The 57,671-nt window shown below is 70.0% G+C and carries 47 protein-coding genes, 1 tRNA gene and 2 pseudogenes (1 of these 50 running past the window's edge); 30 read left to right on the forward strand and 20 right to left on the reverse strand.

The features are described 5' to 3' along the window. Positions 1-224: 224 nt before the first annotated feature. From ABD357_RS17890 to ABD357_RS17910, 5 genes and pseudogenes are all read right to left on the reverse strand, one after another. A pseudogene (locus ABD357_RS17890) lies at positions 225-484 on the reverse strand (hypothetical protein). A gap of 493 nt (positions 485-977) precedes the next feature. Then, complete coding sequence (locus ABD357_RS17895) at positions 978-2,033, reverse strand: fatty acid desaturase family protein (protein WP_344391246.1); 1,056 nt, start codon at positions 2,031-2,033, stop codon at positions 978-980. Positions 2,034-2,119: 86 nt separating this feature from the next. Then, positions 2,120-3,214 carry a ferredoxin reductase gene (locus tag ABD357_RS17900; protein ID WP_344391249.1) on the reverse strand — a complete coding sequence of 365 codons (1,095 nt, stop codon included), beginning with the start codon at positions 3,212-3,214 and terminating at the stop codon, positions 2,120-2,122. Between the two features lie 746 nt (positions 3,215-3,960). Beyond that, entirely contained in the window at positions 3,961-4,572 is a 612-nt protein-coding gene (locus tag ABD357_RS17905) for a hypothetical protein (RefSeq protein ID WP_344391250.1), read from the reverse strand. A gap of 309 nt (positions 4,573-4,881) precedes the next feature. Beyond that, positions 4,882-5,154, reverse strand: coding sequence for a hypothetical protein (locus ABD357_RS17910; protein WP_344391251.1), 273 nt, complete (start codon positions 5,152-5,154; stop codon positions 4,882-4,884). A gap of 272 nt (positions 5,155-5,426) precedes the next feature. On the opposite strand from ABD357_RS17910, the gene ABD357_RS17915 reads away from it, so the two are divergent. The 3 genes and pseudogenes from ABD357_RS17915 (at position 5,427) to ABD357_RS17925 (ending at position 8,095) form a co-directional block, all read left to right on the forward strand. After that, entirely contained in the window at positions 5,427-5,924 is a 498-nt protein-coding gene (locus ABD357_RS17915; protein ID WP_344391322.1) for a DUF5994 family protein, read from the forward strand. A 320-nt stretch (positions 5,925-6,244) separates the two neighbouring features. After that, a pseudogene (locus ABD357_RS17920) lies at positions 6,245-7,084 on the forward strand (helix-turn-helix domain-containing protein); the annotation flags it as partial. A gap of 6 nt (positions 7,085-7,090) precedes the next feature. Beyond that, positions 7,091-8,095 (forward strand): site-specific integrase, encoded by a 1,005-nt coding sequence (locus tag ABD357_RS17925; protein ID WP_344391252.1) that lies wholly within the window; start codon positions 7,091-7,093, stop codon positions 8,093-8,095. Between the two features lie 77 nt (positions 8,096-8,172). Here ABD357_RS17925 and ABD357_RS17930 read toward each other — a convergent pair. After that, a tRNA-Pro gene (locus ABD357_RS17930) sits at positions 8,173-8,246 on the reverse strand. A gap of 273 nt (positions 8,247-8,519) precedes the next feature. Next, positions 8,520-9,446 (reverse strand): metallophosphoesterase, encoded by a 927-nt coding sequence (locus tag ABD357_RS17935; RefSeq protein ID WP_344391254.1) that lies wholly within the window; start codon positions 9,444-9,446, stop codon positions 8,520-8,522. 119 nt (positions 9,447-9,565) lie between these two features. Here ABD357_RS17935 and ABD357_RS17940 point away from each other — a divergent pair, with 119 nt between their 5' ends. Continuing rightward, on the forward strand, positions 9,566-10,030 hold the full coding sequence (locus tag ABD357_RS17940) for a GatB/YqeY domain-containing protein (protein WP_344391256.1): 465 nt from the start codon (positions 9,566-9,568) through the stop codon (positions 10,028-10,030). 116 nt (positions 10,031-10,146) lie between these two features. Here the strand turns inward: ABD357_RS17940 and ABD357_RS17945 are convergent, their stop codons facing one another. Further along, a complete protein-coding gene (locus ABD357_RS17945; protein WP_344391258.1) occupies positions 10,147-12,411 on the reverse strand; it encodes a transglycosylase domain-containing protein in 2,265 nt (754 codons plus the stop codon). A gap of 408 nt (positions 12,412-12,819) precedes the next feature. Between ABD357_RS17945 and wblA the strand changes: the two genes are divergently transcribed. Next, positions 12,820-13,158, forward strand: a complete 339-nt coding sequence (gene wblA / locus ABD357_RS17950) for a transcriptional regulator WblA (protein WP_033321758.1) — start codon at positions 12,820-12,822, stop codon at positions 13,156-13,158. Positions 13,159-13,377: 219 nt separating this feature from the next. Here the strand turns inward: wblA and bagB are convergent, their stop codons facing one another. Continuing rightward, positions 13,378-14,682: an ATPase BagB gene (gene bagB, locus ABD357_RS17955; RefSeq protein ID WP_344391262.1), complete on the reverse strand. Its 1,305-nt coding sequence runs from the start codon at positions 14,680-14,682 to the stop codon at positions 13,378-13,380. Next, entirely contained in the window at positions 14,679-15,656 is a 978-nt protein-coding gene (gene bagA, locus ABD357_RS17960; protein ID WP_344391264.1) for an ATPase BagA, read from the reverse strand. Before bagA ends, bagB begins: the two co-directional genes overlap by 4 nt. Before the next feature lie 164 nt (positions 15,657-15,820). Here bagA and sp36 point away from each other — a divergent pair, with 164 nt between their 5' ends. The 4 genes from sp36 (at position 15,821) to ABD357_RS17980 (ending at position 18,268) form a co-directional block, all read left to right on the forward strand. After that, the gene (gene sp36 / locus ABD357_RS17965; RefSeq protein ID WP_344391265.1) at positions 15,821-15,979 is read left to right on the forward strand and encodes a Sp36 family protein; all 159 of its coding nucleotides are present in this window, start codon (positions 15,821-15,823) and stop codon (positions 15,977-15,979) included. After that, positions 15,976-16,443 (forward strand): RidA family protein, encoded by a 468-nt coding sequence (locus tag ABD357_RS17970; RefSeq protein WP_344391267.1) that lies wholly within the window; start codon positions 15,976-15,978, stop codon positions 16,441-16,443. The genes sp36 and ABD357_RS17970 overlap by 4 nt, the downstream gene beginning before the upstream one ends. Positions 16,444-16,571: 128 nt before the next feature. Next, positions 16,572-17,441 (forward strand): NUDIX hydrolase, encoded by an 870-nt coding sequence (locus ABD357_RS17975; protein WP_344391269.1) that lies wholly within the window; start codon positions 16,572-16,574, stop codon positions 17,439-17,441. Further along, the gene (locus ABD357_RS17980) at positions 17,438-18,268 is read left to right on the forward strand and encodes an MBL fold metallo-hydrolase (protein WP_344391270.1); all 831 of its coding nucleotides are present in this window, start codon (positions 17,438-17,440) and stop codon (positions 18,266-18,268) included. Before ABD357_RS17975 ends, ABD357_RS17980 begins: the two co-directional genes overlap by 4 nt. 291 nt (positions 18,269-18,559) lie before the next feature. Here the strand turns inward: ABD357_RS17980 and ABD357_RS17985 are convergent, their stop codons facing one another. After that, positions 18,560-19,234: a Crp/Fnr family transcriptional regulator gene (locus ABD357_RS17985; protein WP_006382668.1), complete on the reverse strand. Its 675-nt coding sequence runs from the start codon at positions 19,232-19,234 to the stop codon at positions 18,560-18,562. A gap of 275 nt (positions 19,235-19,509) precedes the next feature. On the opposite strand from ABD357_RS17985, the gene nth reads away from it, so the two are divergent. Genes nth through ABD357_RS18000 form a run of 3 tightly spaced genes read left to right on the forward strand, consistent with a single transcriptional unit; the run spans position 19,510 to position 22,565 of the window. Beyond that, a complete protein-coding gene (gene nth / locus ABD357_RS17990; RefSeq protein WP_425584908.1) occupies positions 19,510-20,604 on the forward strand; it encodes an endonuclease III in 1,095 nt (364 codons plus the stop codon). A 52-nt stretch (positions 20,605-20,656) separates the two neighbouring features. Beyond that, entirely contained in the window at positions 20,657-21,352 is a 696-nt protein-coding gene (locus ABD357_RS17995) for an NUDIX hydrolase (RefSeq protein ID WP_344391271.1), read from the forward strand. Positions 21,353-21,365: 13 nt separating this feature from the next. After that, a complete protein-coding gene (locus ABD357_RS18000) occupies positions 21,366-22,565 on the forward strand; it encodes a MarP family serine protease (RefSeq protein WP_344391272.1) in 1,200 nt (399 codons plus the stop codon). Positions 22,566-22,586: 21 nt separating this feature from the next. Here ABD357_RS18000 and ABD357_RS18005 read toward each other — a convergent pair whose 3' ends face one another. From ABD357_RS18005 to ABD357_RS18030, 6 genes are all read right to left on the reverse strand, one after another. Continuing rightward, positions 22,587-22,766, reverse strand: coding sequence for a hypothetical protein (locus ABD357_RS18005; protein ID WP_165340817.1), 180 nt, complete (start codon positions 22,764-22,766; stop codon positions 22,587-22,589). 399 nt (positions 22,767-23,165) lie between these two features. Further along, the gene (locus tag ABD357_RS18010; RefSeq protein ID WP_344391274.1) at positions 23,166-24,131 is read right to left on the reverse strand and encodes an alpha/beta fold hydrolase; all 966 of its coding nucleotides are present in this window, start codon (positions 24,129-24,131) and stop codon (positions 23,166-23,168) included. Beyond that, positions 24,128-24,616 carry a phage holin family protein gene (locus tag ABD357_RS18015; protein WP_344391275.1) on the reverse strand — a complete coding sequence of 163 codons (489 nt, stop codon included), beginning with the start codon at positions 24,614-24,616 and terminating at the stop codon, positions 24,128-24,130. Before ABD357_RS18015 ends, ABD357_RS18010 begins: the two co-directional genes overlap by 4 nt. A gap of 97 nt (positions 24,617-24,713) precedes the next feature. Then, positions 24,714-26,117 (reverse strand): Na+/H+ antiporter NhaA, encoded by a 1,404-nt coding sequence (gene nhaA / locus ABD357_RS18020; RefSeq protein ID WP_344391276.1) that lies wholly within the window; start codon positions 26,115-26,117, stop codon positions 24,714-24,716. A gap of 204 nt (positions 26,118-26,321) precedes the next feature. Then, on the reverse strand, positions 26,322-28,319 hold the full coding sequence (gene acs, locus ABD357_RS18025) for an acetate--CoA ligase (protein WP_344391324.1): 1,998 nt from the start codon (positions 28,317-28,319) through the stop codon (positions 26,322-26,324). Between the two features lie 182 nt (positions 28,320-28,501). Continuing rightward, positions 28,502-30,919 (reverse strand): bifunctional SulP family inorganic anion transporter/carbonic anhydrase, encoded by a 2,418-nt coding sequence (locus tag ABD357_RS18030; protein ID WP_344391278.1) that lies wholly within the window; start codon positions 30,917-30,919, stop codon positions 28,502-28,504. A gap of 293 nt (positions 30,920-31,212) precedes the next feature. On the opposite strand from ABD357_RS18030, the gene ABD357_RS18035 reads away from it, so the two are divergent. Further along, a complete protein-coding gene (locus ABD357_RS18035; protein WP_344391326.1) occupies positions 31,213-32,499 on the forward strand; it encodes a polysaccharide deacetylase family protein in 1,287 nt (428 codons plus the stop codon). 24 nt (positions 32,500-32,523) lie between these two features. Here ABD357_RS18035 and ABD357_RS18040 read toward each other — a convergent pair whose 3' ends face one another. After that, positions 32,524-33,504, reverse strand: a complete 981-nt coding sequence (locus ABD357_RS18040) for an ATP-binding protein (protein ID WP_344391279.1) — start codon at positions 33,502-33,504, stop codon at positions 32,524-32,526. 101 nt (positions 33,505-33,605) lie between these two features. On the opposite strand from ABD357_RS18040, the gene ABD357_RS18045 reads away from it, so the two are divergent. Beyond that, the gene (locus ABD357_RS18045; protein WP_344391281.1) at positions 33,606-34,430 is read left to right on the forward strand and encodes a Fic family protein; all 825 of its coding nucleotides are present in this window, start codon (positions 33,606-33,608) and stop codon (positions 34,428-34,430) included. A 447-nt stretch (positions 34,431-34,877) separates the two neighbouring features. Here ABD357_RS18045 and ABD357_RS18050 read toward each other — a convergent pair whose 3' ends face one another. Continuing rightward, a complete protein-coding gene (locus ABD357_RS18050) occupies positions 34,878-35,702 on the reverse strand; it encodes an HAD family hydrolase (protein ID WP_344391282.1) in 825 nt (274 codons plus the stop codon). A 572-nt stretch (positions 35,703-36,274) separates the two neighbouring features. On the opposite strand from ABD357_RS18050, the gene ssd reads away from it, so the two are divergent. The 7 genes from ssd (at position 36,275) to ABD357_RS18085 (ending at position 41,827) form a co-directional block, all read left to right on the forward strand. Continuing rightward, positions 36,275-37,378: a septum site-determining protein Ssd gene (gene ssd / locus ABD357_RS18055; RefSeq protein ID WP_344391284.1), complete on the forward strand. Its 1,104-nt coding sequence runs from the start codon at positions 36,275-36,277 to the stop codon at positions 37,376-37,378. Between the two features lie 410 nt (positions 37,379-37,788). Then, positions 37,789-38,955: a TadA family conjugal transfer-associated ATPase gene (locus ABD357_RS18060; protein WP_344391329.1), complete on the forward strand. Its 1,167-nt coding sequence runs from the start codon at positions 37,789-37,791 to the stop codon at positions 38,953-38,955. Positions 38,956-38,987: 32 nt separating this feature from the next. Next, complete coding sequence (locus ABD357_RS18065) at positions 38,988-39,848, forward strand: type II secretion system F family protein (protein ID WP_344391330.1); 861 nt, start codon at positions 38,988-38,990, stop codon at positions 39,846-39,848. Beyond that, positions 39,845-40,618, forward strand: a complete 774-nt coding sequence (locus tag ABD357_RS18070) for a type II secretion system F family protein (RefSeq protein WP_344391285.1) — start codon at positions 39,845-39,847, stop codon at positions 40,616-40,618. Before ABD357_RS18065 ends, ABD357_RS18070 begins: the two co-directional genes overlap by 4 nt. Positions 40,619-40,738: 120 nt before the next feature. Beyond that, a complete protein-coding gene (locus tag ABD357_RS18075; protein WP_344391286.1) occupies positions 40,739-40,987 on the forward strand; it encodes a DUF4244 domain-containing protein in 249 nt (82 codons plus the stop codon). After that, positions 40,974-41,378, forward strand: coding sequence for a TadE family type IV pilus minor pilin (locus ABD357_RS18080; RefSeq protein WP_344391288.1), 405 nt, complete (start codon positions 40,974-40,976; stop codon positions 41,376-41,378). The genes ABD357_RS18075 and ABD357_RS18080 overlap by 14 nt, the downstream gene beginning before the upstream one ends. Positions 41,379-41,455: 77 nt before the next feature. Further along, complete coding sequence (locus tag ABD357_RS18085; RefSeq protein ID WP_425584909.1) at positions 41,456-41,827, forward strand: Rv3654c family TadE-like protein; 372 nt, start codon at positions 41,456-41,458, stop codon at positions 41,825-41,827. Between the two features lie 201 nt (positions 41,828-42,028). Here the strand turns inward: ABD357_RS18085 and ABD357_RS18090 are convergent, their stop codons facing one another. Next, positions 42,029-44,536 carry a DEAD/DEAH box helicase gene (locus tag ABD357_RS18090; protein ID WP_344391293.1) on the reverse strand — a complete coding sequence of 836 codons (2,508 nt, stop codon included), beginning with the start codon at positions 44,534-44,536 and terminating at the stop codon, positions 42,029-42,031. A gap of 80 nt (positions 44,537-44,616) precedes the next feature. Between ABD357_RS18090 and bldG the strand changes: the two genes are divergently transcribed. From bldG to ABD357_RS18135, 9 genes are all read left to right on the forward strand, one after another. Beyond that, complete coding sequence (gene bldG / locus ABD357_RS18095; RefSeq protein WP_003975386.1) at positions 44,617-44,958, forward strand: anti-sigma factor antagonist BldG; 342 nt, start codon at positions 44,617-44,619, stop codon at positions 44,956-44,958. A gap of 143 nt (positions 44,959-45,101) precedes the next feature. Beyond that, a complete protein-coding gene (locus ABD357_RS18100; RefSeq protein WP_344391296.1) occupies positions 45,102-45,542 on the forward strand; it encodes an ATP-binding protein in 441 nt (146 codons plus the stop codon). Between the two features lie 322 nt (positions 45,543-45,864). Beyond that, positions 45,865-48,270, forward strand: a complete 2,406-nt coding sequence (locus ABD357_RS18105) for a sodium-translocating pyrophosphatase (protein ID WP_344391297.1) — start codon at positions 45,865-45,867, stop codon at positions 48,268-48,270. A gap of 215 nt (positions 48,271-48,485) precedes the next feature. Beyond that, positions 48,486-49,076 (forward strand): small secreted protein, encoded by a 591-nt coding sequence (locus tag ABD357_RS18110; RefSeq protein ID WP_344391299.1) that lies wholly within the window; start codon positions 48,486-48,488, stop codon positions 49,074-49,076. A 136-nt stretch (positions 49,077-49,212) separates the two neighbouring features. Then, positions 49,213-50,730, forward strand: coding sequence for a DUF7059 domain-containing protein (locus tag ABD357_RS18115; protein WP_344391301.1), 1,518 nt, complete (start codon positions 49,213-49,215; stop codon positions 50,728-50,730). A gap of 221 nt (positions 50,731-50,951) precedes the next feature. Next, the gene (locus ABD357_RS18120) at positions 50,952-51,149 is read left to right on the forward strand and encodes a hypothetical protein (RefSeq protein ID WP_344391303.1); all 198 of its coding nucleotides are present in this window, start codon (positions 50,952-50,954) and stop codon (positions 51,147-51,149) included. A 341-nt stretch (positions 51,150-51,490) separates the two neighbouring features. Next, the gene (gene topA / locus ABD357_RS18125) at positions 51,491-54,310 is read left to right on the forward strand and encodes a type I DNA topoisomerase (protein WP_344391305.1); all 2,820 of its coding nucleotides are present in this window, start codon (positions 51,491-51,493) and stop codon (positions 54,308-54,310) included. Positions 54,311-54,387: 77 nt separating this feature from the next. Continuing rightward, the gene (gene tmk, locus ABD357_RS18130; RefSeq protein WP_344391307.1) at positions 54,388-57,585 is read left to right on the forward strand and encodes a dTMP kinase; all 3,198 of its coding nucleotides are present in this window, start codon (positions 54,388-54,390) and stop codon (positions 57,583-57,585) included. 85 nt (positions 57,586-57,670) lie between these two features. Then, position 57,671, forward strand: a 1-nt sliver of a protein-coding gene (locus tag ABD357_RS18135) for a DNA polymerase III subunit delta' (RefSeq protein ID WP_344391309.1). Its footprint extends 1,205 nt past the window's final position; just 1 of its 1,206 coding nucleotides falls inside the window; the start codon is cut by the window's right edge — 1 of its three bases falls inside, at position 57,671; the stop codon falls past the right edge of the window.

The raw sequence follows: 57,671 nt of genomic DNA on the forward strand, positions 1-57,671 counted from the left end.
GGCAAATGCACGGCCGAGCAGGATTCGACCTCCTCCGTCACCGCATCCTCCTGCAATGAGGAGAACGCACCGTCACCACCGACTACGGAACAGAGCCGAATTCATGACCCTCTTCCGGTAGGTCTTGCGTTCACGCAGTGTCGCCATGGCTGTTGTTCTCCGGGTGGGGGCTGGCGGTGCGGGCGCGGATGTGGGACTGGGTTTCTGCGGCCTTCACTGTCCTGTCACACTTCGTCCGAATATTGGTGGTCCTCGAAGGACGACTGGCTGGTCGCCGACCAGGACCGTGCAGGCTCCGCGGCGTGCGTCGTGTCGACGGTGAGATGCAGACGGGTTGCGCCCTCGCCGCCAGCGGGGTGGCTGCGCCGCTCGGTCGAGGAGAAGCAGCGGCGGGCACTTCGGCGACGTGACGAGCGGCCTCCGGAGTCGCCGCGATGATACGGACCTCGGCGCGGTCCGCGGAGGGCAAGGGCTCGTGATTCATGGCGTACCTCCTGCAGGGCGGCGCGCTGAGGATGAACGAGTGCCGCTTCAGACGTCTGGCGTCGAAGCGCAGCGCTTTTCACGTACGCCCCCTCCTGCAGCGTATGCCCGGTCCTGTGGTCCCGGCCCACCGAACCGGGCACTGGCGTCACGGTGATACCCAGGGGGACCGACGCTCGCCGGCACGCGGAGTAACGTCGCAGGGACCGAGGTTGGGCAAGGCCCGGGTGTGGGGCCGAGGGCGGTTGCAACGTCCACGCGGCCCCTGTGGCACAGCCCGTGTACAGGGCGGCGTATGCGAGGGAGCCGCAGGTCAGGCCGGTCTCAACAACCATGTTGATGGCGACAGCCGTGCGGGCCTCGAATGCACAACCAATGGATTACAAGGGCTCGCGGAGTCGTGACAGGTGACCGCCCAGCGCCGGTTCGACAGGCCGCGGGCCTCGGTGCGGGCCACGGCCCCGTGCGTCGGCGAACCGGCTGGTACGGGGGTGTTACGGGGGCGCCATGCGCCAGATGCGGGCCCAGGTGGAGGCGTATTGGCGCAGCAGCGGGCCGGTGGTGTAAGGGATGCCGTACTTCTCGCACAGCTTGCGCACCTGGGGAGCGATCTGGGCGTAGCGGTTGCTCGGCAGGTCGGGGAAGAGATGGTGCTCGATCTGGTGGCTGAGGTTGCCGGTGAGGACGTGCAGGAGAGGGCCGCCGTCGATGTTCGCCGAGCCGAGTGCCTGCCGTACGTACCACTCGCCGCGCGACTCGCCCTCGATCTCGTCCTCGGTGAAGGATTCCGCGCCGGCGGGGAAGTGGCCGCAGAAGATCACGGTGTGCGCCCAGATGTTGCGGGCGGTGTTGGCGGTGAGGTTGCCGAGCAGGCAGGGCAGGGCGGACGGGCCGGCCAGCAGCGGGAAGAGGACGTAGTCCTTGGTGAATTGCCGCGCGGCCTTGCGGGCCATCCCGGCGAGGTCGCCCAGGAACGCGCGCACGGACTTACGACCCTGGACGACGGCCTCGGGCTCCAGGTCGTACAGGGCGATGGCCCACTCGAAGACCGGGGCCAGCAGCGGCCCGCCGTAGAAGGGCTGGAGGAGATGGACGGGGTGCCAGGGCTGGTCCTGGCTCATCCGCATGGCCACGTAGCCAAGGTCGCGGTCGCGGCCCACCACGTTGGTCCAGGCGTGGTGCAGGTCGTTGTGGGTGTGCTTCCAGGCGGCCGCCGGGGTGGGGAAGTCCCATTCCCAGGTGGTGGAGTGGATGGCCGGATCCCGCATCCAGTCCCACTGGCCGTGCAGGATGTTATGGCCGAGCTCCATGTTCTCCAGGACCTTGGCGGTGGTGAGCATCGCCGTCCCGGCCAGCCAGGCGGGCGGCAGCAGGGAAACCGCCAGTGAGGCCCGGCCGCCGGCCTCCAGGGCGCGGTGCACGGTGATGAGGGTACGGATGTAGCGGGCGTCCTCGGCGCCGCGCTCGGCGAGCACGTCGGCGCGAATGCGGTCCAGTTCCCGCCCGAAGGCGTCGGCTTCGGGCGGCGCAAGAGCAAGCGCAGCGGCCACTGGTTCTCCCTTCCCAAAGGCTCGAGGCCCGACAGGCATCGAGGCTCGACAGATGGTCTCTACAGGTCGATGTACGCGGGTGGTCTCTACAGGTCGAGGTGCACGGGGCCGCAGGCGGCCGACACGCAGGTCTGGATCACATCGCCCGGCTCGCCGTGTACGTCGCCGGTCCGCAGGTCGCGGACCCGGCCGGCGGACAGCGGGCTGAGGCAGCTGCGGCAGATGCCCATACGGCAGCCGCTGGGCATGACGACACCCGCCGCCTCACCGACATTCAGCAGGGACGTGGCCGGGTCGGCGTCTGCCTCGACACCGCTGCGGGTGAAGCGCACCCGCCCGCCGTGCCCGCCCGTTCCCCTGCCGGGCACGGCCGGTGACGGCGGCCGGAACCGTTCCAGGTGCAGCCGGTGCCGGGCATCCGCGTCGCACCAGGCCCGCTCGGCGAACGCGAGCAGACCTTCCGGCCCGCAGGCCCAGCACTCGCGCTTCTCCCAGTCAGGGCACAGAGCGCCCAGGCGTACCCGATCCAGCCGCCCTTCTTGGCGGGTGTGGTGTTCGTGCAGCGTCAACCAGCTTTCGCAGGTGGCCATCGCACGCAGCTCACCTCCGAAGACGACCCGGTCGGCGTCCGGCGCGCTGTGCACCAGCACGGTGTCCGGACGGCGGCCCGTGCGCTTGGCGAGCGCGCGCAGCATGGCCACCACGGGAGTGATGCCGATACCGCCGGTCAGGAACAGCAGGCGCGGAGGCGGCGGGCCGGGCAGCACGAAGTCCCCCTGGACAGGACCGAGGCGCAGTCTCTCCCCGAGCCGGACCCGGCGGGCCAGGTGAGGGGACACTCGCCCGTCCGGGACTGCCCGTACGGTGATGGCGAAACGCCCGGAGCCGTCCGGCGGGGTCGTGATCGAGTACGTCCGCCAGTGCAGTGCGCCGTCGATGCGCACTCCCACCGGCACGTACTGCCCGGCCGCGCGATGCCCCGACCAGCCGCGCCCCGCCCGCACCACGAGCGTCGTCGCGTCCGCCGTCTCCGCCCGTACCAGCTCCACCCGGCCCGCCGGCCACCTGGCCGACCACAGGGGGTCGACGACGGCCAGAAAGTCGTCAGGCAGCAACGGGGTGGTCAGCCGCCCGGCGCCCTGCCAGAGGGGTCGCGCCAGGTGCCGGAGCACACCGACCATTCGCCTCTCCGTTCCTCGTCACTCTCCGACCACCTACGCTCACGCAGCCGTGGACGACCGGCAAGCCGGGTTGCTCCGTCCCTGACGGGCATGACCCTGGCGCGAGCCGGCGGCAGACCCCCCGCACTGACGACGACCTCGCGGCGCCGGTGTGGACACGCATGCAACGCGATGCGCATCCCGGCCACGGATTGCCAAGCCCTCGTCCCCGGCATGTCCGACCGCCGGCCAGTCGGCGGTGCCTGCGGTTCCGGTGTCCGATCCCCGGCATGGCGTCGTTGCGGCCAAGGTCCGCGATCCGTGCGTCATGCCAGTACTGAGCCGGCGGATCAGGGCGATTCCGGCAGGGCGACCGGGGCGTGATCATAGCGAGGATCACCGCCATGGTGAGCGGTCTCCGTGGTCCTCAACTTCCTCGGCCCGAGGGCAAGGGCCCCGTCGGGCTCAGTGGCGGGAGTGTGGCGGTGGTGCCCAGGTCCCGCCGTCCGTTTCCCACACCTCTTCCCCGCTTCGGGCGTCGGTGACGTCGCCGGTCGCCGTGGTATGCACGGGGGTGTGCCCCGCGCGGACTTACCGCGCTCTCCGCGGCGGCCCGGCGGCCACTCGACATCGAACCCGAGGCGCGGGCGATTCCGTCCGCCCAGCCCTGGCCGAGGCGCCGGCCGAGCAAGTCGTACGGACACCGACCGCTCGCCTCGGTGAGGAGTGCTGCTGGGTGGGGCCTCGCCTCCCGGGCCGCTGCGGGATCAGCGCAGCGGCCTGCGGATCCACACCTCCCGGGCAGCCGTCTCCCGGTCGGCACCAGCACCCGCACCGCCATCCGAACTGGAACCAACGTCTGAAGCAACTCGAGGGCCGAGTTCGCCGAGTTTCGACCATCCCCAGGCGTGCAAGGTCTCCTCCGCCGCGGTCTTCCGGCCGCCTTCGCCGGGCCGGTCCACGGCCGCGACGACCAGATCGGCGTCGCGGCGGGCCAGCAACCGCTCGCCGAGGCGGGTCGCGATGCCGCGGCGCCGCTGGGACGGCAGCACCATCAGTTCGGCCAGCAGGAAGGTCCGGCCCGAGGCCGTGAGTTCCTCGATCTCCGTCGGCAGCTCGTCCCGGAAGCCAGACCACCACTCGCCGGTACGAGCCACGCGGAACCCGTAGGCGCAGCCGGCCAAGCCCGCCGCGTCGGCGACCACCATGTCGAAGTCGGTGCGCTGCACATGCTGCTCGAACCGATTCAGAAAGCTCTGGCGGTCACGGTATTCGGCACCCGCGGCACCGCGGTACGCCGTGACGTGGACGTCCGCGACGACGTCCCGCTGCTGCTCGGCCTGCCAACGGGACAGTCTGCGCAAGTACACGTCTGTCATACGAGCCTCTCCCGGCCGTGGGACGAACATCCCCGGATTCGGCATGGTGACAGCAGGAGCCGACGAGGTAAACCGGGCGTCGGGACAGGGGGTCGACCGAGTGTCGGGATCAGGGGTGTGACGCCCTGCCTGCGCGCCACCGGTTGTGCAACGGCCCCGGCGTATACACACCGGGGCCGCCCTTCCGGGCCATTGCACGTGAGAGTGCGCCGACCCACTTGTCATCGTATGACCGAAACGCCATTCTGGTACAGGCGGTTTCGGGCAATACGGCCCCTGGCTCCGGTGTCCTGAAGTGGCCCTGTCGCGTCAGTCGCGCTCCTCCTCGTCGGCCTCCATGAGCCGAATCCCCTGATGCGTCAGCGTGACCATCGCGGGTGCGTTTCCCCGGGTCCAGTCGGCCGTGATAAGCCCTTCGCCCACCAAATATGTGCATGCCGCGGCCAGATCCTGCTCGGGGATCCCCAGGTCGTCACGCAGCTTCGCCCCAGTGACGCCAAGGAGGCGATTGCCTTCCGTGGCCTCGTACAGGGTTTTCATGATCGCTTCGCGGTAGTGCTTCCGCTCGTGCAGTGTTGCCATGATTGCCGCCACTCGTGCCGAGCACCGACGAAAAGTCAGCTGGGGTACGAGGAACTCCTGGTGTTCACTGTACTCCGGGCCAGGCCCCGAGACCTGCGTTGACCAGCGGTTTCCTCGGGTGCCGGAGCATTGGGCGGCAGCGTCTGGGCGAGCCGCGTCGTGGCCGGTGCGGAGTATCGTGGACCCAGGAAGTGTCTCTGCTTCCCCGGCGGTGACGCCGACATCGCCCCAGGCGGTCGGCGAGCCGCCGAACCCGCAGACAGGCGATGACGATGCTCGACCCCGACCCGTCACGTGAGGCGAAGCTCCTGCCGGACGCGATCCACCAGGCCGTCCGGCCCGGAACAGCCATCCTGCGGCTGCAAACGACACACGACCGCGCGGGAATCCTCGACGGTGCGTGGTGGCCACGGTCCCGCGACATCGGCGCCGAGCTTCCCGGCCTGATCGCCGCGCTGACCGAACACCTCGGGCCTGTCACGCGCGTCGGCCTGGACTCCAGCGCCTGGGAAGAACTGCCGACGCGGTTGATCATCGACGACCGCGTCGTGCACATCGATTCGTCTTCGGTCGGTGACGACACCGTCCTCGTCAGCCGGGGCGATCGAGATCTCTTCTCCCTGCTTGTGGTACCGCCGCACGCGACACCCGACGCGGCGCGCGACGCGATGGCGAGGGCCGTCTGCGCCGACAACCTCACGCAGGCGGCGCAGATCCTCATCGACACCGGTACCGGTCGAGTCCCCCCGATCGCCACGGAAGCCCCGTAGCCGACCGCCCCAGCCACGACGTACCTCTTCTCTGGCGTCAGGTGGCTGATTGCTGTGCGCGCGGCATGGGCGCCGGCCGGGCTGGAGCGGGGCGGAGACAGGAGCGCAGGCCCGGCCGGGGGCCGGGCCGCGCGGTGAGCGGAGCGAGCCGCCTTGAACCCGTAGAGAAAGTTGTAACTCAGTCGCTGATGTAGGGGTGTCCGGTCCCGGGAGATGCTTGACACTTCGGTCCCAGCTGATGGTTGACAGTGGCTGTGTTCGGCTTTTCTGTGCGCGTCGTTGCGGTGCGTGTGGGGAGGCCGGGATTGGCGCTGGTGGAGTTGTCGTTTGTCGAGCAGAGATACCGGGCTGTGCTTGCGGTGTTGGCGGGTGCGACGGTGACGGAGGTCGCCGCGTCGCTGGGGGTGTCGAGGCAGACGGTGAGCGGGTGGAAGTCCCGGTATGAGGCTTCGGGGCTGGCGGGGCTGGCGGGGCTGGTGGACCGGTCGCGTAGGCCGGTCTCGTGTCCGCATCAGGCTTCTGCGAAGGTGGAGGCGGCGGTGTCTGAGCTGCGGCGCAGGCATCCCCGGTGGGGGCCGCGGCGGATCGCTCATGTGCTGGAGCGGGCCGGGTCGGTGGCGCCGGTGCCGTCGCGGATGACGGTGTATCGGATCCTGGTGCGGCATGGGCTGGTGGAGCCGGGGGTGCGGCGTCGGAAGCGGTCGGATTACAAGCGCTGGCAGCGGTCCTCCGTGATGGACGCCTGCGGGCTGACCGTCCCTCCCTCCCGCTGGCGGCTGGCTCTCGCCCGGGTGGCCGACCGGCCCGCGCCGGACTCCCGTGTGCCGCGCATCCTGCGGCTGCGACCCACCCGGACCGGCCTGGTCCTGAGGATCAAGCTGCGTCCCGGACAGGACGCGTTCGACGTCTCGGCCGCCACGGACCGGTTGCGTCACTCCTTCGGGATGTACGGCGTGACCTCCCGTGAACTGCGCTCCGGCGTCGTTGAGTTGAGGATGACCGGCTACGACGTCCTGAAGAGGGTGCAGATGCCCAAGGTCGACCGCGCTCCGATGCGCATCTCGGTCGCGCTGCGGGAGGACGGTTCGGTGCACTACCGCGACTACCGCAGCGTCCCGCACGGGCTCACGCTCGGCGCCACGGAGTCGGGCAAGTCCGTCTAAGAGGTGCTGCGGGACTATGAGGACGGTCTCGCGATCGCTCCGACGGGCTACACAGGCGCCGACGCCGTGAACGACTGGCTTACGTACGGCCTTGCGGGACGCGACCTCGGCACGGTTGAGAACTGTACGATCCTGAGCCGGAACCACGTGATCCCGGCTCTCGGCGCCCGAAAGCTTCGGGATCTGAGTGCGGAAGACGTGGACCGCTGGCTCGCGGCCAAGGCCAAGACGCTCAGCACGCGTACCCTCCAGGCGATCCACTCCTGCCTGAACCGCTCGGTCAAACGGGCCATGGCGCGGGACAAGGTCAAGCGCAACGTGGTGGAGCTGTGCTCCGTGCCGCAGGGACAGACGGGTCGCCCCTCCAAGGCGCTCACCTTCGCCCAGGCCGAGGCGGTGCTCAAGGCGGCCGAGGGGACCTCGATGCACGCGTACATCGTCGTAGCCCTGCTGACCGGTGCCCGCACAGAGGAACTGCGAGCCCTCACCTGGGACCACGTCTTCCTGAAGGGCCAGCCGGACGCCGACCCGCCGCAGCTTCCGCACATCGCGGTGTGGCGCTCGGTCCGGCGCGGTGGGGACACCAAGACCCGGAAGTCCCGGCGCACGCTCGCTCTGCCGGCGCGCTGCGTAGAGGTCCTCTGGCAGCAGTTCGAAGACCAGGGCTGGGATCGGCTCGCCGCTGGCGACAAGTGGGAGGAACACGGGCTGGTCTTCTCGTCGGCCGTGGGCAAGCCGCTCGACGCGACCAACGTCCGGCGGGCCTTCCGCCAGGCGCTCAAGGATGCCGAGGGGATCAACGCCGACGAGTGGACGCCCAGGGAGCTCCGGCACAGCTTCGTGTCCCTGCTCTCCGACCGTGGCGTCCCGCTGGAGGAGATCTCCCGGCTCGTCGGCCACTCCGGCACGGCCGTGACCGAGGAGGTGTATCGAAAGCAGATCCGGCCCGTGATCCAGACCGGCGCCGTGGTCATGGACGGCATCTTCAAACGGGATCCGGAGCGGTAGTCACGCAGATAGACACGCAGCAACGCCAGAGGGCCCTCACCGATTCGGTAAGGGCCCTCTGAACTGCTATTTGGCTGTCGGGGTGGCGGGATTTGAACCCACGACCTCTTCGTCCCGAACGAAGCGCGCTGCCAAGCTGCGCTACACCCCGATGTCGCTTTGAGCAGGCCACTTCAAGTGGGCTGTGTCGTGGCGACGTCGTTTACTTTAGCCCACCGGTGGCTGGAGGCGAAATCCGGTTTTTCGGGGGTCCGCGGTGCGGGCCCGGGCGGGTCGGCAGGAGCCAGTCCAGTGCTGCCGCCAGGGAGCGCCGCGTGGAGAAGCTGGTTCCAGGGAGCGCCGTGCGGAGGGGCTGGCTCCGAGGGGGGTGCCGTGTGGAGGAGCTGGTTCCGGGAATCTTCCGGCTTCGGGCCGGGAGAGCGCTTCAATCCCGCCCTGTAAGCGTCAGCAACGTAGCCTCCGGCGGGCAGGCGAACCGTACCGGCGTATAGCGATTCGTGCCGCAGCCCGCCGAGACGTGCAGGTACGCCGTCCGCCCGGCGGACGTATGCGTGGACAGGCCCTTCACCCGGTCCGTGTCCAGGTCGCAGTTGGTGACGAAGGCACCGTAGAAGGGGAGGCAGACCTGGCCGCCGTGCGTGTGGCCGGCCAGGATCAGGGGGTAGCCGTCCGCGGTGAAGGCGTCCAGGACGCGCAGGTACGGGGCATGGGCGATGCCCATCGAGAAGTCGGCCGAGTCGGAGGGGCCGCCGGCCACGCGCGCGTACCGGTCGCGTTTGATGTGCGGGTCGTCGAGGCCGGTCAGCTCGATCTCCAGGCCGTCGATCTTCAGCGAACCCCGGACGTTCGTCAGGTTCAGCCAGCCTGCCGCGTCGAAGCCGTCGCGCATGTCCTCCCACGGGTTGTGGATGGCGCCTACTACGGGCGGGTTGCCGTTCAATCCGTGCCGCCCCTGCGCCTTCTCCAGCAAGTACCGGGCAGGGTTGCGGGGTTTGGGCCCGTAGTAGTCGTTCGAGCCGAAGACGTACGCGCCCGGGAACTCCATCAGCGGACCCAGTGCGTCCAGCACCTCCGGCACGCCCTCGGTGTCGGACAGGTTGTCGCCGGTGTTGACGACGAAGTCGGGGCGCAGCCCGGCCAGGGAGCGCAGCCAGCGCTGCTTCTTGCGCTGGCCGCTCACCATGTGGATGTCGGAGACCTGGAGGACGCGGAGCGGGCGCATGCCCGGTGGCAGCACGGGCACCGTCACCCGCCGCAGGCGGAAGGACCGGGCCTCGAAACCCACCGAGTAGAGCAGACCGGCGGCGCCGGCCGCCGTGATTCCCAGGGGTACTCCGTATCGCGCGCGCATGCGCCCATCGTGTCAGACGGCGCGCACGGTCGAAGCCACGCGGCCTTCGCATGGAACCGAAGGCGTGCCGCGGGAAATCAACAGGCCGCTGTCGCACCACACCTGCGACAATCGACCCCATGACCAAGCTCAAGTCGAAGCTGCAGGAAGACCTCAATGCCGCGATCAAGGAGCGCGACGAGCTCCGCTCCTCGACGCTCCGGCTGACCCTCGCCGCGATCACGAAGGAGGAGGTCGCGGGCAAGGAGAAGCGCGAGCTCTCCGACGAGGAGGTGCAGAAGGTGATCGCCAAGGAGGCGAAGAAGCGCCGTGAGGCGGCCGAAGCCTTCGCGCAGGGTGGTCGCGCCGAGTCGGCCGAGCGGGAGAAGGCGGAGGGCGAGGTCCTCGCCGACTACCTGCCCAAGCAGCTGTCCGACGACGAGCTCCAGGAGATCGTCGCCCAGGCGGTCGAAGAGGCGAAGGCAGCCGGCGCGGAGGGCCCGCGTGCCATGGGTCAGGTCATGAAGATCGTGAACCCGAAGGTGGCGGGCCAGGCCGAGGGCGGCCGCGTCGCCGCCGCGGTCAAGAAGCTGCTCGCGGGCTGAGAGCTGAAGGCCCGCACAGCCACACGCGGATACGTGCATACGTGCATACGACGGTGGGGGCGCCCCTTCCTGCAAGGGGCGCCCCCACCGTCGTATCGCATCAACTGCCTGGTGTCTTACGGGAACCGACCGCCGTTCCCGTTCCCGCCGTTCCCGTTCCCGCCGATCGTCCACTCCTCCGGGATCGAGAAGGACGGGTCGGGGATGTCACCGATGCCGCCGTCCCCGTTCCCACCGTTGCCGTTGCCGTTGCCGTTGCCGGGGTCGTCGTTGTCGTCGTCGTCCGGGCGGCCCTTGTCCTCCTTGGGCGGGTCGGGGATGTTGACCAGGTTGAAGCCCGGGGATTCCTTGCCCTCGAGGGCGCCGGTCATGGCGTCCTTCCAGATCGGGCCGGGCACCCTGCCGCCGTAGACCTTGTCGTGCCAGACGCCGCCGATCGTGATGTTCGACATCTTGACGGCCTGGGTGGCGCTGCCGACCCAGACGGCGCCGGACATGTTCGGCGTGTAGCCGACGAACCAGGCGTTCCTGCGCTCGTCGGTCGTACCCGTCTTACCCGCGTTGGCACGGTCGGTGAGGCCGGCCTGCTGTCCCGTACCGGAGTCGACCACGCCGCTCAGCAGCGTGTTGATGGTGTCCGCGGTGGTCTCGGACATCGCCCGGCTGCAGGTCGACTTCGGCACCTGAAGCGACTTGGTCTCGCCGCCTATCCTCCGGTTGATCGACTCGATGGCGATCGGCGTGCAGTACGTACCGCGGTTGGCGAAGGTCGCGTACGCGTTCGCCATCGTCAGCGGCGAGATGCCGGTGGAGCCGAGGGTGAGGGAGGACGGCACGATGGGCAGCTTCTTGCCGTTGCCCTGCACCACGCCCATCTTGTCGAGGACCTTGGACACCGGACACATGCCGATGTCCTCGAGCATCTGCACGAAGTAGGTGTTGACGGATTTCTCCATCGCCTCCTTCAGGCGGTACGGGCCGACCTCGGACTCGTCCTCGTTCTCCACCTTGACGCCGTCCGTGTTCCGCCACGGACTCGAGTCACACGTCTCCACCCTGTCCGGATACGACATTTCGTACGGCGCCGGATACTCCTGGATCGGAGGGGTGCCCTCCTCGAGGGCTGCGGCGGCCAGGAACGGCTTGAAGGTCGAACCGGTCGGGAAGCCGAAGTTCGAGCCGCCCCTGCCCTGCTCGACCGAGTAGTTGATCTCGGTCTCGTTCTTGCCGTAGCCGTACGGCTTCGACTGGCCCATGCCGAGGATCTTGCCGGTGCCCGGTTCGACCAGCGTGGCTGCCGTGGCGACCTTGTCCGACTTCCTGACATGGCTCTTGATCGAGGCCTGCACCGATTCCTGGGCCTGCGGGTCGAGCGTCGTACGGATCGTCAGGCCGCCCTGGTTCCAGACCTTCGCGCGGGCCTTCTTGGTCTTGCCGAAGACCTTGTCGTTCAGCACCAGTTCGCGGACGTAGTCACAGAAGAAGCTCGCGCCCTTGACCGCGGTGATACAGCCGTTGTTCGGCTTGCTGACCTTCAGGCCGAGCGGCTTCTCCTTGGCCTCGTCGGCCTCCGCCTGGGAGACGTTGCCGAGGTCGGCCATGCGCTGGAGGACCACATTGCGCCGTTGTATCGCCTCTTGCTCGTCGTTGACCGGGTCGTAGCGGGTCGGTGACTGGACGACGCCGGCGAGCAGCGCGGCCTGCTCCAGCTTCAGGTCCTTCGCGGACGTGGAGAAGTAGCGCTGGGCCGCGGCCTCGACGCCGTAGGCTTGCTGGCCGAAGAACGTGATGTTCAGGTAGTTCTCGAGGATCTTCTTCTTGCCGAGCTCTTCCTCGACCTGAATCGCGTGCTTCAGTTCCTTGACCTTGCGGCCGAGGGTCTGCTGCGTGGCCTGGGCGACAAGCGTCGGGTCGTCGCCGGCCTCCTCCACGAAGACGTTCTTCACGTACTGCTGCGTCAGCGTGGACGCGCCCTGGGACACTTCGCCGCTCTGCGCGTTCCGGTTGAGCGCGCGCAGGATGCCCTTGAGGTCCACCGCGCCGTGCTTGTAGAAGCGGGAGTCCTCGATCGCGACGATCGCCTGTTGCATGTACGGCGAGATGTCCTTGAGCTCGACCACGGTGCGGTCGCGCGAGTAGACCGTGGCGATCCGCCCACCCTGGTTGTCCAGGATCGTGGTGCGCTGACTCAGCGGCGGACGCTTGAGGTTGGCGGGGATCTCGTCGAATCCCTCGACCGAGCCCTTGGCCGCCAGCCCCAGCGCACCGGCCGCGGGCAGGGCGATGCCCGCCGCGACGGCTCCCGCGAGCACGCTGACACCTAGGAACTTGGCGGCCTGCTGAATCGGAGACAGGCCGCCACCCGAGCGCTTGTTTGGCATGAGGGCAGCCTACGTTCTCATTCGCCGGACACGCGTATAGGCCTTGGCCTAAGCTGCTCACAACTGTCACAGCAGCAGGGCTACGTATCAATACGGCTGGCGACCCCGAATCGTTCCAGTCGATTCCCAACTTTTTTGTTGGGCTCGTGCCCGAATCCGCCTCATGTGTCACTTGGCGTCCGTTGTGACGCAGCTCAACTGTCCTGGTTTGCCAGGAAGGTTACGTATGCCGTCAGGTCACTCCGTTGGGTGATCTGCCGCGTACCCATAGTCCATTCGGGCCATTCAAGATTGGGCCCGCAGGGGCTGGTTGACTGTGCCCACCTTCCGTAACGTCCTCAACTGGCGGCGGTGAATATGCCGCTGCCGCCGTGGGGGAGCCTCGATTCGGGAGAGGACGGCGCCGGTATGGGCTGGGTAACCGACTGGAGTGCGCAGGCGGCCTGTCGCACTACCGATCCGGACGAACTGTTCGTTCAAGGAGCAGCGCAGAACAGGGCCAAGGCGGTATGCACCGGGTGTCCGGTGCGTACGGAATGTCTTGCCGATGCGCTGGACAACCGCGTCGAGTTCGGCGTGTGGGGAGGCATGACGGAGCGGGAGCGCCGCGCACTGCTGCGTAGGCGGCCAACCGTCACCTCCTGGCGCAGGCTGCTCGAGACAGCGCGTACGGAGTACGAGCGGGGGGCGGGCATTCTGCCCCTCGACGAGGAAGAGGTGTACGAGCACTACGCGGCGGTGGGCTGACCGCTCGCCGCGGTCGCATACCGCGCAGACGCACCGTACAAAGCCGTATACGACTGCTGTACGGCCGTATATAACGCTGTCTGCAGCCAGGGCCCGCGAGGTCCGGTGCTGTACCGCGCCCCGTAAGGGGCGCGGGGCTGTGACATACGTGGTTCCGCCACGCGGGAGCGACTGGCCACAGGCGGCCCGCAGTTTCGAACCGCACCTCCAGCGGGGCGCTCAGGCACCGGCCGCGAGCCGGTCCCCGATGTCCCGCAGCCCTGCGAGGTCGTGCACATCGCCGGGCAGCGCGGCCACTTCTGCCACCGCCACCTCGGGGTGGAGCGCGGTGAAGCGGTCACGCGTGCGCTGCTCGCGGAAGAGCAGCCGCATGCGCTCGGCGTGCAGCCTCAGCAGGCCCGCGGTGAGTTGCCCGACGGGTCGGGCCGTCCCTGCTCCTTCGGCGTCGATCCGGTCCGCGGCGGGGGAGCCTGCGTCGGGTGCGGGAGCCTCGGGAACGGCGGAAGCGGGAGATTCTGAACTGCCATACGTGTCGGGAGAGTTACGAACTCCAGCTTTCCCACCCTCCTGATCGACAATGCGGGCTTCCGCAAGATTTTCCGCGGCGGCGAGCGCCCGCTCGGCGGACAGCTGGGTGGCGCCGCTGCCGTGGACCCGGTTCAGCACCAGACCGGCGAGCGGCATGTCCTCTGCGGCCAGCCGTTCCACGAAGTACGCGGCCTCGCGCAGCGCGTCGCGCTCCGGGGCCGCCACCACCAGGAAGGCCGTGCCGGGCGCCTGGAGGAGCTTGTACGTGGCGTCCGCGCGGGTACGGAAACCACCGAAGGTGGTGTCCATCGCGGCCACGAACGTCTGGACGTCCTTGAGGAGCTGGCCGCCGAGCAGCTTGCCCAGGGTGCCGGTCATCATCGACATCCCGACGTTCAGGAACTTCATCCCGGCCCGGCCGCCCAGCTTCGCCGGCGCCGTCAGCAGCCGGATCAGCCTGCCGTCCAGGAAGGACCCGAGCCGTTTCGGGGCGTCCAGGAAGTCGAGCGCCGAGCGCGAGGGAGGGGTGTCGACGACGATCAGGTCCCATTCGTCGCGGGCCCTCAGCTGGCCCAGCTTCTCCATCGCCATGTACTCCTGCGTGCCCGCGAAGCCCGCCGAGAGCGACTGGTAGAAGGGGTTGCCCAGGATCGCGGCGGCCCGCTCCGGGTCCGCGTGCGCCTCGACGATCTCGTCGAAGGTGCGCTTCATGTCGAGCATCATCGCGTGCAGTTCGCCGTCCGCGGAGTCGTCGATGCCCTTCACCCGGCGCGGGGTGTTGTCGAGCGCGTCGATGCCCATCGACTGGGCGAGCCTGCGCGCCGGGTCGATGGTGAGGACGACCACCTTCCGGCCGCGCTCGGCGGCACGCAGCCCGAGGGCCGCAGCCGTGGTGGTCTTGCCGACGCCGCCCGCCCCGCAGCAGACCACGATGCGGGTCTTCGGGTCGTCGAGCAGCGTGTCGACGTCCAGGACGCGGACCGGGTCCAAGCTCATGAGATCCCCTGCCGGCGCAGTTCGGTGGCGAGTTCGTACAGGCCCGCGAGGTCCAGTCCCTCGGCGAGCAGCGGGAGTTCGTGCAGTGGGAGGCCCAGCTCCTGGAGTGCGGCCCGCTGCTCGCGCTCCAGTGCGTACCGCTCGGCGTACTCGTCCGCCTGGGTGAGCAGCGGCTCCACGAGCCGCTCGGCGACCCCACCGCGGCGTGCGCCGCCGAGTCCGGCCGCGGAGAGCGACTTGGCGATGGCCGCACGCGGCGCCTCGCGGGTGAGCTCCAGGTCGGCCTCGTCGAGGATCGTGGGCCGCACCATGTTCACGATGATCCGGCCCACCGGCAGCTTCGCGGCACGCAGCTCGGAGATGCCGTCGACGGTCTCCTGGACGGGCATCTCCTCCAGGAGGGCCACCAAGTGCACGGCCGTCTCACGCGACTTGAGGACCCGCATGACGGCCTGGGCCTGATTGTGTATCGGGCCCATCTTGGCGAGGCCGGCCACCTCGTCGTTCACGTTCAGGAAGCGGGTGATGCGGCCCGTCGGCGGGGCGTCCATGATGACGTAGTCGTACACGAACCGCCCGGTCTTGTCCTTCCTGCGGACCGCCTCACACGCCTTCCCGGTGAGGAGTACGTCCCTGAGGCCGGGCGCGATAGTCGTCGCGAAGTCGATGGCGCCGAGCTTCTTCAGGGCCCGTCCGGCGCCCCCCAGTTTGTAGAACATCTGGAGGTAGTCGAGAAGTGCCAGCTCGGGGTCTATGGCGAGGGCGAACACCTCCCCGCCCCCGGGTGCGACGGCGATCTTCCGCTCCTCATAGGGCAGCGCCTCCGTCTCGAAGAGTTGCGCGATGCCCTGCCTGCCCTCGACCTCGACCAGGAGGGTGCGCTTGCCCTCCGTGGCGAGGGCGAGCGCGAGGGCTGCGGCGACCGTCGTCTTGCCGGTACCGCCCTTGCCGCTGACGACCTGGAGCCTGCTCACATCTTCGAGCCTAACCAGTCGGCGGCCGGGCTACGCAGGTGGCTGTGGACAACGGGTGGCGGAGGCTGTGGAGAACGTGCGGGGGAGCTGGGTGCCCAGGCGTGCGGGAGGCAGGCTGCCAGGCGCGCGGAAGGCCGTACGTGGCAGCGGATACAGTCGGCCACATGACCAAGTGGGAATACGTGACTGTGCCGCTGCTCGTCCACGCCACGAAGCAGATTCTGGACACCTGGGGCGAGGACGGCTGGGAGCTCGTCCAGGTGGTGCCCGGGCCGAACCCCGAGCAACTGGTGGCCTACCTGAAGCGCGAGAAGCAGGCATGAGCGCCGTCGAGTCAAAGCTGGCCGAACTCGGGCTGACCCTGCCCGAGGTGGTGCCGCCGCTGGCCGCGTACCAGCCTGCCGTGCAGACCGGGGTGTACGTCTACACCTCCGGCCAGCTCCCCATGGTGGACGGCAAGCTTGCGGCCACCGGCAAGGTGGGTGCGGAAGTCACGCCGGAGGTGGCCAAGGAGCTGGCCGCCACCTGCGCGCTGAACGCCCTGGCGGCGGTCAAGTCGGTCGCACGTGACCTCGACCGTGTCGCGCGCGTGGTGAAGGTCGTCGGCTTCGTGGCCTCGGCCGCCGACTTCACGGGCCAGCCCGCCGTCGTGAACGGCGCGAGCGAGCTGCTGGGCGCGGTCCTGGGTGACAAGGGCGTGCACGCGCGGAGCGCGGTCGGGGTGGCGGTGCTGCCGCTGGACTCGCCGGTAGAGGTCGAGATCCAGGTGGAGCTGACGGAGGCGTGAGCGGGCCCTCTGGGGAGCCGGTCGGTCCACGATCGGGCTCCCCAGAGGCATTGGTTCCTCCGGGCGGCCCCCGGAGCAGCCGATTGTTGCCTCTCGAACATCAGCTCTCCACGGGATAGCCTCCGCGCATGGCGAATGGGCAGTGGTATCCACCGGAGTGGCCGGACCGTATCCGTGCGCTCACGGAGGGCAGGCTCACACCGGTCGTCCCCAAGCGGGCGGCCACCGTCATGCTGCTCAAGGACACCGATGGCGCCCCCGCCGTGCACATGCTGCGCAGACGCACCTCCATGGCCTTCGCCGGAGGCGCGTACGCGTATCCCGGAGGCGGCGTGGACCCCAGGGACGACGACCGGCAGATCCGCTGGACGGGCCCCACGCGCGCGTGGTGGGCGTCCCGGCTGGGCGTCGACGAGACCTCCGCCCAGGCGATCGTCTGCGCTGCGGTGCGCGAGACGTACGAGGAGGCCGGCGTGCTGCTCGCCGGCCCCACGCCGGACTCCGTGGTCGGTGACACCACGGGAGACGACTGGGAGGCGGACCGTGAGGCCCTGGTCGCCCGAGACGTCTCCTTCGCCGAGTTCCTGGACCGCAGGGGGCTCGTGCTGCGATCCGACCTCCTGGGGGCGTGGACGCGCTGGATCACCCCCGAGTTCGAACCGCGCCGCTACGACACGTGGTTCTTCGTGGCCGCCCTCCCGGAGGGCCAGCGCACCCGCAACGCCTCCACGGAGGCCGACAGCACCGTCTGGATCCGCCCCGGGGAGGCGGCGGACGCGTACGACAAGGGCGACCTCCTGATGATGCCGCCCACGATCGCGACCCTGCGCCAGCTCCGCTCGTACGCCACCGCCGCCGCGGCCCTCGCCGCCGCACCCGGGCGCGACCTGGCCCCCGTCCTGGCCCAGGCCCGCCTGGAGGACGGCGAGCTGGTGCTGTCCTGGCCGGGACACGACGAGTTCACCAAGCACATCCCGACCGGTGGAGCCCCGGCATGACGGACGCAGCAGCCCTACCCGGCCAGCCGCGGGGCGGGGTTCTCGACGGCCCCGCCACCGCGCGTGCGATCAACGTCCTCGCCCCCAACGCGTCCCCGATGACGCTCGACGGGACGAACACATGGATCCTCTCCGAGCCGGACTCCGAGCTCGCGGTGGTGATCGACCCGGGGCCCCTGGACGACGTACACCTGCGCAACGTCGTGGACACCGCCGAGAAGGCGGGCAAGCGGGTCGCGCTGACCCTGCTGACGCACGGGCACCCCGACCATGCCGAGGGGGCCACGCGGTTCGCGGAGCTGACCGGCACGAAGGTGCGGGCGCTCGACCCCGCGCTGCGGCTCGGCGACGAGGGCCTGGTGGCCGGAGACGTGGTCAGGACGGGTGGCCTGGAGCTGCGCGTCGTACCGACCCCCGGCCACACCGCCGACTCGCTGTGCTTCCATCTGCCCGCCGACCGGGCCGTCCTGACCGGCGACACGATCCTGGGCCGGGGCACCACGGTCGTCGCCCACCCCGACGGCCGCCTCGGCGACTATCTGGACACCCTGCGGCGACTGAGGTCCCTGACGGTCGACGACGGCGTACACACGGTGCTGCCGGGCCACGGCCCCGTCCTGGACGACGCCCAGGGCGCCGTCGAGTACTACCTCGCCCACCGCGCCCACCGCCTCGCCCAGATCGAGACAGCGGTCGAGGACGGCTACCGCACCCCGAGCGAGGTCGTGGCCCACGTCTACGCCGACGTGGACCGCTCCCTGTGGCCGGCGGCAGAGCTGTCGGTACGGGCACAGCTGGACTATCTGCGGGAGCACGGCCTGATCTAGGCCCGCCTGCCGCTGCGGACGGTCACCCGAGCCCCGTCCCCTTCCGCACGTGACCGACTGGGGTGCGCCCCTTCAGGGGCGCGGGGAACTGCGCGCCGAGCCACAACGGACCCGCAGCCGCGACACGACTGTCCCCCCACCCCCTGGCGGGGAACTGGGGCGCAGCCCCAGGGGATGGGACGGGTAGGGGCGGCGGGGGCGAGAAACATCCCGGCACGCCCCCGCGGGGGACAACAAAAGGGTCCCGCCCTCCAAAGGCGGGACCCCTCGACGTACGGCCAAGACCCAGCGTCAGCGCGACCGCTTGGCCAGCCGCTCCACGTCCAGCAGGATCACCGCACGCGCCTCCAGACGGAGCCACCCACGACCGGCGAAGTCGGCGAGCGCCTTGTTGACCGTCTCACGGGAGGCGCCGACCAGCTGGGCGAGCTCCTCCTGCGTGAGGTCGTGCACCACATGGATGCCCTCTTCGGACTGCACGCCGAAGCGGCGTGAGAGGTCGAGCAGCGCACGCGCAACACGGCCGGGAACGTCCGAGAAGACCAGGTCGGACATCTGGTCGTTCGTCTTGCGCAGGCGCCGCGCGACGGCGCGCAGCAGGGCGGCGGCCACCTCGGGCCGCGCGTTCAGCCAGGGCTGGAGGTCGCCGTGGCCCAGGCCCAGCAGCTTGACCTCGGTCAGCGCTGTGGCGGTCGCCGTACGCGGACCGGGGTCGAACAGCGACAGCTCGCCGATGAGCTCGCCGGGGCCGAGGACGGCGAGCATGTTCTCGCGGCCGTCGGGGGACGTGCGGTGGAGCTTGACCTTGCCTTCGGTGACCACGTAAAGGCGGTCACCCGGGTCACCCTCGTGGAAGAGCGCGTCGCCGCGCGCGAGGGTCACCTCACTCATGGAGGCGCGGAGCTCCGCGGCCTGCTCGTCATCGAGCGCCGCGAAGAGCGGGGCGCGCCGCAGAACGTCGTCCACGAGTTCTCTCCTTGTCGACCTGCTCAGGGGATCTTGCTCCCCCGTGTACCAGGGGACGGTGTTCCCCATATTGCCGGACGGTCCAAACAGTGTGATCAGTCACAAGTCTGCCGCACGCACGTCCCGGACAGTGCGGCAGGGGGCCAATTGGTGGCCGATCACGGAGGGCCGGGGCGGATGTCAGCGGTGGGCTTTAGGCTGGCCGGGTGTCCAAATTGCCGGTGAGAGCACAGGCCAAGGGGGCTGGACGGGTGGTAGTACGTCGCGATTCCGCTGTGGGCGAACAGAGCCCCGACGGGACGAAGAAAACGGCAAAGGCGGCACATCCGGCACCGGCCGAGCGGACGTCGGGGGTGGCGAAGAAGGCGACGGCTGCGACGAACAGGGATTCAGCTACGGCGAAGAAGGCCGCATCCGCCGAGAAAGCCGCCCGGGCGGCGACCAAGGCCCCTGCCAAGAAGGCTGCCGCCACCAAGAAGGCAGCCGCTGCAAAGAAGGCCGCCCCTGTGAAGAGCACCGCCAAGAAGGCCGCTCCCACCGAAGCACCCGCCGTCACTCCTGCCCGTAACGAATCCCGCACTGCTCTGGTCCGCCGCGCGCGCCGTATCAACCGCGAGCTCGCCGAGATCTACCCGTACGCCCACCCGGAGCTGGACTTCGAGAACCCCTTCCAGCTCGTGCTCGCCACCGTGCTCTCGGCCCAGACGACCGACCTGCGGGTGAACCAGACGACGCCGACGCTCTTCGCCAAGTACCCCACCCCGGAGGACCTGGCCGCCGCGAACCCCGAGGAGGTCGAGGAGATCCTGCGGCCGTGCGGGTTCTTCCGGGCCAAGACCAAGTCGGTGATAGGGCTCTCCAAGGTCCTGAGGGACGACTTCGGGGGCGAGGTCCCCGGACTCCTGGAGGACCTCGTCAAGCTCCCCGGAGTGGGCCGCAAGACCGCCTTCGTGGTGCTCGGCAACGCCTTCGGGCGCCCCGGAATCACCGTGGACACCCACTTCCAGCGGCTCGTCCGCCGCTGGCAGTGGACCGACGAGAAGGAGCCGGACAAGATCGAGGCGGCCATCGGCGCACTCTTCCCCAAGAGCGACTGGACGGACCTCTCCCACCACGTGATCTGGCACGGCCGCCGTATCTGCCACGCCCGCAAACCCGCCTGCGGCGCCTGCCCCATCGCCCCCCTCTGCCCGGCGTACGGAGAGGGCGAGACGGATCCGGAGAAAGCAAGGAAGCTCCTGAAGTACGAGAAGGGCGGCTTCCCGGGCCAGCGCCTCAAGCCACCGCAGGCATACCTCGACGCGGGCGGCCTCCCCGCGCCGCCGCTGGGAGCGCCCGTGCCGAGCGGGTCCACAGCGGATTCGGGATGACGGAACGATCAGGCGGGCCACGGGCGTTGAGATCAGCAGAACGGGGGTGTCGATGACGCACGCGAGTGATATGCGGGGCGGCCGATTGAACCTGAGCAAGGAGGGCCTGCCCGGCTGGCTGGACCCGGTGGTGCACGCCGTCGAGACGGTGGAGCCGCTCCAGCTGAGCCGCTTCCTGCCGCCCGCGAACGGCGCGGGCCGCCAGTCCGCCGTGCTGATCCTTTTCGGCGAGGGGGAGCGCGGCCCAGAGCTGCTGCTCATGGAGCGGGCTCATTCGCTCAGATCGCATGCGGGGCAGCCGTCGTTCCCCGGTGGCGCCCTCGACCCCGAGGACGGCGACCCGAAGGCCGACGGGCCGCTCCGGGCCGCTCTCCGCGAGGCCGAGGAGGAGACCGGGCTCGACCCGCGCGGCGTCCAGCTCTTCGGCGTACTGCCCGCGCTCTACATCCCGGTGAGCGGCTTCGTGGTCACCCCGGTGCTGGGCTGGTGGCGCGAGCCGACCCCGGTGGGCGTCGTCGATCCGAACGAGACGGCCCGGGTCTTCACGGTCCCCGTGGCGGATCTCACGGACCCGGCCAACCGGGCCATGGCCATCCACCCGCGCGGCCACGCAGGCCCGGCATTCCTGGTCGAATCAGCCCTCGTCTGGGGCTTCACGGCCGGCATCATCGACCGCCTCCTGCACTACTCGGGCTGGGAACGACCTTGGGACCGCGACAGGCAGGTCCCGCTGGACTGGCGCGCATGACAGGGTGGCCTTCGTGAACGTGCTGGACATCTTGCTGCTGGTCGCCGCCGTGTGGTTCGCGATCGTGGGCTATCGCCAGGGGTTCGTCGTCGGCATCCTGTCGGTGATCGGCTTCCTGGGCGGCGGTCTCGTCGCCGTCTACCTGCTGCCCGTCATCTGGGACGCCCTGACCGATGACGCCGAGGTGGGCACCACGGCCGCCGTTGTCGCGGTGGTCGTCGTGATCGTCTGCGCATCCGTCGGCCAGGCCCTCACCACCCACCTGGGCAACAAGCTGCGCCGGTACATCACTTGGTCCCCGGCCCGCGCCCTGGACGCCACTGGCGGCGCCCTCGTCAACGTGGTGGCGATGCTGCTGGTCGCCTGGCTCATCGGCTCGGCCCTCGCCGGTACGACACTGCCGACGCTCGGCAAGGAGGTCCGTAACTCCAAGGTCCTGCTCGGCGTGTCGCGGGCGCTGCCCGCACAGGCCGGCACCTGGTTCGCCGACTTCTCCTCGGTCCTCGCGCAGAACGGCTTCCCGCAGGTCTTCAGCCCGTTCTCGAACGAGCCCATCAACGAAGTGCAGGCCCCCGACCCGGCCCTCGCCAAGAGTGCGGTCGCCACCCGCGCCCAGCGTTCCATCGTCAAGGTCACCGGCACCGCCCAGAGCTGCGGCAAAGTCCTCGAAGGCACCGGATTCGTCTACGACCAGCGCCGCGTGATGACGAACGCGCACGTGGTGGGTGGCGTCGACGATCCGTACGTCCAGATAGGCGGCGAAGGCAAGCGGTACGCCGGGAAGGTGGTGCTCTACGACTGGGAGCGCGACATCGCCGTACTCGACGTGCCCGATCTGCGCGCGCCCGCCCTCCAGTTCACGTCCCAGGACGCGGCGAGCGGCGACAGCGCGATCGTCGCGGGCTTCCCGGAGAACGGCTCGTACACCGTCGGCTCCGCGCGCGTACGCGGCCGCATCACGGCCAACGGCCCCGACATCTACCACCGGGGCACCGTGCGCCGCGACGTCTACTCGCTCTACGCGACCGTGCGCCAGGGCAACTCCGGCGGCCCGCTGCTCACCCCGGACGGCAAGGTGTACGGAGTGGTCTTCGCGAAGTCCCTCGACGACCCGGAGACGGGGTACGCGCTCACCGCGGACGAGGTCCAGGAGGACATCGCCGAGGGCCGTACCGCAGTCCGGCAGGTGGACAGCGACAGCTGCGCGCTGTGACCGGGTGTGTCGCGAGTGGAGTCAGCCGCGAGGATGGCGCAGGCGCGCCGAGACCCAGCGGGCCCGGCGCCTGAGAATGTGCGGGATACCCAGCCGGGGGTCCGTGCCCTGCATCTGCGGGGCGCCCCTCTGGTGGGAGCTCAGACCACTGGCCGAGCGGCGGTTGCGTGCTGCGTCACTGTAGTCGTGCGTCCAGCCCATACCCCGACGTCTGCCCCTGCCCCAAGGTCGATAACCGCCCACCTGGCCCCCAATTGGCCTATGCGCCAGGCATTGGCCGTTCGTAGGACAAGCGTTCCCGTGGGGGGCCTCGGCAGTCCTGCTCGAGGCGGGTCCGTGGGGTCTCAGCGGTCCGGCTCGAGGCGGACTTGCCGAAGTCCGGTGCGGTACTGCGCCCCAATGGCGCCGCAGGCCCCCAAGGGGCGCGGGGCTGTGTCAATTTGCGGCTCCGCCGCGATGGAGGTCCCCCGCTCGTGGAGGTCCTCCCCCGCTCATGGGGGTCCCCCCCCGCTCGAGCGAAGCCGAGAGTGGGGGAGGAGCCGAGAGTGGGGAGCAACCGGCCACGACGGACCCGCAGCCTCCCGTGTCCAAGCCGAGCGCTCAGCGATCCGGCTCGGGGTCGTTGAGCCAGTTGATGAGTTCCGTGGAGAACGCCACCGGGTCCTCCTCGTGCGGAAAGTGCCCCAGCCCGTCGAACAGCCGCCAACGGTACGGAGCTTCTACGTACACTGCGGAGCCCGCCGCGCTGCGCGTGCGCATCACCGGATCGAGCGAGCCGTGCAGGTGCAGCGTCGGCACGCGCACCGGCCGCTTCATCCGGCGGTTGAACTGGATGCCGTCCGGCCGCGCCAGCGAGCGCACCATCCAGCGGTACGGCTCGACCGAGCAGTGCGCCGTCGACGGGATGCGCATCGCCTGCTGGTACATCTCCACGGCCTCGTCGTCCGGAAGCCGCGGCCCGGACCACTCCCGTACGAGACGGCCCACCAAGGCGCCCTCGTCGGCGACGAGTTGGCGCTCCGGGATCCAGGGCCGCTGAAAGCCCCAGATGTACGAGCCCGCCCTGGTCTGCTTCATGTCCGAGAGCATCGCCGAGCGCCAGCGCCGGGGATGCGGCATCGAGGCGACCGCGAGCCGGCGCACCAGCTTGGGGCGCATCACGGCCGCCGTCCACGCCAGATAGCCGCCGAGGTCATGGCCGACCAGGGCCGCGTCGGGCTCACCGAGGGACCGTACGACCCCGGTGATGTCCAGTGCGAGGTTCGCAGGGTCGTAGCCGCGGGGCGTACGGTCGCTGCCGCCGACGCCGCGCAGGTCCATCGCGACCGCACGGAAGCCCGCGTCGGCGAGCGCGACCAACTGATGGCGCCAGGTCCACCAGAACTGCGGGAAGCCGTGCAGCATCAGGACCAGTGGCCCGTCGCCCAGCTCGGCGATGTGGAAACGCGCGCCGTTGGCGGCGACGTCCCGGTGACGTACCTCTTTCCCGCCGGGCACGTCGAGCCGTACGACCGAGGTGGATGGCGTCGAGGGTGATTGCCCCGCAGGGATGGAGGAGCCCGTCATGAGGATGAGCGTGCCACAGCTTTGACGCCTTCACCGACCCGGTCGGCCTCGTTCACCGGACGGGGGTGCGGCTTCGCGTTCTGCAGGACGGACGCCGTCTCCTTGACCGATGCTGCGGTCTTCTGCGGGCCCTTGCCCTTCTTCGCCTTCTTCGCGAAGACGACGCCGATCAGTGCGAGCACGCCCGCGACCAGCACGTTCGCGGCGAACGACAGCAGGAAGCAGACCGCGAGGTTCCAGTCGCTCCAGGTGCGGATCCCGTACGCCAGCGCGAAGCTCAGCATCGGCAGGGAGAAGATCAGCACCGCCCCGGCCGCCGCGAACGCGCCACCGCCCACCGCACCGCGTTTGACGTCGCGCTTGAGCTGGGCCTTCGCCAGAGCGATCTCGTCGTGCACCAGCGCGGACATCTCGGTCGTCGCCGAGGCGAACAGCTGGCCGATGCTGCGTTCGGCGCCGACCGGGCTGCCGTCGGGTGCGCTCATCGCGTTCTCCCTGTTCTCTTGGGACGTTCTCTTGGGCGTCTCGGCCCCTGGGCTCTCGCGCTCTTCGGCACTTGGGGCGTTTTGCGTGTGCGTCAGATCATGCCGGACCGTCGTTCTCCTCGCTTGCCCCGGCTGTGACTTCGGCAAGCCTGCGATGTTCGGCGGCCTTCCGCTCGTAGATGTCGGCCATCCGCAGGTGGTACTCCGGGTTGTCCTGCTCGTAGATGTCGGGGATGCCGTCGAGGTCCTCGTCCAGCTCCTCGGCCTCGCAGAGCTTGCGGTACTTGACGTTCCGTATCTTCAGCAGTGTTCCCGCCAGGACGGCCGCGATCAGCGAGCCCATCAGGACGGCGGCCTTGACCTCGTCGGTGAGTACTTGGTCGCCCTCGAAGGCGAGCTCTCCGATGAGCAGCGAGACGGTGAAGCCGATGCCCGCGAGGGAGGCCACCGCGAAGACGTCCGGCCAGGCCAGTTCCTCGGAGAGCTCCGCCCTGGTGAAGCGGGCCGTCAGCCACGTACCGCCGAAGATGCCGACCGCCTTGCCGACGACCAGCCCGAGCACGACACCCAGCGTCTCCGGGCGCGTGAACACCTCTTCGATCGCGTCGCCCGACACCGCGACCCCCGCGCTGAACAGCGCGAACAACGGCACGGCGAGACCCGCCGACAAGGGGCGTACGAGATGCTCGATGTGCTCGCCGGGGGAGTGCGCCTCGTCCTCATGCCTGGTGCAGCGCAGCATCAGGCCCATCGCGACACCGGCGATGGTGGCGTGGATGCCGCTGTTGTACATCAGCCCCCAGATGACCAGGGCGAGCGGGACGTACACATACCAACCGCGTACGCCCTTCCTGAGCAGCAGCCAGAAGACGGCGAGGCCGACGACGGCCCCGCCGAGGGCCGCGAAGTCCAGGTCGTCGGTGAAGAACACCGCGATGATCAGGATCGCGAAGAGGTCGTCGACGACCGCGAGGGTGAGCAGGAAGGCACGCAGGGAGTTCGGCAGGGACGTACCGATGACGGCGAGGACGGCGAGCGCGAAGGCGATGTCGGTCGCGGTCGGCACGGCCCAGCCGGCGAGCGAGCCTCCGCCGGTGGCGCTGACCAGCGCGTAGACGAGCGCGGGCACGGCCATGCCGCAGAGCGCGGCGACGACCGGGAGTACGGCGGCCCTGGGGTCCTTGAGATCACCGGCGACCAGCTCGCGCTTGAGTTCGATACCCGCGACGAAGAAGAAGACCGCGAGCAGTCCGTCGGCGGCCCAGTGCCCGATGGAGAGGTCGAGTCCGAGCGAGGCGGGCCCGAGGTGGAAGTCGCGGACGGACTCGTAACTCTCCTTGAGGCCGGAGTTTGCCCAGACCAGCGCGGCGATCGCGGCGAGGAGCAGGAGCACTCCGCCGAGGGTCTCGGTGCGCAGGGCTTCCGCGACGAAGTTCCGCTCGGGGAGGGAGAGCCGTCCGAGGACCTTGCGGCCGTTGGTGGCGGTGGTGGGAGCGGGCACGTGGGTTCGACCTCCGGTCGGTAGACAGGACAGATCACATGCCGACCAGACTTCCCGGCGCACCTCAGGCTTCTTGTAGCGTTGTTGACGCTTTCCTCAGCCTACGTAAGAAGAGCACCCGGCACGCTGCCGGGTGCTCTTCTCGTCGTACGTACGGCTCTCAGGCCGTACGTACGACTGCGACCGTCTTCGTCCGTACGCCCGTCAGTCCTCGCTGGCCGCCGACGGGAGCTTCGTCTGGATCAGGTCCATCACCGTGGAGTCGGTGAGCGTGGTGACATCACCGAGCTCGCGGTTCTCGGCGACGTCGCGCAGCAGACGGCGCATGATCTTGCCCGAGCGGGTCTTTGGCAGCTCGGCCACCGGCAGGATCCGCTTGGGCTTGGCGATCGGGCCGAGGGCCTTGCTGACATGGCTGCGCAGGTCGCCCACCAGGTCCGCGGTCTCCGCGGCCGAGCCGCGCAGGATCACGAAGGCCACGATCGCCTGGCCGGTGGTTTCGTCCGCCGCGCCCACGACCGCCGCCTCGGCGACGGAGGGATGCGAGACGAGCGCCGACTCGACCTCGGTGGTGGAGATGTTGTGCCCGGACACGAGCATCACATCGTCGACCCGGCCGAGCAGCCAGATGTCGCCGTCCTCGTCCTTCTTCGCGCCGTCACCGGCGAAGTACCTGCCCTCGAACCGCGACCAGTATGTGTCGAGGAACCGCTGGTCATCGCCCCAGATGGTGCGCAGCATCGACGGCCACGGCTCGGTGAGGACGAGATAGCCGCCGCCTCCGTCCGGCACTTCGTTGGCCTCGTCGTCGACGACCGTCGCGGAGATGCCGGGCAGCGGGCGCTGCGCGGAGCCGGGCTTGGCCTCCGTCACGCCCGGCAGCGGCGAGATCATCATCGAGCCGGTCTCGGTCTGCCACCAGGTGTCCACGACCGGGCACTTGTCGGCGCCGATGTGCTTGCGGTACCAGATCCACGCCTCGGGGTTGATCGGCTCGCCCACCGACCCCAGTACGCGAAGGCTGGACAGGTCGAACTTCGCGGGGATGTCGTCGCCCCACTTCATGAACATGCGGATCACGGTGGGCGCCGTGTAGAGGATCGTCACGCCGTACTTCTGGATGATCTCCCAGAACCGCCCCTGGTGCGGGGTGTCCGGCGTGCCCTCGTACATCACCTGTGTCGCGCCGTTCGCCAGCGGCCCGTATGTGATGTACGAGTGGCCCGTCACCCAGCCGATGTCGGCCGTGCACCAGTAGACGTCGGTCTCCGGCTTGAGGTCGAAGACGGCGTGGTGGGTGTACGCGGCCTGCGTGAGGTAGCCGCCGGAGGTGTGCAGGATGCCCTTCGGCTTACCCGTCGTCCCCGAGGTGTAGAGGATGAACAGCGGCTGCTCGGCGTCGAACGCTTCGGGCGTGTGCTCCGCCGGCTGCTTCTGCGTGATCTCGTGCCACCAGATGTCGCGGCCCTCGGTCCAGTCGACCTCCTGGCCCGTACGGCGCACGACCAGCACCTTGTCGACGCCGTCGACCCGGGCGACCGCCTCGTCGACGGCGGGCTTGAGCGCGGAGGGCTTGCCGCGTCGGTAGCCGCCGTCCGCGGTGATGACCAGCTTGGCGCTGGCGTCCTCGATACGGGTGGCGATGGCGTCGGCCGAGAAGCCGCCGAAGACGACCGAGTGCGCGGCGCCGATGCGGGCGCAGGCCAGCATCGCGACGACGGCTTCGGGAATCATCGGCAGGTAGATGGCGACCCGGTCGCCCTTCTCAACTCCGATCTCCGTAAGGGCGTTGGCCGCCCTGGAGACCTCGTCCTTCAGCTCGGCGTAGGTGATGGCCTTACTGTCGCCGGGCTCGCCCTCGAAGTGGATCGCGACCCGGTCGCCGTGCCCGGCCTCCACATGGCGGTCGACGCAGTTGTACGCGACGTTCAGCTTTCCGTCCGCGAACCATTTGGCGAAGGGCGGGTTCGACCAGTCCAGCGTCTCGGTCGGCTCGGTGGCCCAGGTCAGCCGGCGCGCCTGCTCGGCCCAGAAACCGAGCCGGTCAGCCTTGGCCTGCTCGTACGCCTCCGCAGTGACGTTGGCGTTCGCGGCCAGGTCGGCGGGCGGCGCGAACCTGCGCTCCTCACGAAGCAGGTTGGCCAGGCTTTCGTTGCTCACGACATCTCCCTTTCCCAGGGTGTCCGTTGTGTCCCAGGCCAGCTCATCAGACGCGGACCCCTGGTGACAAGGGCCGTCGCCGAAATTGGTTTAGACCTGTTTTTGGGGGCGGTTGGTGGTGGCCCCCCGCGCACGGGGGGCCACACGTTTTCACGGACGGGGGAGGCGTGCGGTTCAGGCTCGCGGGCGGGGGAGCCTGGCCTCGGTGGGGTGTTTGCGTGTGGTTAAGGGCTGTTTGCGGGCTGATCCGAGGCCCCGACTTCGTACAGCGCTCTCGCCTCGACCCGGTCGAAGACCTTGCCGCCGGACTCGGATGCAGACTCGGCTTCGGACCGGTCGCCGGGCACCGGTCGGCTGTCGGCTGCCTGCTGATTGCCGGGCGCGTCCGTGAGCAGATACGCCTGGGCCTCGCCCACGTGGAAGTACATCCCGTGCAGTTCGAGTGCGCCCTCTCGCAGAGCTCGTGCCACGGACTCGTGGGCCCGCAGGTGCTCCAACTGCTGCACCACGTTCGTCAGGCAGAGCTGTTCGACGGCGTCGGCGGGCGCCCGTCCGGCGATCCGCGCCCGGGGCCCGTCTTCCGCGGCCGCCCTTTCCAGACTCGGCAGCCCATGCCGCAGCCACCGCTTCAACGGCGTCCGGGCGCTGGTGGGTTCGCTGTGCAGCAGCGCCTGCATCGCCCCGCATCCGGAGTGCCCGCACACGGTGATGGATCTCACCTTCAGCACCTCCACCGCGTACTCGATCGCGGCCGCCACCGAGTCGTCACCGCTCTCCTCGCCGGGCGGCGGCACGAGATTGCCGACATTGCGTACGACGAAGAGGTCGCCGGGGCCGCTGGAGGTGATCATCGACGTGACCAGCCGGGAGTCTGCGCAGGTCAGGAAGAGCTGCGAGGGCCGCTGCCCCTCCCGCGCGAGCCGGGCCAGCTCGCCGCGCACCAGGGGAGCGGTGTTGCGCTGGAAGGCGCTGATGCCGCTGGCCAGTTCGCCGGCGCCCCCGTCCGGCGGCGCGGTTCGTGACGGCTGCTCGCACTGGTGGTTGCGCCAGGGCGTCCAGGGCCGGCAGTGGCATTGGGCGGCGCCCGCGGGCTCGGTGATCCGCGTGCCTCCCCGTCCGGTCAGCTCCACCGATCCGCCCTGCGCGGTGTGCGAACTCTGCCAGTCATGCAGCGACTCGTACGCTGCGTGGTCCATGAACGAGCCGTCCAACTCCACAACCGCATCGGCCCCTTGGGGCACCAGATGCAGCGCACGGCTGAGCCGCGGCACGGCGAGAAACGTCAACTGGCCGCGTACGCGCACATGGTGGACGCCGTCCTGGTCCTCCTCGTGGGTGATGCGTGTACGGGTCAGCCGGTGCAGCGCGACGGCCACCGCCACGGCGACGCCGACCCCCACGCCTTCGAGGACGCCGAAGAACACCACGCCCACCGTCGTGGACGCGTACACCGGGATCTCGCGGTGGCGGGTGACGGTGCGAATGTGGGTGAGCGACACCATCTGTACGCCGACGGCCGCCACCAGCGCGGCGAGCGCGGCCAGTGGGATCAGGTCGAGTACGGGCACCAGCAGCAGGGCGGCGACCACGATCCACAGGCCGTGCAGCATCGTGGAGTTGCGGCTCACGGCGCCCGTCTGGACGTTGGCCGCGCTGCGCACCGCGACGCCCGTGACGGGCAACCCGCCCAGCGCCCCGGAGACGATGTTCGCCGAGCCCTGGCCGCGCAGCTCCCGGTCGAGGTCCGCGCGCGGGATACGCGGCCCCTCCTTGCGGGCGGCGGCCAGCTTGTCCACGGCCACCGCGGAGAGCAGCGACTCCACGCTGCCGACCAGCGCGATGGTCAGCACGGCCGCGGCGATGCCCAGTACGGGCCCTTCCGGCAGCCCGACGAGGGTGTGGCTGCTCCAGGAAGGCAGGTCGACCCGGGGCAGCCGCAGCCCGGCGACCCCTGCTGCGGCCGTGGCCGCCGCGACCGCGGCGAGCGCCGCCGGTACCGTACGGACAACTCGCCCCGTCCGCCCGGGAATGCGCGGCCACAGCAGCAGTACGGCCAGCGTCAGGGCGCTCGTCGACAGCGCCGCCAGATGCGGCTCGGCCAACTGGGCGGGCAGCTCGCGGACGTTGTCGACGACGGAGCTGTGCGGTGAGCCGCCGAGCACGATGTGCAACTGGGCGACGGCGATGGTGATGCCGATGCCGGCGAGCATGCCATGCACGATCGCGGGGCTCACGGCGAGCGCCGAGCGCGCCACCCGCAGGAAGCCCAAGCCGAGTTGGGCGAGCCCGGCGAGCACGGTGATGGCGCAGGTCGTACGCCAGCCGTACTGCTGGATGAGATCGGCGGTGACCACCGTGAGACCGGCAGCGGGCCCGCTCACCTGCAGCGGTGCGCCGCCGAGTCGGCCCGCCAGGAGCCCACCGGCCGCGGCGGCGACGAGGCCCGCCTGCAAGGGAGCCCCAGTCGCCAGGGCGATGCCGAGGGACAGCGGCAGGGCGATCAGGAAGACGGCGATCGAGGCGGACAGGTCGGCCGCCGCGATCCGGGGACCACGGCGGCGGGGTGAGGGCGGGCTGTGCGGCGGCCCCTCGTCGGGCAGATGCGAAGAGTCGTCGCTTCGGGGGGTGGTGCAAGTGGACATTTCGTTCCCGTCTCCTCCGGGGCTGCGCGGTCGCAAAAGGGCTTCTGGGTGCGGCCGTGGGTCACGGCGTGACAGCGGCGGGATTTTTCAACTCTCGGTAAATGAATGGTAATGGAGAGTAAAGTCCTCATGGGGAGAACTAGAGCAAATGGCCTATTGATTCACTCTGAGGAGTTAATGAGTACATTCATCGGCTTGTCGCACTAATTCCTTCGGATCTCCATGCGACCTTGGCGGCGCTGTCGGTGTTCGCCTGGGTTTTCCCGGATCTGAAGGAAGTAGGTGGGCGGATGATGGGTGCCACCCAGAGAATCGCCATGGGTGTGACGGTCGCCGTGGTCTGCGCGGCAGCGCTCGCGGGTTGTGCGACCGGCGACGCCGGCGCGAAGAAGACGGCGGGAGCCCGAGCGTCAAAGAGCGCCGCGGCGGGCGTCCAGGGGCCCAATAGCGCGCCCCGTCTGATCGGCGACGGCTCCACCGCCTTCACCGGCGCGCAGCCGCACCTGCCGCGCCCCGAGCGGCTGAAGCCCGGTCAGAAACCGCCGCAGTTCGTGGTGTTCTCGTGGGACGGCGCGGGCGAGGACAGCCAGAAGCTGTTCTCCCACTTCCGCGAGGTGGCCCGGGACAACAAGGCGACGATGACGTACTTCTTGAGCGGCGTGTACATGCTGCCGGACCAGAAGCGCGACCTCTACCGCCCGCCGGGGCGCTCAGCCGGCCGCTCCGACATCGGTTTCAATGACGAGCGAGGCGTCCGGGACACGGTGGTGCAGCTGCGCGGCGCCTGGCTCGAGGGCAACGAGATCGGCACCCACTTCAACGGCCACTTCTGCGGCAGCGGCGGCGTCGATGACTGGTCGGTCGAGGACTGGAAGAGCGAGATCGCCCAGGCCAAGTCGTTCGTGAAGTCCTGGAAGACCAACACGGGCACACAGCAGGCCTCCCCGCTGCCCTTCGACTACGAGAAGGAACTGATCGGCGCCCGCACGCCATGCCTGGAGGGCCGGCAGAACTTCCTGCGCGCGGCCCGCGAGGTGGGCTTCCGCTACGACACCAGCGGCGTCAACGACCAGGTCTGGCCCAGCAAGAAGCAGGGCCTGTGGGACCTGTCCATGCAGCTGGTGCCGGTACCGGGACGCGCCTTCGAGACACTCGCCATGGACTACAACTTCATGGTCAACCAGTCGGGCACCACGTCCCAAGGCGACCGGGCCAAGCACGAGTACTGGGGCGACCAGATGCGTGACGGTCTGCTCAGGGGATTCGACCGCGCCTACAACGGCAACCGCGCGCCCCTGATCATCGGCAACCACTTCGAGTCCTGGAACGGCGGCACCTATATGCGCGCCATTCAGGAGACCATCGAGCGGGTCTGCACCCGGAGTGAGGTGCGCTGCGTCTCCTTCCGACAACTCGCCGACTGGCTCGACGCCCAGGATCCGGGGACCCTGGCCAAGCTCCGTACGCTCAATGTCGGGCAGGCCCCGAAGCAGGGCTGGACGTCGTTCCTCACCGCACGAGCAGCACAGCCCGCCCCCTTCTCGAAGGGCGTCCCGGGCGCCACGGCAGCCAAGCCGTAGCGCCCGGTCGGCCGACGCGAGCCGTCACGCCGTGGCGGTCTCGGCCTCACGCAGCACGAAGGCGGGGTCGATCTGGGCGGCCAGGTCGGCACCCGTCCGCTCGTTGCCCCAGGACTGCGCGTTCTTCAGGTGGAAGTGCACCATCTGACGCGTGTAGTGCTCCCAGTCGCGCAGCTCGTACGTGGCGTCCGCCGCGGACTGAAGTGCCTGCAGGGCGCGGCGGTTGGCGTCCTCCAAGTGCTCGAAGCGGGGCGGGCGGCCCTTCTCCATGGCGCGCACCCAGTCCGAGTGCCCGACCGTCACCAGGAGGTCGTCACCGACTTCGGCGCGGAGGAAGTCGATGTCGTCCTGGCCCTGCACCTTGTTGCCGACGACCTTCAGGGTGACGCCGAAGTCGCGTGCGTACTCCTTGTACTGGCGGTAGACGGAGACCCCCTTCCGGGTCGGCTCGGCGACTAGGAACGTGATGTCGAAGCGGGTGAACATGCCGGACGCGAAGGAGTCCGAGCCCGCCGTCATGTCGACGACGATGTACTCGCTCTGGCCGTCGACGAGATGATTCAGGCAGAGCTCCACTGCACCGGTCTTGGAGTGGTAGCAGGCCACTCCCAAATCGGCCTCGGTGAACGGGCCGGTGACCATCAAACGGACGGCGCCACCGTCGAGTTCCACGGCTCGGGCACAGGCGTCGTACACCGGGTTGTTCTCGACCACCCGCAGCAGCCGGGAGCCCTCGCCGGGCGGAGTCGTCTTGATCATCGTCTCGGCGGAGGCGATACGCGGGTTGGAACCGCGCAAGTAGTCCTTGATCAGCAGAAGCCGGTCGCCCATCGCGGGCAGTGCGGCGGCGTCCGCCTCGTCGAGCCCGAGCGCGGGCCCGAGGTGCTGGTTGATGTCGGCGTCGACCGCGACGACCGGCGATCCCGTGGTCGCGAGGTGACGGATGAAGAGCGAGGACAGGGTGGTCTTGCCACTGCCGCCCTTCCCAACGAAAGCAATTTTCATGTTCAGTAAGCCTAGTGGTCGAACCACGTTCGATCGCCGCCAAACGTGAAGAAGACCACTCCTTCGTGGGGATGGTCACAGTGATGCGTAGGGTCGTACTCATGAGTTCGACAGGTGAGAACGCCGACCCGCTCGCGACCCTGGGCTCGCTGCCCGGCGTCGCGAAATCCGTGGAGTCCGTGCGCAAGGCTGTGGACCGCGTGTACGGGCATCGGATCATGCGGCGCCGCAGCAACGAGATCACCTCCGAGGCCGCGCTGCGCGGCGCGCGAGGCTCCGCCGCGCTGTCCGGCGCCGACTGGGCCCTCGAAGAGGTGCGCCGGCGAACCGACTTCAGCGGTGACGACGAGGCCAGAGTGGTGGGCGCGGCCCTCCGGTTGACCGCCGAGGCCGGTCAACTCCTGTCCATCTGGCGGCAGTCGCCCCTTCGGGTGCTGGCGAGGCTGCACCTGGTGGCGGCCGCGGACAAGGGGGACGAGGTCGGCCGGCCGCGGCAGGACGGCGAACCCGTCGACGAGCCGCTGATCGAACTGCCGCTGCCCGACGCGGCCGAGGTCGCGGGCCGCCTCGACGGTCTCTCGCAGTTGATCATCGCGGGCAGCTCCGCCCCCGCCCTGGTGACTGCCGCCGTGGTGCACGGCGAACTGCTCGCTCTGCGCCCCTTCGTCTCCCACAACGGCCTGGTCGCGCGCGCGGCCGAACGCATCGTCCTGGTCGGCAGCGGCCTCGACCCGAAGTCCGTCTGCCCGGCCGAGGTCGGCCAGGCGGAACAGGGCCGCGCGGCCTATCTGGCAGCCTTCGAGGGGTACGTGTCCGGCACCCCGGAGGGCATGGAGACCTGGATCGCCCACTGTGGCAAGGCGGTTGAGCTGGGCGCGCGGGAGTCGACGGCGGTGTGCGAGGCGCTGCAGCGCGGGGCGGCGTGACGTTCGGCCCTCCCGGTGACGTTCGGCCTCGCGCCGCGGGCTTCTGTGTTCCGGGGCTGGAAAATGAGCCCCTCAGGAGGGCGGCGAAAAACGCCCTGAACAGGGTTGCGGCGGTACGAGGGTTCGTACCGCCGCTGGCATGTTCACCGGGTTACCAAGCGTCCTCGAAATATTGCCCATCAGGTCGGGAACTTTGCCCGTCGCCTGGTGCGGCTGGCCCGTAATCGACGGGTCGACGTCGCGTGGGTGCCCAGTGTTCATGCTCGGTCCGTGGGGCCTTGGTTGCGTTTAAAGGTGATCCTTTCGGATGATCCTTGGTCTCGCGGGCCGTTAACTTCTTTGTACTCCAGGACCGGAGGAAGCGGAAGCCCTGGCTGTGCTTCTTTACTTTTGGGCTCAAAGAGGAGTATTCGGTCACCCCTATCGTCACGGGGCCGTTCGGCAGGCTCAGCCCACCACTGAACGGCGTCGGCTCGCGTACCAGACCAGGCCCGCTGTGGCCGCCGCCGCACCTATCGCCGCCGCGGCGACCAGGGCCGGGCGGGGCGGCACGGACAGCCGCTGCTTGAGCCGCACCGGATGGTGGAAGTCGAGTATGGGCCACGCGCGCGTGGTGGCCTCGCGGCGCAGGGCACGGTCGGGATTGACGGCATGGGGATGGCCGACGGCTTCGAGCATCGGGATGTCGGTCGCCGAGTCGCTGTAGGCATAGCAGCGCGAGAGGTCGTACCCCTCGGACGCGGCCAGTTCCTTGATCGCCTCGGCTTTCGTCGGGCCGTACGCGTAGTACTCCACATCGCCCGTGAAGCAGCCGTCGTCGCCCACGACCATGCGGGTCGCCACCACCCGGTCCGCGCCGAGCAGTTCACCGATCGGCTCGACGACCTCCGTCCCGGAGGTGGAGACGATCACGACATCGCGGCCGGCCAGGTGGTGCTCCTCGATGAGCGACGCCGCCTCGTCGTAGATGATCGGGTCGATCAGGTCGTGCAGCGTCTCGGCGACGATCTCCTTGACCTGCTGGACGTTCCAGCCGCGGCACAGCGCGGACAGATACTCGCGCATCCGCTCCATCTGATCGTGGTCGGCGCCGCCCGCGAGGAAGACAAACTGGGCATATGCGGTACGCAACACGGCCCGGCGGTTGATCAGTCCACCTTGGTAGAACGACTTGCTGAACGTGAGCGTGCTCGACTTCGCAATGACCGTCTTGTCCAGATCAAAGAAGGCCGCTGTGCGGGGCAAGGAGTGGTTTTCCACGAGCCTGAGCATAGGCGCCCACCATTCGGCGTAAGGTGAGGTGCATGGGTTTGCCTGAGAAGGCTCTCGGGTACACCATGGAAGTCACGGATCGTTCGCGACCGTGCTAACCCGGTCCGGCTCCTCCCCCCCCGAGTCGGCCGTGGGGACGACCCCCGCTCTCCCCCCCGGCGGGGGTCGTCGCATGTCCGGGTGGGTTTTCTCCCTTCCTTCGCTGAGCACCGGGCCCGTTGTGCGGGCTCCGGTGCTTCTTCGCGTGTACGCATGATCCGTCACCGTACGTAGTCGTTGCGCTGCTCTGCGGAAGTCCTGCAACGGTCACTGGTTTGGGTGAACGCGATATTCACAACCATCGAGTCGTCCACAGTTATCGAGCAAGATCCACACGATTTCCGGGATCGCTGCACCGTGATTCCAGCGCGTGCCGCCGGGTGCGAGTTCATGGCCGGTTCGGTTTGTCCGGCGGCTATGGCCGGTTCGTATCGGCGGTTCATATGGAGGACCGGTTGCCGGTTCTTGTGCGCGGGCGGGATTCGCGGGGCCGCGGGGGCTTCGCGAGCAAGCAGCGAAGGGGGATGGAGATCGTGGCTGGAGCCATCACACACGACCGGCTGTCGGCCGCCGAAGGGCGCCGGGGCAGGCCGTTGATCGTCACGGAGGACGTGGAACTGCTGGACGACCTGCTGCGGCTGTGCGCCGCGGCGGGCGCCAGGCCCGAGGTCCACCATGGGGTGCCGGAGCGCGGAGGCGGCTGGGAGACGGCTCCCTTGGTGCTCGTCGGCGATGATGCCGCGCGGCGGGTGCGCGGGGCCGTGCGCAGGCGCGGCGTGGTGCTGGTAGGGCGGGATCAGGATGATTCGGGGGTGTGGCAGCGGGCCGTGGAGATCGGCGCCGACCATGTCCTGCTGCTGCCTGATGGCGAACAATGGCTGGTCGACCGGATCGCCGATGTGGCCGAAGGAGTCGGCCCGCCCGCGCTCACCGTCGGCGTGATCGGCGGCCGCGGCGGGGCCGGTTCGTCCACGCTCGCCTGCGCGCTCGCGGTCACCTCGGCGCGCGAGGGGCGGCGCACCCTGCTTGTGGACGCGGATCCGCTGGGCGGCGGACTCGACGTACTCCTCGGCGGCGAGACAGCTGAGGGCCTGCGCTGGCCGGCCTTCGCCGGCTCGCGCGGCCGGGTCGGCGGCGGCGCTCTGGAGGAGTCGCTGCCCGAGCTGCACGCCTTGCGGGTCCTCAGCTGGGATCGCGGCGACTGTGTCGTCATTGCCCCCGAGGCCGTACGCGCTGTGCTGGCCGCGGCCCGACGACGAGGCGGCACGGTCGTCGTGGACCTGCCGCGCCGGATCGACGAAGGAGTCGCAGAGGTTCTCGCCCAGCTGGACCTCGGACTCCTCGTGGTCCCCGCCGAACTGCGCGCCGTCGCGGCGGCAGGGCGGGTGGCGTCCGTGGTCGGCATGGTCCTGCGCGATCTACGGGTCGCGGTACGAGGGCCGTACGCACCCGGCCTCGACGACAAGGAGGTGGCCCGACTCCTCGGGCTGCCCCTGGCGGGCGAAGTCCCCGTGGAGGTGGGACTGCCGGTGGCCCAGGAACGCGGGGCTCCACCCGGAGCCGACGCACGGGGGCCGCTTGCCCGCTTCTGCTCGGCGTTCTGGGAGCGGGCCGCGATGGCGGGAGGGGGCGTATGAGCGGGGGCACGCGTGTGCGTGGCGTAGGGCTCGGTGGACGTACGGGTGTTGCGGGGTTGCCTGTGGACGGCGGGGCGTTGGGCGGGCGTGCGGGTGTGGGTTCGCCTGCGGGCGCGAGGCCGACGGATGGTCGTACCGGCGTGAACTGGCCTGCGCATGCGGGGTCGACCAGCGGGCGAGCGAGAGTTGGGCCGTGTGTGGTTGCGGGACCGGTCGGTGAGCCTGCGGGTGTGCGTTCGCCCGCGAACGCGAGGTCGGCGAGTGGTCGTACGGACGTGGGCAGGTCTGTGGATACGGGGCCGGCCGGCGGGCGAGTAGGAGTGCGGAGGCCTGCGGTTGCAGGGCCGGTCGGTGGACATGCGGGCGTGGGATTGCCGACGGACACGAGGCTGGGCGGCGGGCGTGCCGGCGTGAACTGGCCCGCAGATGAAGAGTTGCTGGACGGGGTGCGGCAGTGGCTGGCCGAGAGCGGGGCCGAGCCGACTCCGGCGCGGGTGGCGCAGGCGTTGCGGGACCAGGGGCGAGTGCTGGGGGACGCCGAAGTGCTCGGTGCTGCTGAGCGATTGCGCTCCGAGCTGGTCGGGACCGGTCCGCTGGAGCCGCTGCTCGCCGATCCCTCGGTGACCGATGTGCTGGTCTCGGCGCCCGACCGGGTGTGGGTGGACCGCGGCGGCGGCCTGGAGCTGACGGCCGTCTCCTTTGCGGACGCGGCGGCCGTACGACGGCTCGCTCAGCGCCTCGCGGCCGTGGCCGGGCGGCGGCTCGACGACGCGCACCCCTGGGTCGACGCCCGGCTTCCGGACGGTACGCGTCTGCATGCCGTGCTGCCACCGGTCGCGGTCGGCTCGACGTGCCTGTCGTTGAGGGTCGTACGGCCACGGGCGTTCACCCTCGACGAACTGGTGGTCGCGGGGACCGTACCCCCGGGCGGCGACCGGGTGCTGAGGGCACTGCTCGACGCCCGGCTCTCGTTCCTGATCAGCGGCGGTACGGGCAGCGGCAAGACGACGCTTCTCAGTGCCCTGCTGGGGCTGATCGGACCGGGTGAGCGGATCGTGCTCGCCGAGGACTCGGCGGAGCTTCGCCCTGATCATCCCCATGTCGTACGCCTCGAATCCCGACCCGCCAACCAGGAGGGTGCCGGACTCGTCACCCTCCAGGACCTGGTGCGCCAGGCCCTGCGGATGCGGCCGGACCGGCTGGTCGTCGGCGAGGTGCGCGGGCCCGAAGTCGTCCATCTGCTGGCGGCGTTGAACACCGGCCACAACGGCGGTGGCACCGTCCACGCGAACGCCGCGTCATTGGTGCCCGCCCGCTTGGAGGCGTTGGGCACGGCAGCGGGGCTCGACCGGGCCGCCCTGCACAGCCAGGTGGCGGCAGCCCTTTCGGTGGTGCTCCATCTTGCACGGGACCGGGCCGGGCGGCGGCGGATCGCCGAAGTGCATGTTCTGGAGCGGGATCCGGCGGGGCTCGTTGTGACAGTGCCGGCGCTGCGCTGGGGCGTGGAGGCCTTCGCCTACGAGCGGGGGTGGGAGCGGCTGCGGGGGCTGCTCGGTGAGAGGGGTGAGGGCTTGTGACGGGGGTCGGTGAGGTGCCGGTGGGTGCGGCGATGGTGTGTGCCGGGGCGGCGGCCTGGCTGATGTGTGGCCAAGGGCCAGGCGCTCGGCGGGCTCAACTGCTGTGTGCGGGTGGCGCGGTGGCAGGGACCGGACCGCCGACGTGGGAGCGAAGGGCGCGGGAGCGGGTCGCGCCGGCCGTGGAGTGGCTACGGCAACTGCATCGGCTTCGGCTTCGGGGCGAGTGGTGGTCGCTGGTCGCCGGGGTGGTGGTCGCCCTGCTGGGGGCTTCAGTAGTGCCGCTTGTCGTGGGCGCGCTCGGGGTGCCGCTGGTGAGGCGGGCTCGACGGGCCGGTCAGGCACGGCGTACCCGGGAGCGGTGGGCCGATGCGGTGATCGCGTTGTGCGGGACGCTCGCGGGGGAGGTGCGCGCCGGGCGGCAGCCGGGCGAGGCGCTGCTGCGGGCCGCTCGTGACTCGGGCGGGCTCGGCGATGCGCAGGCGGTGGTGCTGGCGGCGGCGCGGTTCGGCGGGGATGTGCCCGGCGCGCTCACCGATGCGGCACGGCGGCCGGGCGCCGAGGGACTGCTGGGGCTCGCCGCGTGTTGGCGGGTCGCCGTGGACCGGGGTGCCGGACTCGCGGCCGGGCTCGACCGGCTGGAGGCGGCGCTTCGCGCGGAGCGGGATCAACGGGCCGATCTGCGCGCCCAGTTGGCCGGTGCCCGGTCGACGGCGGTTCTGCTCGCCGGTTTGCCCTTGCTGGGTCTGCTCCTCGGCACCGCGCTCGGCGCCGATCCGCTGCACGTCGTGCTGCACACCGGCGCGGGTCTGGGCTGTCTGCTGGTCGGCGGGGCGCTGGAGGGCGCCGGGCTGTGGTGGGCACTGCGGATCGTACGGAAGGCGGAGGCGGGATGAGCCCGGAGACTGTCCACAAGCTGGGGGTGGCCCTGTGCCTGGTGGCGGGGCTGTGGTCGCTCATGTGGGTCCTGGGGGCGGCGCGGCGGGAGCGGAGAGTGCGCAGGCGGCTGGGAGCGGTGCTGGTCGTGGAACCGGCGCCGACCGGACGAAGCTTCGACATTCGGGCCCCGATGCGGAAATGGCTGCCGATGGTGGGCGCCGTCAGCGCCTGCTGGGTGTTCGTCGGCGGCGTTCCCGGGCTCGTCGTGGGGCTTGTGGCCGGGTTCGGGGTGAGCCGGTGGCAGCGCAGGCTGACTCCCGCGGAGGAGTCCGGCTCGGGACCGGCCGAGCGGCAACTGCCCCTCGCTGCCGATCTGTTGGCGGCCTGCATCGTGGCGGGCGCCAGTCCCGTAGCGGCGGCTCAGGCTGTGGGGGAGGCGCTGGAAGGGCCCGTCGGAGAACGGCTCACGCGGGGCGCGGCCGAGGTGCGGCTCGGCGGTGAACCGGCCGAGGCATGGCGGGGGCTGGCCGCGCTGCCCGGCGCCCGGGCACTGGCCCGGCTGCTGGAGCGGGCGGGCGAGTCGGGCGTACCGGCGGCGAGTCCTGTCGGGCGCCTCGCCGCGGAGGCACGCGCGGAGTGGGGACGTACCGCCACCGCTCGTGCGCGGCGGGCGGCCGTCATGGTCACCGCACCTGTGGGGCTGTGCTTCCTGCCCGCGTTCATCGCGACCGGGGTGCTGCCTGTGGTGATCGGGCTCGCGGGCGGGGTGTTGGGAGGTGGTGGTTGACGAGCGGGGCGTGGTGAAGGGCGAGCGATGAACGGAACAGGTCCGGCTGAGCTGGACGAAGTGAATGAGTCGAATGATTCGACAGAGCGGATCTACACGGGGGTTCGAATGAGCAGGGCAATGCGGGTACGAGTGCGGGCCGGCCGGGTGCAGGCGCTGGCGGGCAGGGCGTGGGAGGCGCCTACGGCCTGGGCGGTGCGGAGGGCTTCGGCGGCGCGGAGGGATGCCGGAATGGTGACCTCCGAGTACGCGATGGGGCTGATCGCGGCGGTGGGGTTCGCCGCGCTGCTCTACGAGGTGCTGACCAGTGGGCAGGTCAAGGGGGCTCTGCAGGACATCGTGGAGCGAGCGCTCAATGGCCAGTTCTGAGGAGCGCGCTTCCCGTCCGGGCCGGGGTCCGGTCCGGCGTCTGGCCGGTGACCGAGGGTTCGTGACAGCGGAGGCGGCCGTGGTGCTGCCCGTGCTGATCGCGTTCACGTCGGCACTGGTCTGGGCCCTGATGGCCGTGTCCGCGCAGATCCAGTGCGTGGACGCGGCCCGGGCGGGGGCACGTGCGGCGGCCCGCCAGGACCCGCCGGGCACGGTGACGACGGTGGCCCGGCAGACGGCGCCGGACGGGGCGCAGGTCACGGTTCGGCGCGAGGGCGACCTGGTGCGCGTGCGAGTCACGGCGAAGCCCCCGGGTCCCGACGCGCTGGCGCTCGACCTGGGGCACGAGGCCGTCGCCCTGGCCGAGCAGACGGTGGGGTCGGGCGGATGACGAGGTGGAGCGAACGATGGTGGGGTTCGCGTAAGAGAGCGTTCTCCTCGGACCGGGGTTCAGCGACCGTCTCGGCGGTGGGCGTCATCGCGGTGCTGTGCGTCTTCTTCGGCGCCATCCTCGCGATGAGCCAAGCGGTGATGATGCGTCACCATGCGGGCGGTGCCGCCGACTTGGCGGCACTCGCGGCGGCGGACCACTGGATGGAAGGCGGTACGGCGGCCTGCGCCCAGGCTGACCGGGTGGCGCGGGCCCAGGGCACCCGCATCGTGCGGTGTGCCGTCTACGGCGAGGTCTCGGACGTCAGGGTCGCGGCGGGGCGGGGGCCGTTCGCCGCGGAAGTCAGGTCTCGGGCGGGACCGGCGGGGCCGAAGCCTCCGGCGGGCCCTGAAGGAGCGATAGCGCCGCCTCGCCCCGCGGGCGAAGCAGTCGGGCCGGAGAGGGGGTGAACCCGTAGACGGACCCGGCGCCCGGCTCGCCGGCTTGGAACCGGAGGTCGGCCTCGCACGGAGCTCGGGAAGAGTGCCGCACCCTGCACCCGGGAGTGAGGCCGGCTCCGCACCGGAGGCGACGCCATAACCCCGCTTCCGGCCGTTGGCCCAGGCGCGCCCCGCTTGGGCCGGCGGCAGGGAGCCGGCGCTCTCACCGAGCTACCCATCCGCCCCCTCACCCCCTGCCCCTGCCTTCGAGGGGGCCCCGGCCTCTCGTCCCTCCGGTGCCCCGCGCAGCAGGACCGTCAGCAATCGCACGGCCCCCCGCTTGTGCAGTGGGTCGTTGCCGTTGCCGCACTTGGGGGACTGGATGCAGGACGGGCAGCCGGCCTCGCACTCGCAGGAGGCGATGGCCTGGCGGGTGGCCGTGAGCCACTCGCGAGCCGTGTGGAAGGCGCGCTCGGCGAAGCCCGCCCCGCCGGGGTGGCCGTCGTACACGAAGACCGTCGGGAGGAGTGTGTCCGGGTGCAGGGGGATGGAGACGCCGCCGATGTCCCAGCGGTCGCAGGTGGCGAACAGCGGGAGCATGCCGATCGATGCGTGCTCGGCGGCGTGCAGGGCGCCGCCGAGGATCTCCGGGGTCACCCGGGCGGCGTCGAGCTGGTCCTCGGTGACCGTCCACCACACGGCGCGGGTGCGGAGCGTACGAGGAGGGAGGTCGAGTTTCGTCTCACCGAGCACTTCGCCGGTGATGACACGACGACGCAGGAAGGAGACGACTTGGTTGGTGACCTCGACGGAGCCGTAGCACAACCGGCCCTCGCCCCAGGGGACTTCGACGTCCGTTTCCAGGACGGAGATGGCCGTGGTGTCGCGGGCGACCGTCGAATACGGCGGGTTGGCCTCCTCGACCAGGGCTACCGAGTCCTCGAGGTCCAGTTCCTTCACCAGGTACGTACGGCCCCGGTGGAGGTGGACCGCCCCGTCGTGGACGCTGGTGTGCGCGGCGCCGGCGTCGACTGTTCCCAGTAGCCGCCCCGAACCGGCCTCGACGACCCGTACGGGACTGCCGCCCCCGCCGCGGATGTCCGTGAGGTCGGCGGCTCGTTCCCGGCGCGTCCAGTGCCATGCCTTCGTACGGCGGCGCAGCAGTTTCGCGGCCTCCAGCTGCGGAAGCAGATCGGCGGCGGCCGGGCCGAAGAGCGGCAGGTCCTCTTCCGTCAAAGGCAGTTCGGCGGCGGCGGCGCACAGGTGGGGCGCGAGGACGTACGGATTGTCGGGGTCGAGGACGGTGGACTCCACGGGCTGGTCGAACAGGGCCTCCGGGTGGTGGACGAGGAAGGTGTCCAGTGGGTCGTCGCGGGCCACCAGGACCGCGAGGGCGCCCTGCCCGGAGCGTCCCGCGCGGCCCGCCTGCTGCCACAGCGATGCCCTCGTGCCTGGGTAGCCCGCGATGATCACGGCGTCCAGTCCCGAGACGTCGACGCCGAGTTCGAGGGCGGTGGTGGCGGCGAGGCCGAGGAGTTCGCCGGAGTGGAGGGCTTGCTCGAGGGCGCGGCGTTCCTCGGGGAGGTAGCCGCCGCGGTACGCGGCCACGCGCCGGGCCAGGGAGCGGTCGACCTCGGCGAGCCGTTCCTGGGCGATCACCGAGATCAGCTCGGCGCCCCGGCGGGAGCGTACGAAGGCGACTGAGCGGACGCCCTGCACGGTCAGGTCGGTGAGGAGGTCCGCGGTCTCGGCGGTGGCGGTACGGCGGACGGGGGCGCCCTTCTCGCCGTGGAGTTCGGTGAGCGGGGGCTCCCACAGGGCGAACACCAGTTCGCCACGCGGTGAGGCGTCGTCCGCGACCTCGACGACCGGGAGGCCGGTCAGTCGACGAGCGGCCACCGACGGTTCGGCGGCGGTCGCGGAGGCGAGGAGGAAGACGGGCGAGGAACCGTACCGGGCGCACAGGCGGCGCAGCCGGCGCAGTACCTGGGCGACGTGCGAGCCGAAGACGCCGCGGTAGGTGTGGCACTCGTCGATGACGACATAGCGCAGGGCGCGCAGGAAGGAGGACCAGCGGGGGTGGGAGGGCAGTATCCCGCGGTGCAGCATGTCGGGGTTGGTCAGGACGTAGTTCGCGTACTGGCGTACCCACTCGCGTTCCTCGACGGGAGTGTCCCCGTCGTAGACGGCGGGACGCACCGCGTTGCCCAGAGGATGTGAAATTTCCTTCACGGCTCGGCACTGATCCGCCGCGAGGGCCTTGGTCGGGGCGAGGTAGAGGGAGGTCGCACCGCGGCCGTTGGCGGCTTCCGAGCCGTCGAGCAGACACGACAGCACAGGTGCGAGATACGCCAGCGACTTGCCCGAGGCGGTGCCTGTGGCGACGATCACTGATTCGCCGTTCAGGGCGTGCTCGGCGGCTTGTGCCTGGTGGGCCCAGGGGTGCTCGATGCCTGCTGCCTGCACCGCCGCGATCACCTCGGAGCGGATCCGGTCGGGCCAGACGGCATGGCGGCCCTCACGTGGGGGCAAGTGCTCCGTATGAGTGATGCGCGAAGCCCGGCTCGGCCCCGACGCGAGCCGGTCGAGAACCGTGCCCGGAGCGGGGCGGGAAGCGGTGTCCGTCGAGGGTCGATCGGACCGGGGATTCTTGGCCATCGGCATCGAGTGTGTCACTGGCGTGACGGACAATGGGCCTAAGGCGTCGTGCACGCCTGCCGGTAAGTGATTGAATGCCATCGCGGCTGGCGAACAGTCCCGGGGGCGCCGCCGAGGTGTCCCGAGGGGCGACCGCTCGATAGCAAGGTGCTGGAGGATCCGTGGACCTGTCCCTGTCGACACGTACCGTCGGCGATCGTACGGTCGTCGAAGTCGGTGGCGAAATCGATGTATATACCGCGCCCAAGCTGCGCGAGCAGCTGGTCGAGCTGGTGAACGACGGCAGTTTTCATCTTGTCGTCGACATGGAGGGCGTGGACTTCCTCGACTCCACCGGACTCGGCGTGCTGGTAGGCGGCCTGAAGCGGGTGCGCGCCCATGAGGGCTCGCTGCGACTGGTCTGCAACCAGGAGCGCATTCTGAAGATCTTCCGCATCACCGGTCTCACCAAGGTGTTCCCTATCCACACCTCGGTCGAGGAAGCGGTGGCGGCCACCGACTGAGCGGTCCTCGGTCGCGACCGAGCGGCCCTTGGCCGAAGGCTGGTTCCGGGCCGTGGGTCCGGGACGGAAGAAAGTCAACGAGGGGGTCCGGGCCTCGGCGGCCCGGCCCCCTGACAGCACGCCCGTAGTTCCGAGGGGGATGCATGGCCACCGTTGAACTCCGCTTCAGCGCGCTGCCCGAGCACGTCAGGACCGCCCGACTGGTGGCGGCAGCGGTGGCGCGCAGGTCCGGAGTGGACGAGGCCGTCCTCGACGAGGTCAGGCTCGCCGTCGGCGAAGCCTGTACGCGGGCCGTCGGACTGCACCAGAGCGGCGGTATCTCGGCGCCGGTGCGGGTGCTGCTGATCGAGGAGGAGAAGCAGTTCTCCATCGAGGTAGGCGACGAGGCGCCGCACACGGCTCCCGGCGAGGTGCCGGGAGCCCACGGCGGAGCCGACGAGTCGGACGCGGAGACCGAGGAGGACGAGATGGGCCTCGCGGTCATCAGCGGCCTCGTCGACGACGTGGAGGTCACCGCCGGTGAGAACGGCGGACTGATCAGGATGAGCTGGCCCACCACGCCGCCGGCCACGCTCGTTTCCTGACCCCTCACCCAACGCAGTACGGAAAGGGCCCTGCTCAGCGGGGCCCTTTCTCGTGCGCCCTCGTGCACGTGGATTGCGCACGCGTTATCGTGAATGAATTCACGATCAGCCTAATGATCGGGTTTGCTGCCTGTCGCGCGTCAACGGATCAAGCGTCAATGCTTTTGGGGCATTACCACTTTCGGGTTCCATGATGGCCCCTGGATCATTTACTGAAGAGCATGTGAAGGCCGATTCCGCTTACCGCGCACTGTTTTGATCAGGTTCCGGTACCTACAATCCGTCCACATCTTGAGCTCAGCACAGGCGTCAAGGAGGACGAATGGCGGGGCTTTCTACCCCTCATCAGTTTGACCAGCCCACAACCTTCGCAGCCGCAGTACTGACCGACGACAACCGCCTCATCGTGATGGTCATCGCGGCCGTCGCCCTTGCGGCGCTTGTCGTCGCCGGGATCTTGGTCCGCCAGGTCCTCGCGGCCGGCGAGGGCACCGACAGCATGAAGAAGATCGCGGTGGCGATTCAGGAGGGCGCGAATGCCTACCTGGGACGGCAGATGCGCACGCTCGGCGTATTCGCCGTCGCGGTGTTCTTCCTGCTCATGCTGCTGCCCGCGGACGACTGGAATCAGCGCGCCGGACGATCGGTCTTCTTCTTGATCGGCGCGGCGTTCTCGGCGACCACCGGCTATATCGGCATGTGGCTCGCCGTACGCAGCAATGTGCGTGTGGCCGCCGCGGCGCGAGAAGCGACCCCGGCGGAAGGCGAACCCGAAAAGGATCTCACCGCCGTCTCGCACAAAGCCATGAAGATCGCTTTTCGCACAGGCGGCGTCGTCGGCATGTTCACGGTGGGGCTCGGTCTGCTGGGCGCCTCCTGTGTGGTGCTGGTGTACGCGGCCGATGCACCGAAGGTCCTGGAGGGCTTTGGTCTCGGTGCCGCACTGATCGCGATGTTCATGCGTGTCGGCGGCGGCATCTTCACCAAGGCCGCCGACGTCGGCGCCGACCTGGTCGGCAAGGTCGAGCAGGGCATTCCGGAGGACGATCCGCGCAATGCCGCGACCATCGCCGACAACGTGGGCGACAACGTCGGCGACTGCGCCGGTATGGCCGCCGACCTCTTCGAGTCGTACGCCGTCACGCTCGTCGCCGCGCTGATCCTCGGCAAGGCGGCGTTCGGCGACTCAGGGCTCGCGTTCCCGCTGATCGTGCCCGCGATCGGCGTGATCACCGCGATGATCGGCATCTTCGCGGTGGCACCGCGCCGGGCCGACCGCAGCGGAATGAGCGCCATCAACCGCGGCTTCTTCATCTCCGCGGTGATCTCGCTGGCGCTGGTGGCCGCGGCCGTCTTCATCTACCTGCCGTCCTCGTACGCCGATCTGGACGGCGTCACGGACACGGCCATCCTGGACAACGGCGGCGATCCGCGGATCCTCGCGCTCGTCGCTGTCGCGATCGGCATCGTGCTGGCCGCGCTGATCCAGCAGCTGACGGGCTACTTCACCGAGACGACCCGCCGTCCCGTACGTGACATCGGCAAGACCTCGCTGACCGGCCCGGCCACCGTCATCCTCGCCGGTATCTCCGTCGGTCTCGAATCGGCCGTGTACACCGCCCTGCTGATCGGGCTCGGCGTGTACGGGGCGTTCCTGCTCGGCGGTACGTCGATCATGCTGGCGCTCTTCGCCGTCGCGCTGGCCGGTACCGGGCTGCTCACCACGGTCGGCGTCATCGTCGCCATGGACACCTTCGGACCGGTCTCCGACAACGCGCAGGGCATCGCCGAGATGTCCGGCGACGTCACCGGCTCGGGCGCCCAGGTGCTCACGGACCTGGACGCGGTGGGCAACACCACGAAGGCCATCACCAAGGGCATCGCCATCGCCACGGCCGTACTCGCGGCTTCGGCGCTCTTCGGCTCGTACCGTGACGCGATCCTCACGGCCGCGAACGAAGTGGGCGAGCGGGTCAGCGGCGAGGGCGCGCCGATGAACCTGATGATGGACATCTCGCAGCCCAACAACCTGGTCGGTCTCGTCGCGGGCGCCGCGGTCGTCTTCCTCTTCTCCGGGCTGGCGATCAACGCGGTGTCGCGGTCCGCCGGGGCCGTGGTCTACGAAGTGCGGCGGCAGTTCCGCGAGCACCCCGGGATCATGGACTACACCGAGAAGCCCGAGTACGGGCGCGTCGTCGACATCTGCACCAAGGACGCGCTGCGCGAACTGGCCACACCAGGCCTGCTCGCCGTACTGACGCCGATCGCGATCGGTTTCACGCTCGGGGTCGGTGCGCTCGGCTCGTTCCTGGCGGGTGCGATCGGCACGGGCACGCTGATGGCGGTCTTCCTCGCCAACTCCGGCGGCGCCTGGGACAACGCGAAGAAGCTCGTCGAGGACGGTCACCACGGTGGCAAGGGCAGCGAGGCCCATGCCGCGACGGTGATCGGCGACACGGTCGGCGACCCCTTCAAGGACACCGCGGGACCTGCGATCAACCCCCTGCTGAAGGTGATGAACCTGGTGGCGCTGCTCATCGCGCCTGCGGTGGTCAAATTCAGCTACGGCGAGGACAAGAGCGTGGGCATGCGCGTACTCATCGCGGTGCTCTCGCTCGCCGTGATCGTGGGTGCGGTGTACGTGTCCAAACGGCGCGGTATCGCCGTAGGTGACGAAGACAACTCCGAACCGGTCTCCAAGTCGACGGATGCGGCGGTGGTTTCCTAGGCGATTGCTCCACGGCCTGGCCTTACGGCTGGTCAGGTTCCGCTCAACGAGCGGGCGGGCGGCGCGTCTTGACGCGCTGTCCGCCCGCTCTCGGGTTTTCACGCCGGGTTCGTGAGCCTTCTCTCGCTTGGTGCAAATGGCTACAATATTTACAAATCGGACTTCCATCTCGTGGGTGTCGCCCACTTGGCGTGTATGTTCCGGGGCCGAGAGCCATGGAAGGGACCAATCCGGTGAACAAGAAGCTCGCGGCCGCACTGTCCGGCGGTGCGGTACTGGTACTGGCGCTGTCGGGATGTGGCGGAGACGACAGCAGCGAAAAGCTGAACTCCTGGGCCAAAGAGGTCTGTGACGAGGTGCAGCCGCAGGCGAAGAAGATCGAGGCCGCCAACACCTCCATCCAGAAGCAGACCTCGGACAACAGCACGCCGGCGGACGTCCAGAAGACGGACTCCCAGGCCTTCCAGGACATGTCCGACGCCTACAAGGCGATCGGCGCCGCCGTGAACAAGGCCGGGGCGCCGGATGTCGAGGACGGCAAGAAGAAGCAGGCGGACGCCGTCAAGGAGCTCAACGGCATCTCCACGTCGTACGCCGACCTCAAGAAGCAGGTCGACGCGCTCGACACGAAGGACCAGGGGAAGTTCGCGGACGGGCTCAAGGACATCGCCACCGAGCTGGACAAGCTGGGCCAGAGCGGCAATGTCGCCCTCAACAAGCTGCAGGAGGGCGAGGTGGGCCAGGCGATGACCAAGCAGGAGAGCTGCAAGTCCGCCTCCGGGTCGCCGTCGGCGACCAACGGCTGACCCAGGAGACCGATCGTTCGTCAGCCGAGAGATGGCCCGGTACGCGTGCGTGCCGGGCCATCGGCATGTTGTCCCCGGGCGGCATGTTGTCCACAGGGACAGGCGTCCCGTCGGCGGGAGCGGCAACAATGGAGGCGTGAGTAACACCAGCCTGGCAACGCTGCCCTCGACCGACCGCTCCGACGTCACCGCACGGCTGCGGGACGCCCTCCTGGGCGCCTCCTTCAGCGCCGACGGCCTGCTCGATCTGCTGGGCGCCTCTGCGTACGCGGCGCTGGCCCGGAGCGAGACCGTGCCCGCGCTTCGGGCGACCCGGGGCGACACGCCGCTGGAGGCTCTCGTACGGCTGTTCCTGTTGCAGCAGCCCGTGCCGCACGCGCGTGTGGCGGACGTACTGCCGGTTCAGGACTGCCTGGAGGGCGGCTGGCTGACCCGGACCGGCGGCGACGAGGTCTCGGCGACGGTCGATGTCCGGCCGTTCGGCGGACCCGGCGGCGAGGACTGGTTCATCGTCTCGGACCTCGGGTGCGCGGTCGGAGGAGCCGGCGGCATCGGCAGTCATGATGAACGGGTCGTACTCGGCGTGGGCGGCGCGTCCACGACCCTGGCGGGGGTCACGGTGCGTACGCCCGTCGCGTCGGCGCTCGATCTCGGCGCCGGCTCCGGAATCCAGACGCTGCACGCCGCACAGCACGCCACGCGCGTGACCGCGACCGACGTCAACCCGCGCGCACTGCACATCACCGCGCTCACACTCGCCCTGTCCGGCGCCCCGGGAGCAGATCTGCGCGAGGGCTCGCTGTTCGAGCCGGTGGGCGAGGAGACGTACGACCTGATCGTCTCCAACCCGCCCTTCGTCATCTCTCCTGGCGCCCGGCTCACCTACCGGGACGGCGGGATGGGCGGGGACGATCTGTGCCGGGCGCTCGTTCAAGGGGCGGGCGCTCATCTCAACGAAGGGGGGTATGCGCAGTTCCTTGCCAACTGGCAGCACGTGGAGGGGGAGGACTGGCAGGACCGCCTGCGGTCCTGGGTGCCGCGCGACTGTGACGCGTGGGTCGTGCAGCGCGAGGTGCAGGACGTCATGCGGTACGCCGAACTCTGGCTGCGGGACGCCGGTGATCATCGTTCGGATCCGGTGGAGTACCAGACGCGGTACGACGCGTGGCTCGACGAGTTCGAGACGCGGAAGGTCAGAGCCGTGGGCTTCGGGTGGATCACCCTGCGCAAGTCGGGGGCCGCGCAGCCCTCGGTCGTCGTGGAGGAGTGGCCGCACCCCGTCGAACAGCCGCTCGGTGAGACGGTGCGCGCGCACTTCGACCGCGTGGACTATCTGCGTGCGCACGACGATGCGGCGCTGCTCGCCGGGCATTTCAAGCTCGCGGGCGAGATCGTTCAGGAGCAGGTCGGGCTGCCCGGCGCAGAGGATCCGGAGCATGTCGTACTGCGCCAGAACCGCGGGATGCGGCGGGCCACCAGGGTGGACACGGTGGGCGCGGGCTTCGCGGGTGTGTGCGACGGCCAGCTCAGCGCGGGGCGGATTCTGGATGCCATCGCCCAACTGATCGGCGAAGACCCGGTGTTGCTGCGGGACCGTACGCCCGCGCAGATCCGGCTGCTGATCGAGCAGGGATTTCTCGAGCCCGCCGGGTGAGCAGCCGGGTGGGCGGAAGCCCCACGACCGCCGGGCCGTCATGGTGGCGCGAAATCGCTCCGGCCGCACATTCGAACCGAGCCGGCACGGCGCCGTGCGTGGAATGTGCGCGGCGAGCCGCACGGGTCTGTCCGCCGTGCGTTCACCGTGGGTTCGCGTGCTCGCTTCCCGGAGGTGTCAGCCTCCCGTCCTTGGGCACCCAAGGGCGAAGGGAACGAACCATGGAGAGCGGACCGGCGGTCTTTGCGGGATCGGTGTTCGCCCTGTTCGGAGCCGGACTGTTGGTGTGGACCGCGGCCCGGCTGCGGCACCGCGAACCCGTCGCCGACGGGATGAGTCCGGCCGCGTCCGCGATGGTCGCGAGCTTCGCCGGGACGGCCGCGCTGCTTCTCGCGGTGTGGTGCTTCACACGCATCTGAAAAGGCGTGTGTTCCGGTGTGACTCCCGTTCCCGGAGCGATGCCCTCCGGTGAACCGGAGTTGTTGCCTCAGGAGGGTCGGCGGCAAGATCTCCAGCCATCATGATTCCGCCGTTTCGGTAACTGGCAAGTCACCCTCCGTTTAGGGCTGAAGCAGCAGGTCCACACTCCGGGCGGCAGGAATGCCGGGAGTCGGGTTACCGTTCGAGTGGCCGTTGCGGGCTTTTCCCGTTTGACACGGGGGCGGGATGTACCGTCACACTCCGCAGCGTCAGCACGACCCGACCCCTGGGACCAGCGCCCGGGGCGACCCCCCTGCGTCGACCGGAGAGAAGAGCGAAGTTGTCCCCGACCAGCGAGACCGCACACGGCGGCCGCCGACTCGTCATCGTCGAGTCGCCTGCCAAGGCGAAGACGATCAAGGGCTATCTCGGCCCCGGCTACGTCGTCGAAGCGAGCGTCGGGCACATCCGCGACCTCCCCAACGGCGCCGCGGAGGTGCCCGAGAAGTACACCGGCGAGGTACGCCGCCTCGGCGTGGACGTCGAGCACGACTTCCAGCCCATCTATGTCGTCAACGCCGACAAGAGGGCCCAGGTCAAGAAGCTCAAGGACCTGCTGCGCGACTCCGACGAGCTCTTCCTCGCCACCGATGAGGACCGCGAGGGCGAGGCCATCGCCTGGCACCTCCAGGAAGTGCTCAAGCCCAAGGTCCCGGTCAAGCGGATGGTCTTCCACGAGATCACCAAGGCCGCGATCCAGGCCGCCGTCGCCAACCCGCGCGAGCTCAACCAGAAGCTCGTCGACGCCCAGGAGACGCGCCGCATCCTCGACCGCCTCTACGGCTACGAGGTCTCGCCGGTGCTCTGGAAGAAGGTCATGCCGCGTCTGTCGGCGGGCCGCGTCCAGTCCGTGGCGACCCGCCTGGTCGTCGAGCGGGAGCGCGAGCGCATCGCGTTCCGTTCCGCCGAGTACTGGGACCTGACGGGCACCTTCGGTACCGGCCGCGCCGGCGACTCGAGCGACCCGTCCTCCCTGGTCGCGCGCCTCACTACGGTCGACGGCAGGCGCGTGGCCCAGGGTCGCGACTTCGACTCGCTCGGGCAGATCAAGAGCGCGAACACGCTCCACCTGGACGAGGCGAACGCCCGCGCGCTCGCCGCCGCCCTGGAGAACACCGACTTCTCCGTACGCTCCGTCGAGTCGAAGCCGTATCGTCGCTCCCCGTACGCCCCGTTCCGTACGACGACGATGCAGCAGGAGGCCTCGCGCAAGCTCGGCTTCGGTGCGAAGGCCACGATGCAGGTGGCCCAGAAGCTGTACGAGAACGGCTTCATCACCTACATGCGTACGGATTCCACGACCCTCTCGGACACCGCGGTCGCCGCGGCCCGCGCGCAGGTCACACAGCTGTACGGCGCCGACTATCTGCCGGCGCAGCCGCGGACGTACGCCGGCAAGGTCAAGAACGCGCAGGAGGCGCACGAGGCGATCCGCCCCTCCGGGGACCGCTTCCGTACGCCTGCCGAGACCGGACTGACCGGCGACCAGTTCAGGCTCTATGAGCTGATCTGGAAGCGGACCGTCGCCTCCCAGATGAAGGACGCGACCGGGAACTCCGTCACGGTGAAGATCGGTGGCCGCGCAGCGGACGGCCGGGACGCCGAGTTCAGCGCGTCCGGCAAGACGATCACCTTCCACGGCTTCCTGAAGGCGTACGTCGAGGGCGCCGACGACCCGAACGCCGAGCTGGACGACCGCGAGCGCCGGCTGCCCCAGGTCAACGAGGGCGACGCCCTCTCCGCCCAGGAGATCTCGGTCGACGGCCACGCGACCAAGCCTCCGGCCCGCTACACCGAGGCCAGCCTGGTCAAGGAGCTCGAGGAGCGCGAGATCGGCCGCCCGTCGACGTACGCGTCGATCATCGGGACCATCCTCGACCGCGGCTACGTCTTCAAGAAGGGCACGGCCCTGGTGCCGTCCTTCTTGTCCTTCGCCGTGGTCAACCTCCTGGAGAAGCACTTCGGGCGGCTCGTCGACTACGGCTTCACCGCGAAGATGGAGGACGACCTCGACCGCATCGCGCGGGGCGAGGCGCGCGCCGTGCCGTGGCTGAAGCGCTTCTACTTCGGCGAGGGCGCGGGCGGCGACAGCAGCGCGGCCGAAGCCGGCAACGGCGACGGGGACCACCTGGGCGGCCTCAAGGAACTCGTCACCGACCTGGGCGCGATCGACGCCCGCGAGGTGTCGTCGTTCCCCGTGGGCAACGACATCGTGCTGCGCGTCGGGCGCTACGGCCCCTACGTCGAGCGCGGCGAGAAGGACTCCGAGAACCACCAGCGCGCGGACGTCCCGGACGATCTGGCTCCGGACGAGCTGTCGGTGGAGTACGCGGAGGAACTGCTCGCGAAGCCGAGCGGCGACTTCGAGCTGGGCGCCGACCCCGTCACCGGCCACCAGATCGTCGCCAAGGACGGGCGCTACGGGCCGTACGTCACCGAAGTGCTCCCCGAGGGCACCCCGAAGACCGGCAAGAACGCCGTCAAGCCGCGTACGGCCTCGCTCTTCAAGTCGATGTCCCTGGACACGGTGACGCTGGAGGACGCGCTCAAGCTGATGTCGCTGCCGCGCGTCGTCGGCAAGGACGCCGAGGGTGTGGAGATCACCGCGCAGAACGGGCGCTACGGGCCGTACCTGAAGAAGGGCACGGACTCGCGTTCGCTGCAGTCCGAGGACCAGCTCTTCACGATCACGCTGGAAGAGGCCCTCGCCATCTACGCCCAGCCCAAGCAGCGAGGGCGGGCCGCGGCCAAGCCGCCGCTGAAGGAGCTCGGCGAGGACCCGGTCAGCGGCAAGCCGGTCGTAGTCAAGGACGGGCGCTTCGGGCCGTACGTCACCGACGGCGAGACCAACGCGACCCTGCGGTCCGGCGACAGCGTCGAGGAGATCACTCCGGAGCGGGGTTACGAACTGCTCGCGGAGAAGCGCGCGAAGGCACCCGCCAAGAAGACGGCCAAGAAGACCGCCGCGAAGAAAACAGCGACCAAGAAGGCCCCTGCCAAGAAAGCGGCAGCCAAGAAGACGACGACTTCGAAGACGGCTGCCAAGAAGGCTCCGGCCAAGAAGGCAGCCACCAAGAAGGCGACGGCTTCGGAGGGCTGAGCGCCCCGCGGAGGCCCCTCGTCCGCATGTGGTGGCCGCCCTTCGGGGTTGTCGGCGCCTCCCGATAGGCTGAACGCATGACGCGAGCGGAGCAGCCAACGGCCCACACCCCGGCCCCAGACGACGCCCTGGTCGCAGATTCACGAGAGCGCGCCGTCCGCGCGCTGCTCCGCGTACCGCAGTTGAAGCGGCTGTGGAGCGCTCAGCTCGTGGGCAGCGTCGGCGACGCCCTCGCGCTGCTCGTCCTGGTCGTGCTCGCGCTCCAGGCGGCGGTCGCGGCGGGGTCCTTCGGGGGTAACTACCGCGGGGTGGCCTTCGCCGTCTCGGCCGTCTTCGCGGCGCGGATACTCGCGACGCTGCTCTTCGGAGCCGTACTCCTCGGACCGCTCACCTCCCTGACCTCCCAGGAGGGGCCGCTCGACCGCCGCTGGACCATGGTCGGCGCGGACGGAGTGCGGGCCGTACTGCTGATCATCGCGCCCCTGTGGATCGACTGGACGCCCGACGACGCGCTGGCCGTGATCCTGGTGACCGCGTTCGTCACCGGAGTCGCCGAGCGCTTCTGGACGGTGTGCCGGGAGAGCGCGGCACCCGCCCTGCTACCCGCGGCGCCCCTGGAGGGCGCGGCGGTCCGCCCGCTGCCGGACCACACGGAGACGCTGCGGCGCCTGTCGCTGCGTACGGGATTCGTGGCGGTGCCCCTCGCGGCTGCCGCTCTCGTCGTGGCCGGGCTCCTCAACAACCTGCTGGGCGCCGGGATCGCCTGGTTCGACCAGCATCAGGCGGCGCTCGCGTCGTATGTCGCGGCGGGCCTGTTCGCCGCCTCCCTGACGGTGCTGACCGTCCTCGAACTGCCCGACGCACGCACCCCGCGCGCGCGGTCACCGCTCGAGGGCCTGCGCCGCCCCAAGTCGGGCACCGGCGTCGACAAGGGGCGTACGGGCTCGCTTCCGCTGCTGGTCCTGGCCTGCGCGGCCGTCGCCGCCGCGGTTGCCGCCGCGGTCGCCGTCTCCGTGCTGCACGCCAAGGACCTGGGCGGCGGGCCGGTGATGTACGGGCTGCTGGTGGCGGCCCTGACGGGCGGCGTCGTCCTGGGCATCCGTACGGCTCCGAAGGTGCTCCCTCCGCTGTCGCGGCGCCGACTGCTCTCGCTGGCCATCGCGTTCACGGGCCTCGCGCTGCTCGCCGCCGGGATCGTCCCGGACGTCACCACGGTGATCCTGGTCTCGGCACTCGCGGGCATCGGCGCGGGCATCGCCGCGAACACCGGGCACACGCTGCTCGACCAGGAGACCGAGGACCACCGTCGGGCGCGTACCAGCGAGCATCTCCACGCGGTCGTACGGGTCTACGTCGCGCTGGGTGCACTCGTGGCCCCCGTGCTGGCGGCGTCGATCGGGCGGCACCGGCTGGAGAACGGCAAGTTCGTGTTCGCGCACGGCGGCGCGGCATTCACCCTGATGCTGGTCGGCGCACTCCTGTTGCCGGTCGCCGCGCTGGTGCTGGCCAAGGTCGACGACCGGTCCGGCGTACCGCTGCGGCACGACCTGCGGGACGCGCTGCGGGGCGGGGACGAGCCCGCGACGGCACCGGCTGCGAACGGGTTCTTCATCGCCCTGGAGGGCGGTGACGGGGCCGGGAAGTCGACGCAGGCCGAGGCGCTCGCGGAGTGGATCCGCTCCAAGGGGCACGAGGTCGTGCTGACGCGCGAACCGGGGGCCACGCCGGTGGGGAAGCGGCTGCGGTCGATCCTGCTGGACGTATCGTCGGCCGGGCTGTCGAACCGCGCGGAGGCACTGCTGTACGCCGCCGACCGCGCCGAACACGTGGACACCGTGGTGCGGCCCGCGCTGGAGCGGGGCGCGGTGGTCATCTCGGACCGCTACACCGACTCGTCCGTGGCGTACCAGGGGGCCGGTCGCGATCTGTCCCCGACCGAGATCGCGCGGATCTCGCGATGGGCGACCAATGGGCTGGTGCCTCATCTGACCGTGCTGCTCGATGTGTCGCCGGAGACCGCGAGGGAGCGGTTCACGGAGGCGCCGGACCGGCTGGAGTCGGAGCCCGCCGAGTTCCACGCGCGCGTGCGGGCCGGTTTCCTGACGCTCGCCGCCGCCGACCCCACGCGCTACCTGGTGGTCGACGCCGGGCAGGGGCCCGAAGCCGTCACCACCGTCGTCCGGCATCGGCTCGACATGATGCTGCCGCTCTCCGAGGCCGAGGTGAAGGCCCAGGAGGAGGCCCGTAAGGCGGCCGAGGAGGAGGCGCGGCGGCGCGCCGAGGAAGAGGCCGCCCGCAAGGCCGAGGAGGAGCGCCTGGAGCGCGAGCGGCAGGAGCAGCTCGCCCGGCTGCGCGCGGAGGAAGAGGAACGCAAGCGGCGCGAGCTGGAGGAGGCCCAGCGGCGCGAGCTGGAGCGGCAGGCCGAGGTGGCCCGGCAGCAGGCCGAAGAGGCGCGTCGGCGGGCCGAGGAGGAGCGGAAGCGACGGCTCGCGGAGGAGCAGGCCCGCGCGGCCGAGCAGGAGCGCCTGCGCAAGCAGGCCGAGGAGGAGGCGCGGCTCCGGGCGGAGGCCGAGGCGCGGCGCCTGGAGAAGCAGCGGAAGGCGGAGGAGGCGTTGCTCCGGGCGGAGGAAGCCCGCAGGGGGGCGGCTGCGGCAGCCGAGGCTGCTGCCGCGACGGAGGGTTCCGGTGCCGGTACCCCGGCGACCACCCCCGACAACGAGGTCACGGTGCCGACGCCCAAGCCCGTTGTGCCGCCGGCGAACGCGCCCGGTGGGCCGGTGGACGACGAGACCACGGTGCTGCGTCCCGTGCCGCCCGGCGACGCTCCCGAAACTGGGCCCGACGCGGAGGAGACAGCCGTGCTGCCGCAGCCTCCGGCGCCGGAGGGGGCCGCGGACGAGACGGCGGTGCTTCCTCCGGTGCGCCCGGACGCGGACGAGACGGCCGTCCTTCCTCCCGTAAGGGAGGACCAAGCCGTACGGGACGACCGTGGCGGCGAGCAGCGGGGCGGCAAGCAGCGGGGCGGCGACCCGGCGCGCCGGGTGCCTCCGGGGTACTTCCGCGACGAGCGGCCGGCGCCCGACGGCTCCGACGCCCGCACCCGCGAGCTGCCCCAGGTCGAGGCCGAGGGGGGTTCGCCTCGGCGGCACCGCTCGGACTGGGCGGAGGAGACCCCGCTGGACGATCTCCCGACGCTGGCGGACGAGTTGCTGGGCCCGCGTGAGGACGATGACCTCGACGAGGGGCGTGGCCGGCGGGGGCGTCGCGGGCGCTGACGCGAAGGCGTGAGGCCCCGTTGTCAGTGCCCTCCCGCACAATGGGACGCGGCAAGGCTGATGTGCGACGGAGGGGCGGCAACCCA

The organism is Streptomyces vastus (assembly GCF_039532825.1).
In the GTDB taxonomy this organism is placed as follows: Bacteria; Actinomycetota; Actinomycetes; order Streptomycetales; family Streptomycetaceae; genus Streptomyces; species Streptomyces vastus.

Coding starts and splice junctions, on each gene's coding strand:
- ABD357_RS17900 (WP_344391249.1), bottom strand. CDS start 3,214: ATGGTCGGTGTGCTCCGGCACCTGGCGCGACCCCTCTGGCAGGGCGCC.
- ABD357_RS17905 (WP_344391250.1), bottom strand. CDS start 4,572: ATGACAGACGTGTACTTGCGCAGACTGTCCCGTTGGCAGGCCGAGCAG.
- ABD357_RS17910 (WP_344391251.1), bottom strand. CDS start 5,154: ATGGCAACACTGCACGAGCGGAAGCACTACCGCGAAGCGATCATGAAA.
- ABD357_RS17915 (WP_344391322.1), top strand. CDS start 5,427: ATGCTCGACCCCGACCCGTCACGTGAGGCGAAGCTCCTGCCGGACGCG.
- ABD357_RS17935 (WP_344391254.1), bottom strand. CDS start 9,446: ATGCGCGCGCGATACGGAGTACCCCTGGGAATCACGGCGGCCGGCGCC.
- ABD357_RS17940 (WP_344391256.1), top strand. CDS start 9,566: ATGACCAAGCTCAAGTCGAAGCTGCAGGAAGACCTCAATGCCGCGATC.
- ABD357_RS17945 (WP_344391258.1), bottom strand. CDS start 12,411: ATGCCAAACAAGCGCTCGGGTGGCGGCCTGTCTCCGATTCAGCAGGCC.
- wblA (WP_033321758.1), top strand. CDS start 12,820: ATGGGCTGGGTAACCGACTGGAGTGCGCAGGCGGCCTGTCGCACTACC.
- bagB (WP_344391262.1), bottom strand. CDS start 14,682: ATGAGCTTGGACCCGGTCCGCGTCCTGGACGTCGACACGCTGCTCGAC.
- sp36 (WP_344391265.1), top strand. CDS start 15,821: ATGACCAAGTGGGAATACGTGACTGTGCCGCTGCTCGTCCACGCCACG.
- ABD357_RS17970 (WP_344391267.1), top strand. CDS start 15,976: ATGAGCGCCGTCGAGTCAAAGCTGGCCGAACTCGGGCTGACCCTGCCC.
- ABD357_RS17975 (WP_344391269.1), top strand. CDS start 16,572: ATGGCGAATGGGCAGTGGTATCCACCGGAGTGGCCGGACCGTATCCGT.
- ABD357_RS17980 (WP_344391270.1), top strand. CDS start 17,438: ATGACGGACGCAGCAGCCCTACCCGGCCAGCCGCGGGGCGGGGTTCTC.
- ABD357_RS17995 (WP_344391271.1), top strand. CDS start 20,657: ATGACGCACGCGAGTGATATGCGGGGCGGCCGATTGAACCTGAGCAAG.
- ABD357_RS18005 (WP_165340817.1), bottom strand. CDS start 22,766: ATGGGCTGGACGCACGACTACAGTGACGCAGCACGCAACCGCCGCTCG.
- ABD357_RS18010 (WP_344391274.1), bottom strand. CDS start 24,131: ATGACGGGCTCCTCCATCCCTGCGGGGCAATCACCCTCGACGCCATCC.
- ABD357_RS18015 (WP_344391275.1), bottom strand. CDS start 24,616: ATGAGCGCACCCGACGGCAGCCCGGTCGGCGCCGAACGCAGCATCGGC.
- ABD357_RS18030 (WP_344391278.1), bottom strand. CDS start 30,919: ATGTCCACTTGCACCACCCCCCGAAGCGACGACTCTTCGCATCTGCCC.
- ABD357_RS18035 (WP_344391326.1), top strand. CDS start 31,213: ATGGGTGCCACCCAGAGAATCGCCATGGGTGTGACGGTCGCCGTGGTC.
- ABD357_RS18040 (WP_344391279.1), bottom strand. CDS start 33,504: ATGAAAATTGCTTTCGTTGGGAAGGGCGGCAGTGGCAAGACCACCCTG.
- ABD357_RS18045 (WP_344391281.1), top strand. CDS start 33,606: ATGAGTTCGACAGGTGAGAACGCCGACCCGCTCGCGACCCTGGGCTCG.
- ABD357_RS18050 (WP_344391282.1), bottom strand. CDS start 35,702: ATGCTCAGGCTCGTGGAAAACCACTCCTTGCCCCGCACAGCGGCCTTC.
- ABD357_RS18065 (WP_344391330.1), top strand. CDS start 38,988: ATGGTGTGTGCCGGGGCGGCGGCCTGGCTGATGTGTGGCCAAGGGCCA.
- ABD357_RS18070 (WP_344391285.1), top strand. CDS start 39,845: ATGAGCCCGGAGACTGTCCACAAGCTGGGGGTGGCCCTGTGCCTGGTG.
- ABD357_RS18075 (WP_344391286.1), top strand. CDS start 40,739: ATGCGGGTACGAGTGCGGGCCGGCCGGGTGCAGGCGCTGGCGGGCAGG.
- ABD357_RS18080 (WP_344391288.1), top strand. CDS start 40,974: ATGGCCAGTTCTGAGGAGCGCGCTTCCCGTCCGGGCCGGGGTCCGGTC.
- ABD357_RS18090 (WP_344391293.1), bottom strand. CDS start 44,536: ATGGCATTCAATCACTTACCGGCAGGCGTGCACGACGCCTTAGGCCCA.
- ABD357_RS18100 (WP_344391296.1), top strand. CDS start 45,102: ATGGCCACCGTTGAACTCCGCTTCAGCGCGCTGCCCGAGCACGTCAGG.
- ABD357_RS18105 (WP_344391297.1), top strand. CDS start 45,865: ATGGCGGGGCTTTCTACCCCTCATCAGTTTGACCAGCCCACAACCTTC.
- ABD357_RS18110 (WP_344391299.1), top strand. CDS start 48,486: ATGGAAGGGACCAATCCGGTGAACAAGAAGCTCGCGGCCGCACTGTCC.
- ABD357_RS18120 (WP_344391303.1), top strand. CDS start 50,952: ATGGAGAGCGGACCGGCGGTCTTTGCGGGATCGGTGTTCGCCCTGTTC.
- tmk (WP_344391307.1), top strand. CDS start 54,388: ATGACGCGAGCGGAGCAGCCAACGGCCCACACCCCGGCCCCAGACGAC.